The 57,671-nt window shown below is 70.9% G+C and carries 44 protein-coding genes, 1 tRNA gene and 1 pseudogene (2 of these 46 cut by a window edge); 13 read left to right on the top strand and 33 right to left on the bottom strand.

The window, feature by feature from the left end; translation table 11 throughout:
- Positions 1-636: the 3' portion of a response regulator transcription factor gene (locus TNCT1_RS31650; protein ID WP_143639033.1), read on the top strand. 27 nt of this gene lie to the left of the window's left edge; 636 of the gene's 663 nt are visible here — the last part of the coding sequence; its start codon lies beyond the left edge, outside the window; the stop codon is at positions 634-636.
- A gap of 10 nt (positions 637-646) precedes the next feature.
- Here TNCT1_RS31650 and TNCT1_RS31645 read toward each other — a convergent pair whose 3' ends face one another.
- On the bottom strand, positions 647-1,375 hold the full coding sequence (locus TNCT1_RS31645) for a YcnI family protein (protein WP_143639030.1): 729 nt from the start codon (positions 1,373-1,375) through the stop codon (positions 647-649).
- A 458-nt stretch (positions 1,376-1,833) separates the two neighbouring features.
- Here TNCT1_RS31645 and TNCT1_RS31640 point away from each other — a divergent pair, with 458 nt between their 5' ends.
- Positions 1,834-2,748, top strand: a complete 915-nt coding sequence (locus TNCT1_RS31640; RefSeq protein WP_143638992.1) for a YceI family protein — start codon at positions 1,834-1,836, stop codon at positions 2,746-2,748.
- 291 nt (positions 2,749-3,039) lie between these two features.
- Here the strand turns inward: TNCT1_RS31640 and TNCT1_RS31635 are convergent, their stop codons facing one another.
- From TNCT1_RS31635 to TNCT1_RS31570, 13 genes are all read right to left on the bottom strand, one after another.
- On the bottom strand, positions 3,040-3,534 hold the full coding sequence (locus TNCT1_RS31635) for a hypothetical protein (protein WP_143638990.1): 495 nt from the start codon (positions 3,532-3,534) through the stop codon (positions 3,040-3,042).
- 26 nt (positions 3,535-3,560) lie between these two features.
- On the bottom strand, positions 3,561-8,249 hold the full coding sequence (locus TNCT1_RS31630) for a DUF6531 domain-containing protein (RefSeq protein WP_143638987.1): 4,689 nt from the start codon (positions 8,247-8,249) through the stop codon (positions 3,561-3,563).
- 1,205 nt (positions 8,250-9,454) lie between these two features.
- The gene (locus tag TNCT1_RS31620) at positions 9,455-11,014 is read right to left on the bottom strand and encodes an alpha-L-arabinofuranosidase B (RefSeq protein ID WP_143638982.1); all 1,560 of its coding nucleotides are present in this window, start codon (positions 11,012-11,014) and stop codon (positions 9,455-9,457) included.
- A 419-nt stretch (positions 11,015-11,433) separates the two neighbouring features.
- Positions 11,434-11,985 (bottom strand): hypothetical protein, encoded by a 552-nt coding sequence (locus tag TNCT1_RS31615; RefSeq protein ID WP_143638980.1) that lies wholly within the window; start codon positions 11,983-11,985, stop codon positions 11,434-11,436.
- Positions 11,986-12,077: 92 nt separating this feature from the next.
- On the bottom strand, positions 12,078-12,617 hold the full coding sequence (locus tag TNCT1_RS31610) for a hypothetical protein (RefSeq protein WP_143638977.1): 540 nt from the start codon (positions 12,615-12,617) through the stop codon (positions 12,078-12,080).
- Positions 12,614-14,923 carry a DUF6571 family protein gene (locus TNCT1_RS31605; RefSeq protein WP_143638974.1) on the bottom strand — a complete coding sequence of 770 codons (2,310 nt, stop codon included), beginning with the start codon at positions 14,921-14,923 and terminating at the stop codon, positions 12,614-12,616. Before TNCT1_RS31605 ends, TNCT1_RS31610 begins: the two co-directional genes overlap by 4 nt.
- Before the next feature lie 11 nt (positions 14,924-14,934).
- The gene (locus TNCT1_RS31600) at positions 14,935-15,396 is read right to left on the bottom strand and encodes a hypothetical protein (RefSeq protein WP_143638972.1); all 462 of its coding nucleotides are present in this window, start codon (positions 15,394-15,396) and stop codon (positions 14,935-14,937) included.
- Between the two features lie 233 nt (positions 15,397-15,629).
- A complete protein-coding gene (locus TNCT1_RS31595) occupies positions 15,630-16,931 on the bottom strand; it encodes an Ig-like domain-containing protein (RefSeq protein ID WP_143638969.1) in 1,302 nt (433 codons plus the stop codon).
- A 233-nt stretch (positions 16,932-17,164) separates the two neighbouring features.
- Positions 17,165-19,042 (bottom strand): discoidin domain-containing protein, encoded by a 1,878-nt coding sequence (locus TNCT1_RS31590; RefSeq protein ID WP_143638967.1) that lies wholly within the window; start codon positions 19,040-19,042, stop codon positions 17,165-17,167.
- 302 nt (positions 19,043-19,344) lie between these two features.
- On the bottom strand, positions 19,345-20,742 hold the full coding sequence (locus tag TNCT1_RS31585) for a GH1 family beta-glucosidase (RefSeq protein ID WP_143638965.1): 1,398 nt from the start codon (positions 20,740-20,742) through the stop codon (positions 19,345-19,347).
- The gene (locus TNCT1_RS31580; RefSeq protein ID WP_143639028.1) at positions 20,739-21,578 is read right to left on the bottom strand and encodes a carbohydrate ABC transporter permease; all 840 of its coding nucleotides are present in this window, start codon (positions 21,576-21,578) and stop codon (positions 20,739-20,741) included. Before TNCT1_RS31580 ends, TNCT1_RS31585 begins: the two co-directional genes overlap by 4 nt.
- A gap of 28 nt (positions 21,579-21,606) precedes the next feature.
- The gene (locus TNCT1_RS31575; protein ID WP_143638963.1) at positions 21,607-22,593 is read right to left on the bottom strand and encodes a carbohydrate ABC transporter permease; all 987 of its coding nucleotides are present in this window, start codon (positions 22,591-22,593) and stop codon (positions 21,607-21,609) included.
- A gap of 6 nt (positions 22,594-22,599) precedes the next feature.
- Complete coding sequence (locus tag TNCT1_RS31570) at positions 22,600-23,916, bottom strand: ABC transporter substrate-binding protein (RefSeq protein WP_143638960.1); 1,317 nt, start codon at positions 23,914-23,916, stop codon at positions 22,600-22,602.
- A 196-nt stretch (positions 23,917-24,112) separates the two neighbouring features.
- Between TNCT1_RS31570 and TNCT1_RS31565 the strand changes: the two genes are divergently transcribed.
- On the top strand, positions 24,113-25,420 hold the full coding sequence (locus tag TNCT1_RS31565; RefSeq protein WP_143638958.1) for an ROK family protein: 1,308 nt from the start codon (positions 24,113-24,115) through the stop codon (positions 25,418-25,420).
- A 141-nt stretch (positions 25,421-25,561) separates the two neighbouring features.
- On the opposite strand, the gene TNCT1_RS31560 is transcribed toward TNCT1_RS31565, so the two are convergent.
- The 6 genes from TNCT1_RS31560 to TNCT1_RS31535 form a co-directional block, all read right to left on the bottom strand.
- Positions 25,562-26,395 (bottom strand): class II glutamine amidotransferase, encoded by an 834-nt coding sequence (locus TNCT1_RS31560; RefSeq protein WP_143638956.1) that lies wholly within the window; start codon positions 26,393-26,395, stop codon positions 25,562-25,564.
- Between the two features lie 378 nt (positions 26,396-26,773).
- Entirely contained in the window at positions 26,774-28,849 is a 2,076-nt protein-coding gene (gene fusA, locus TNCT1_RS31555; RefSeq protein WP_143638954.1) for an elongation factor G, read from the bottom strand.
- Positions 28,850-29,223: 374 nt separating this feature from the next.
- Entirely contained in the window at positions 29,224-30,045 is an 822-nt protein-coding gene (locus TNCT1_RS31550; protein ID WP_143638952.1) for an SAM-dependent methyltransferase, read from the bottom strand.
- Between the two features lie 155 nt (positions 30,046-30,200).
- Complete coding sequence (locus tag TNCT1_RS31545) at positions 30,201-30,992, bottom strand: ABC transporter permease (protein ID WP_143638950.1); 792 nt, start codon at positions 30,990-30,992, stop codon at positions 30,201-30,203.
- On the bottom strand, positions 30,989-31,951 hold the full coding sequence (locus tag TNCT1_RS31540; protein ID WP_143638948.1) for an ATP-binding cassette domain-containing protein: 963 nt from the start codon (positions 31,949-31,951) through the stop codon (positions 30,989-30,991). The genes TNCT1_RS31545 and TNCT1_RS31540 overlap by 4 nt, the downstream gene beginning before the upstream one ends.
- A gap of 32 nt (positions 31,952-31,983) precedes the next feature.
- Positions 31,984-32,655, bottom strand: coding sequence for a DUF4097 family beta strand repeat-containing protein (locus tag TNCT1_RS31535; protein ID WP_143638946.1), 672 nt, complete (start codon positions 32,653-32,655; stop codon positions 31,984-31,986).
- A 249-nt stretch (positions 32,656-32,904) separates the two neighbouring features.
- Here TNCT1_RS31535 and TNCT1_RS31530 point away from each other — a divergent pair, with 249 nt between their 5' ends.
- A complete protein-coding gene (locus tag TNCT1_RS31530; RefSeq protein WP_143638944.1) occupies positions 32,905-33,657 on the top strand; it encodes a helix-turn-helix domain-containing protein in 753 nt (250 codons plus the stop codon).
- Between the two features lie 136 nt (positions 33,658-33,793).
- On the opposite strand, the gene TNCT1_RS31525 is transcribed toward TNCT1_RS31530, so the two are convergent.
- The 5 genes from TNCT1_RS31525 to TNCT1_RS31510 all read right to left on the bottom strand — a co-directional run bounded on the left by TNCT1_RS31525 (position 33,794) and on the right by TNCT1_RS31510 (position 37,397).
- The gene (locus tag TNCT1_RS31525; protein WP_143638942.1) at positions 33,794-34,399 is read right to left on the bottom strand and encodes a bifunctional 2-polyprenyl-6-hydroxyphenol methylase/3-demethylubiquinol 3-O-methyltransferase UbiG; all 606 of its coding nucleotides are present in this window, start codon (positions 34,397-34,399) and stop codon (positions 33,794-33,796) included.
- Between the two features lie 158 nt (positions 34,400-34,557).
- Positions 34,558-34,642: transfer RNA gene (locus TNCT1_RS31520), tRNA-Leu, on the bottom strand.
- A gap of 246 nt (positions 34,643-34,888) precedes the next feature.
- Positions 34,889-35,836, bottom strand: coding sequence for a beta-ketoacyl-ACP synthase III (locus TNCT1_RS31515; protein WP_143638940.1), 948 nt, complete (start codon positions 35,834-35,836; stop codon positions 34,889-34,891).
- Between the two features lie 132 nt (positions 35,837-35,968).
- Positions 35,969-36,097, bottom strand: coding sequence for a hypothetical protein (locus tag TNCT1_RS36745; protein ID WP_268894188.1), 129 nt, complete (start codon positions 36,095-36,097; stop codon positions 35,969-35,971).
- Positions 36,072-37,397 carry an OFA family MFS transporter gene (locus TNCT1_RS31510; RefSeq protein WP_143638938.1) on the bottom strand — a complete coding sequence of 442 codons (1,326 nt, stop codon included), beginning with the start codon at positions 37,395-37,397 and terminating at the stop codon, positions 36,072-36,074. Before TNCT1_RS31510 ends, TNCT1_RS36745 begins: the two co-directional genes overlap by 26 nt.
- Before the next feature lie 119 nt (positions 37,398-37,516).
- Here TNCT1_RS31510 and TNCT1_RS36495 point away from each other — a divergent pair.
- A pseudogene (locus TNCT1_RS36495) lies at positions 37,517-37,865 on the top strand (hypothetical protein); the annotation flags it as partial.
- 7 nt (positions 37,866-37,872) lie between these two features.
- Complete coding sequence (gene fdhD, locus TNCT1_RS31500) at positions 37,873-38,721, top strand: formate dehydrogenase accessory sulfurtransferase FdhD (protein WP_143638936.1); 849 nt, start codon at positions 37,873-37,875, stop codon at positions 38,719-38,721.
- Positions 38,722-38,799: 78 nt separating this feature from the next.
- On the opposite strand, the gene TNCT1_RS31495 is transcribed toward fdhD, so the two are convergent.
- Together TNCT1_RS31495 and TNCT1_RS31490 are read right to left on the bottom strand one after the other, a co-directional pair.
- Positions 38,800-39,327: an isochorismatase family protein gene (locus TNCT1_RS31495; RefSeq protein WP_143638934.1), complete on the bottom strand. Its 528-nt coding sequence runs from the start codon at positions 39,325-39,327 to the stop codon at positions 38,800-38,802.
- A gap of 19 nt (positions 39,328-39,346) precedes the next feature.
- The gene (locus TNCT1_RS31490) at positions 39,347-39,784 is read right to left on the bottom strand and encodes a MarR family winged helix-turn-helix transcriptional regulator (RefSeq protein ID WP_143638932.1); all 438 of its coding nucleotides are present in this window, start codon (positions 39,782-39,784) and stop codon (positions 39,347-39,349) included.
- Between the two features lie 122 nt (positions 39,785-39,906).
- Here TNCT1_RS31490 and TNCT1_RS31485 point away from each other — a divergent pair, with 122 nt between their 5' ends.
- Positions 39,907-40,824, top strand: coding sequence for a zinc-binding dehydrogenase (locus tag TNCT1_RS31485; RefSeq protein WP_143638930.1), 918 nt, complete (start codon positions 39,907-39,909; stop codon positions 40,822-40,824).
- A 122-nt stretch (positions 40,825-40,946) separates the two neighbouring features.
- Here TNCT1_RS31485 and TNCT1_RS31480 read toward each other — a convergent pair whose 3' ends face one another.
- On the bottom strand, positions 40,947-41,984 hold the full coding sequence (locus TNCT1_RS31480; protein ID WP_143638928.1) for a bile acid:sodium symporter family protein: 1,038 nt from the start codon (positions 41,982-41,984) through the stop codon (positions 40,947-40,949).
- Positions 41,985-42,128: 144 nt separating this feature from the next.
- Between TNCT1_RS31480 and TNCT1_RS31475 the strand changes: the two genes are divergently transcribed.
- The 3 genes from TNCT1_RS31475 to TNCT1_RS31465 all read left to right on the top strand — a co-directional run bounded on the left by TNCT1_RS31475 (position 42,129) and on the right by TNCT1_RS31465 (position 46,047).
- The gene (locus TNCT1_RS31475) at positions 42,129-43,007 is read left to right on the top strand and encodes a LysR substrate-binding domain-containing protein (RefSeq protein ID WP_143638926.1); all 879 of its coding nucleotides are present in this window, start codon (positions 42,129-42,131) and stop codon (positions 43,005-43,007) included.
- Positions 43,008-43,256: 249 nt separating this feature from the next.
- Entirely contained in the window at positions 43,257-45,083 is a 1,827-nt protein-coding gene (locus TNCT1_RS31470; protein WP_143638924.1) for a long-chain fatty acid--CoA ligase, read from the top strand.
- A gap of 127 nt (positions 45,084-45,210) precedes the next feature.
- The gene (locus TNCT1_RS31465) at positions 45,211-46,047 is read left to right on the top strand and encodes an aldo/keto reductase (RefSeq protein WP_143638922.1); all 837 of its coding nucleotides are present in this window, start codon (positions 45,211-45,213) and stop codon (positions 46,045-46,047) included.
- A 142-nt stretch (positions 46,048-46,189) separates the two neighbouring features.
- Here the strand turns inward: TNCT1_RS31465 and TNCT1_RS31460 are convergent, their stop codons facing one another.
- The gene (locus tag TNCT1_RS31460) at positions 46,190-46,801 is read right to left on the bottom strand and encodes an antibiotic biosynthesis monooxygenase (protein ID WP_143638920.1); all 612 of its coding nucleotides are present in this window, start codon (positions 46,799-46,801) and stop codon (positions 46,190-46,192) included.
- A gap of 187 nt (positions 46,802-46,988) precedes the next feature.
- Here TNCT1_RS31460 and TNCT1_RS31455 point away from each other — a divergent pair, with 187 nt between their 5' ends.
- The gene (locus tag TNCT1_RS31455) at positions 46,989-47,714 is read left to right on the top strand and encodes a glycoside hydrolase family 75 protein (protein WP_143638917.1); all 726 of its coding nucleotides are present in this window, start codon (positions 46,989-46,991) and stop codon (positions 47,712-47,714) included.
- Between the two features lie 39 nt (positions 47,715-47,753).
- Here the strand turns inward: TNCT1_RS31455 and TNCT1_RS31450 are convergent, their stop codons facing one another.
- The 4 genes from TNCT1_RS31450 to TNCT1_RS31435 all read right to left on the bottom strand — a co-directional run bounded on the left by TNCT1_RS31450 (position 47,754) and on the right by TNCT1_RS31435 (position 53,007).
- The gene (locus TNCT1_RS31450) at positions 47,754-48,455 is read right to left on the bottom strand and encodes an SDR family oxidoreductase (protein ID WP_143638914.1); all 702 of its coding nucleotides are present in this window, start codon (positions 48,453-48,455) and stop codon (positions 47,754-47,756) included.
- Positions 48,456-48,645: 190 nt separating this feature from the next.
- Positions 48,646-49,542 (bottom strand): trans-aconitate 2-methyltransferase, encoded by an 897-nt coding sequence (locus tag TNCT1_RS31445; protein WP_143638911.1) that lies wholly within the window; start codon positions 49,540-49,542, stop codon positions 48,646-48,648.
- A gap of 147 nt (positions 49,543-49,689) precedes the next feature.
- Positions 49,690-51,483, bottom strand: coding sequence for a glycoside hydrolase family 6 protein (locus TNCT1_RS31440; RefSeq protein ID WP_143638909.1), 1,794 nt, complete (start codon positions 51,481-51,483; stop codon positions 49,690-49,692).
- A gap of 33 nt (positions 51,484-51,516) precedes the next feature.
- On the bottom strand, positions 51,517-53,007 hold the full coding sequence (locus TNCT1_RS31435; protein WP_143638907.1) for a cellulose binding domain-containing protein: 1,491 nt from the start codon (positions 53,005-53,007) through the stop codon (positions 51,517-51,519).
- A gap of 263 nt (positions 53,008-53,270) precedes the next feature.
- Between TNCT1_RS31435 and TNCT1_RS31430 the strand changes: the two genes are divergently transcribed.
- Both TNCT1_RS31430 and TNCT1_RS31425 read left to right on the top strand, forming a co-directional pair.
- Complete coding sequence (locus tag TNCT1_RS31430; RefSeq protein ID WP_143638904.1) at positions 53,271-56,186, top strand: glycoside hydrolase family 48 protein; 2,916 nt, start codon at positions 53,271-53,273, stop codon at positions 56,184-56,186.
- Between the two features lie 142 nt (positions 56,187-56,328).
- Positions 56,329-57,671, top strand: the 5' portion of a protein-coding gene (locus TNCT1_RS31425) for a cellulose binding domain-containing protein (RefSeq protein ID WP_143638901.1). The gene runs 1,327 nt beyond the window's last position; only the first 1,343 of its 2,670 coding nucleotides appear in the window; its start codon is at positions 56,329-56,331; the stop codon falls past the right edge of the window.

Genomic DNA, 57,671 nt, shown 5'->3' with positions numbered 1-57,671 from the left:
ACACCCAGCACTCCCATCCGCCTGCTGCTGGCCGACGACCACCCGGTGGTACGGGCCGGGCTGCGGGCCGTGCTGGAGACCGAGCCCGGCATCGTGGTGGTGGCCGAGGCGGCGACCGCCGAGGAGGCGGTCACCCGCGCCGCCCAGGGTGACATCGACGTCGTCCTGATGGATCTGCAGTTCGGCCGGGGTATGGGCGGCGCCGAGGCCACGGCCCGCATCACCGCCCGCCCCGCCGCCCCGCGGGTCCTGATCGTCACCACCTACGACTCCGACGCGGACACACTGCCCGCCATCGAGGCCGGCGCCACCGGCTACCTCCTCAAGGACGCCCACCCCGAGGAGCTGGCGGCCGCGGTGCGCACGGCCGCCGCCGGCCGCACCGCGCTGGCCCCGACCGTCGCCGACCGCCTGATGAACCGCCTGCGCAGCCCCGCCGTGGCCCTGACCCGGCGCGAGACGGAGGTCCTGACCCTGGTCGCCGAGGGCCTGTCCAACCAGGCGATCGGCCGGCGGCTCCACCTCACCGAGGGCACCGTCAAGTCCCACCTGGCCCGCACCTACACCAAACTCGGCGTCGACTCCCGCACCGCCGCCGTGGCCACGGCGACGGACCTGGGCCTGATCCGCCGCTGAGCGAGGCCGGCTACGCGCCCGTCCTCGGGGACCGCCCCCGCACGATGGCGAAGACGGCCGCGGCCAGCCCCAGCACCCCTACGACGAGTCCCCCGACAGCGAGCCCACGGGCGGTACCGTCGCTCTCGTCGGCCGCCACCGTACTCGCGGTGCCGGTGTCCCCGCCCTTCGCCGCCGCAGGGGCCGGAGCCTCTCCTCCGCCTTCCGTCAGCTTGAGCGTGGGCGCCGGATTCTCCGCCTCCTCACCGCCACTGGGCGCCTCGATCCACCGGGCGATCTTGCCGTCGGAGTAGGTCTGCAGCGTCTTGAAGGTCAACTGACCGGTGTTGTCCGGCAGTTGTCCGAAGGCGACGTCGAAGTCCGCGTACTCCCCCGCCCCGATCTTCCCGCCGGTCCAGGTGATCTGGGAGACGGCCTCGGTGATGGTCCCGTCATCGGTCTTCACCGGCGTCCTCAGCTTGGTGGTGGTCACCTTCGGCTTCCATCCGTCCTGCGGGTGAACGAGGACTCCGAGGACAGGATGGTCGGTCGGCAGGAAGACCTGCACCTTGCTGGTGGAGGCGGTGTCCTCCTCATTGGGCACCCGGAAGGTCAGCACGCCGTCCGTGGCCCCCTTGGCGTAACTCTCCGGGTGGACGGTGACATGCGCGGAGGCGACCCCGGCCGCGGCGAGAACACCGAGACCGCTGAGGGCGACGACGGCTCCGGCCCGGCGCAGGGCGAAGCGGTTCGCGGACATGGCGGACATGACTGGATGAATCTCCGTAGCGCTCACGGTGAGCGATCCTTCCACGCCGGGAGGTACGTACGGCGTCGAAATCCGGTTCAGTCGGCGGATGGCCGGAGACAGGGCTGCCGGAGACCCGTCGGGCGTGTGGACCTCGTGAGAGAACGGCGAACCGCACGTGAACACCATCCCGCTCCGGGTGGTGTTCACCACAGCACCGATGCAAAGCGAGGGAAGTCAGCAAGGACCGTAGGGCCCATGATCACGGCGTTTACCGGCGATCCGGCACACCAGACCATCATTCCGTGCACCGACCTCGACGGCGAACCACCTCACGCCGTCTGCCTATGATCGTTGAACAGTTGACTTCGTCGCGCCTGCAACCAGCCCCAGGCGCGCCTTGGCGACCGTGGGACGCCGGCTCAGGCACGGCCCCGCGGCCGTGACACGTGCGAGGAAAGGTAGACAGCATGGCCCTCGGACTGCTCAGGCGTCGGCGTTCCCGCGACGCTTTCGGTGCCGCGCCGGGCATGCCGGTGCCCCTGCCGGCCGGTGCGGGCGCGTACGGCTGCGAGGTCGTCGATCCCATGGGGCAGCCGATGCCCGGTGCCGAGATCACGGTGACCGCGCTGGACAGCCACCGCGTCGTCGCGCGCGGCACCACGGACCCGTACGGCCTGTTCATGGCGGCACTGCCGCCCGGCGCCTACAGCGTGATGGCTTCGTCGGAAGGCCTCACCCCGGCCCGCAGCAACGTGGACATAGCCGCCGGCGCCGCCCTCGCCCCGGCCCGCATCGCGCTGTTGCCCGCCCGCCAACTGGAACTCCCGCCGCCCGGCACCTGGCTGTTCGACCCGCCGCACACCGCGATCCGGTTCATCGCCAAGCACGTCGGGATGGCCCACGTCCACGGCCGCTTCACCCGCTTCACAGGCGGCATCCGCGTCACCCAGGACGTGACCGACTCCCAGGTCTCGGTACGCATCGACGCCTCCAGCATCACCACGGGCAACAAGACCCGCGACAACCACCTGCGTTCCGCCGACTTCCTGGACGTCGAGCGCTTCCCGTACATCGACTTCACCAGCAACCGCTTCGTCTACCGCGGCGGCTCCCGGTGGACCCTGAACGGCACCCTCACCATGCACGGCACCAGCCGCTCCGTGGGCCTGGACACGACCTACCTCGGCACCGTGAACGGCGGCTACGAACAGGAACTCCGCTGCGCGGCCCTGGCGAGGGCGGAGCTGCACCGCGAGGACTTCACCCTCAACTGGCGCTCCATGCTGGCCCGCGGCATCGCGGTGGTCGGCCCGACGGTACAGCTGGAACTGGACGTCCAGGCGATGTACCGCAACGCCGAGACGCCTACGCCGCCGGAGTAGGTACGCGCGGGCGGCTCGGGGGTGCCCGAACACCCTGACACCTCAGGGCCCGACCGCCGATTCGGCGGACGTCTCGGGCGGGTCCCGGCCGGGACTTCCAAACCCCGATGCGGAGTCCGAACACGGGCTGCTCCTCGTCACCGCTCCGGTCGACAACCGGGTGTCACCGACCGCCGCCGCGACCCCGGCAAAACCGTGTGGACGGACGTGAAAGTGCCGCGGCCTCCGCAGGTTGGCGAGGTGGAAAGTCGAGGCGTGCCGGGCCGGGACGCCTCGAAGGCTGATCCGCGCTCAGCCCCGGTCCTCATAGCGGTAGTTGTAGTAGTCCGCTCCGCCCACCAGTACCGACGTGACGTACCTCGGCAGGCCGTCGGCGTCCCGTTGCACCTCCTGGGAGGTCTGCCGGGTGAAGCCCAGTGAGACCCCCGGGATCACCGGGTACTCGGGCTCCGAGGTGTCGACCGTCCAGCCCCGCTCGGTGGCGCTCCGGAAGAGGTCCGCGGCCGGGGTGGTGAACACCTCGTCCCCTTCGAGCAGGACACGCGTGCTGGACGTGCGGCCCTCGCCGGGCCACCACAGCTCGATCGCGGTGACCTGGGTGCCGCCCTCGGCCAGGGCCTGTACGCCGACGTGCTCGAGGGTCCAGGACGCCTTCGCGGAGTTCCGGCTCGGGCGCCGAAGCACGCGGGGCTCGCCCCAGCCGGACGCCGCGGCGACCGCCTCGTCGAGCGTCATGCCCAGCAGGATCGGCGCGACTCCGCGCGGCGGGTCGAGTACCAGATCCATTGCCTACCCCTCGCTCCTCCACGACGTCATTTCAGCAGGTCGTAGTTTATCGTCCAGCCCTTCTTCTCCAGCATGGCCTGGAACTTCCTGTTGTTCTTCAGGCTGTCGACCATGTCCTTGATGTGACTGTCGTACTTGTCGCCGTACAGCTCGCGGATCTCGTCGATGTCCATCTTCATGGCCTGGTCCCAGCGCCCGGCGTCGATCAGCGCCCGCTGCTTCGCACGCCATTCGTCGCTCTCCTTGCTGGAGCCCGTGCTGGACAGCTCCCGATGGTCCTCGGCGTCCATGCGGATCGCGGGGCCCATTCCGGCGCCGCCGCCGTTCTTGCTGGTGCGGAACCCGGGCATGTCCAGATGGGAGTAGGACGCCTTCGCCGGGATGTGGTTGATCTCCTGGTCGACGGGGTTGATCCGCTCCTTCTTTTCGTTCAGGAGGTTCGCGGGCTTCATGCCGCTGTACCAGCCGCCGTTCTCGGTGCACCCCTTGGCGATCAGGCCCTCGGGGTCCATCCGGGTGTGCGGGTTCGTGACGTACGCGACCGGATTGGGCGCCGGTCCCAGGCCGAGCGGGTCGGGGCTGGTGTATCGCGCCGTGTCGGGGTCGTAGTGGCGCTGGTAGTTGTAGTGGAAGCCCGTCTCCGGGTCGTCGTACTGGCCGGGCAGGCGCAGCGGAGTGTACGCCTCCGCGTCCCTGTTCCAGCCCGTGGCGCCCCAGACCGTTGACCGGCCGCGCCAGGCGATCGCACCCTGCTCGTCGACGAGTTCGCTGGGCGCGCCCACCAAGTCCGTGACGATCGCGAAGAAGCGCGCGTCGACCTCGGCCTGGGGCTCCTGTTCGGGCCCGATGCGGCGTTCGAGCTGGGTCAGGGGGCGGTGGCCCTCGTAGTCCCATGTGGTGGTGACGTGGTGGGCCGTGTCCGTCTGCTCCGCCAGGCGGGTGCCGTCCCAGGTGAAGTGAACGGACTGCACGACGGTGTGCCCGTCGTCGGCGAGGCGGTGCTTGGCCGTGCGCCGTCCCAGCGGGTCGTAGGAGTACGTCCACCGGGTGCCGTCAGGGGTGACGCAGGCGATGAGACGGTTCTCCTCGTCCCAGGTGTAGCGCCAGGTGTCCGGCTTCTTCGACAGTCGCGTCTTCTGGCGCAGAGTGGTGCGGCCCGCGGCATCGTATTCGTAGCGGATCCGTCCGGCGGTCACGACCCGGGTGCCCTCGTAGGCGCGCTCACCCCGACCGTCCGGGCGCGCGGCCTGGTCGGGCCACTCGGCACTGATCTCGTTCCCGGCGCCGTCGTACGCATAGGACTCCGACCAGTTCTCGGCCGTGACGCGCAAGGGGCGTCCGACCGGATCGAGGTCGAAGTGCTTCCTGATGCCGCGCAGTTCGTCGGTGATCCGGTCCAGGCAGCCGTCGGAGCGGTAGCCGTAGGCACGGGCGCGCAGGGGCCGGCCGTCCGCGGACAGGTGTTGCGAGGTGAGTCGGCCCATGTCGTCCCACCCGGAAGTGAGGGTGACCGGTGCCTCGGCGGGTCCGAACCGGCGGGTCAGCTCCTTGCCCCACGCGTCGTGGGTGAAGGTCAGGGCGTGGCCGTAGCTGAGCAGTTCCGTGCGGTTGCCCACCGTGTCGTAGGCGAGCCGCGTCACCGCGCCGGTGGGGGTGGTGCGCATGACGCGCCTTCCCGCGGCGTCGTAGGCGAACCGGGTGGTGCGCCCGTCCACGGTCTCGGCGACGACCCTGCCGACCGCGTCGCGTTCCAGGGTCAGCGTGGATGCGGGTGCGGTCAGAGAGCTGACGCGGCCGGCGGCGTCGTACGTGTAGACGGTGCGCCGGCCCGCCACGTCCTTGGCGACGACGCGGCTCATGGCGTCGTACTCGTTGGACACCCGGGCGCCGAGGGGTGTCGTGCGCGAGACGGGCCGGCCCATCGGATCATGGTCGTAGGTGACCGTGCGCCCGTCGAAGTCGGACTCCGATGTCAGGTTGCCGTTCGCGTCGTAGGTGTAGTTCCAGCTCAGTCCTTGCGGGTTCAGGACTTCCGTCAGGCGCAGTTCGGTGTCGTACGCGAAGGAGTACCGGGCACCGTCCGCTCCGGTGCGGGCGGCGAGCCGGTCGAGGTGGGTGTACTCGAAGTGGGTGACGGCGCCGGTGGGGCCGGTGTGCGACGTGCAGTTGCCCTCCGCGTCCCAGGTCCAGCGCTCCTCGGTGCCGTCCGGCGCCACGCGCTGGGCCAGCCACCCGTGGGGAAGCCACCGCAGCAGCGTGGTCGCGCCGCCGGGGGCGGTGGCGCGGACCGGCCTGCCGAAGGGGTCGCGCTCCACCGACGCGGTGTGGCCGAGGGCGTCGGTGCGGGAGAGTACGAGGCCGGCTTCGTCGTGGGTGAGGTGCTCCGTCGCGCCGGTCGGATCGGTCAGGGTGAGCAGCGCGCCCCGCGCGTCGTAGGTGAAGTGGGTCTCGGTGCCGTCCGGCGCCGTGATCCTCGTGCGGTTTCCACGCTCGTCGTAGGCCTGGCGCCAAGTCGTTCCGTCGGCCTCGGTGATCTCTTCCGGGAGGTTGAGCGCGTTGTAGCGGGTCGTCGACGCGGTGCCGTCGGGGAAACCGATCCGGGTCAGGTTTCCCCGCTCGTCCCAGGTGAAGCGGGCCGTGTTGCCAAGCTGGTCGGTGCGCTCCAGCAGGTTGTCGTAGCGGTCCCACAGGAAGTGGACGGTGTGACCGAGGGGGTCGGTCTCGGAGACGGTCTGGCCGAGTGCGTTGAGCCGGGTGACGGTGACCGCGCCGGTCGAGTCGGTGAACCGGGTGACGCGTTCGGCGGTGTCGTAGGAGAAGCGCGAGGACAGCGCCCCGTCAGGACCGATCGTCTCCACGACCCGGCCCTCCGCGTCGTAGACGTATGCGTAGGTGTGGTCGTTGCGGTCGGTCCACGACGTCACCCGGTGTTCGTCGTCGTAGGTGAGCCGCAGCGGTACGGTGTCGGAGAAGGACGTGACCTCGCTCAGGTCGCCGTCGTCGTAGCCGAAGGACGCGACCCTGACCGGTCCGTCCGCGGTGTGCAGTTCCAGGGCCGCGACCCGGCCGCTCGCCCGGTCGCAGGTGACGCGCACGTCGTAACCGCCGTCGTGCAGGACGGCACTGGGCAGGCCCTCGTCGTCGCGGACGATCTGCACGGTGTTGCCGTTGCGGTCCTCGATCTCGCTGAGCCAGTACAGGCCACCGGAGGTGTAGGGGCTCCCGACGAACCGGTGTATGTGACCGGAGTACGGGTCCGTGGTGGCGTAGGTGACCTCACCCAGCGCGTTACGGTCGACGTGAGTGAGCGGAACGCGCTCGCCCTCGACCGGCTCGACCGAATCGTCCGGGGAGGCGGGCACCCGCGGGTAGACGAGGAGCGAGCCGTCCTCCCGCGCCCAGACCGCGCCGCTGCCCGTCAGTTCCAGGCGTTCATCGAGCGTCGAGGCCCAACTCGGCCCGAAGCAGTGGCCGTAGCCGTAGCCGGACACATGGGTGCGCCGCAGGATCAGAGGCAGGATTCCGGGCAGGGCGAGGTCCGTCTGGGACATCACCATCTCGCCGCTGGCCACGTCGACCGGGTCGGTCTTGCAGCGTCGCCGGGTCAGGGCGACGGACCTCGCGCGCGCGTTGGCCAGTGCGTCCTTGAGGGACCCGGGAAGGCGCTTGCCCGTGCCGTCCAGGCGGGTGCGTCCGCCTCGGCCGTCACCGCCGCCCTTCCTGCCGCCGTCGATGGCGTCGAGTCTGCCGCCGATGTCGAGGTCCCTGCCCTTGTGCAGGCGTGAGGTGGCTTTCACCCGGTCCGGGACGGTCTCCGTGACGTGCTTGGAGATCTTCTTGAGGGCCTTCTCCGAACCCTTGATCGCGCCGTGCAGCACACTGTCGAATACCTGGGTGAAGGGGTCACGACCCTTGCTCCGGCCGAACGCTCCCTTCACCCGTCCCAGTGGGGAGGAGGCCGCGGTGTGCATGTCGCTTCCGTGCCGGGAGACCTTGCCGGCGCCGTCCTCGAACTCGACATGGTCGATCTTGGTGGTCTTTCCGCCACCGGACGAACCTGAGCCACCGGCCGAGGCGAGCTGCATCCCGCCATGTTTGCCTCCCCCGTGCCCGCCGCCACCTCCGTCCGCAGGCGGCATGGAGAAGGCTCCCTCGGCCAGGTCCAGGACCATGTCCTCGACCATCGCCTCCAGCTTGGCGTTGACAGGCTCGGTGACCTTCGCGATCACCTCGTCGACGATCCGGTCCACGGCCTCGTCGAGGATGCGTTTGACCACCTGGCGCATCGCCGCGATCTCGGCCGCACCCAGGACCGCCGACAGGCCGCCGGTCACCCAGGCGAGGCCGATCGACAGGCCCACCGACCCGGCCATGACGGCCAGTTCGGCCTCGGCTTTGGTCTTCATCCAGAAGATGATCTCTGCGAGCACGTCACAGGCGTCCGCGAACAGACGGGCGAGCTCGGGCAGTTTCTCCAGGTGGCCCGCCTTGACCTGGTTCCAGTGCTTCTCCATCGCGTCGACGGCCCAGCCCTCGGAGGAGGACAGGACACGGGAGAACGCTCTGTGCGCGTCGGCCCCGTGGCCCTCGAACTTCTCCGCGAAGTCACGCATGGCGTCCGCCATGTCGCGGTAGTCGTCCTCATCGACGTTGGGGAAGTTGATTCCGATGAAGTCGAGAACTTCGTCCAGCCAGTTGGGCAGTGTGTAGCCCATCCCCCGTTGTCCTCCTCGCGCACCGGAGCCGTCACTTCGGCGCATTGATCGGATGATCAGCCTAATCAGCGTCAGGGAGGAATGAGGTACTGGGATCGGCCACACACTGACGGCCGGGCGCACATGACGGTGCGGTCGCGACAGATCGTCCGTTCTGACAGGCAGGACATGTGCCGAAGACAGCGCCGCGTCCAGCTCCGACCACGCGGGCAGCCTCAGGTGTGCCGGCACGATGTCACTGGCCCGCCCAACCTGCTCCACACCGCGGGTCCGCTCGCATCGGACGCTGCCCTCGCCGCCGTTCGAAGCGCGTGTACGAACGGCACGGTGGGCACAGCGGTGCCGGCGAACGGCTTCCCTCCCGACCGGCCACCTCTACGACAGCGGCCTCAACGAGCCGCTGCCCCTGATCGCCCCCGAGCCGTGCGCCAACGTCGTACGCCACGGGCGGGTTTCGGCCGGGACTTCCACGTCCGCCTGGCGGTCGAGCCGGATGACGGACGGCTGCGCCTGAAGGTCCTCGACATCCACACGGAACGCCGGCCCGCCCTCGCCGCCGCTCCTCCCGACCCTGAAGCGGAGTCCTTGCCCACCCTCACAGGAGTCGTTCGCCGCATCACCACGGTCACGCCTCACGTCATGGCCATCGGGCTGTGCGCTACCTGCCGCGTCGCCGTCGCCGGTCTCGGGTGTAGAGGCCGAGCGCGACGATCCCGAAGAGGACGCACATGCCGACGGCCAGAAACGGGGACCAGGAAGGCCCGTCGGGTCGGTCGTTGGCCAGTAGAAGAAGTCTCCGCACGCGAGTGCCTCCAGCTTTCCGAGGTGTGGGAGCGCATAGACGCCGAGCCCGGGGATCTGAGCGACATCCTCGACGCCGCCCACCGGGTGGCCGCCGTGGACGGTGACGGCAGCGCGCGAGAAGGCCGTGACAGCCCGAGCTGCGGGAGCGCTGCCTCCGAGCCTGACGCCGTCATACGCTGCCTCTCGAATTCAGCCGACGGCGAGTTGACGTCACTCCCGTTCATGACCAACCTCAGAACAGCGCTCAACCGCGCATGAAGCAGGGCAACACGCCCTGTGCTCCAATCGTCCGCGACAGTGGATCCGCCGTCCCGCGCATCCACTCGGGGCCGTGTGCCCCACGGCCGTGCCACCAGGTCGGGTGGTACGGCCGCCGGGGCACGCGGGGCGCGAGGCGCGTGTCACGCCCAGGGGGAGGACACGACCCAGCTCGTGTCGTCGGCCCAGAGGGTGGCGGCGTCCCACGTGTGGGAGCCGCCGTGGCTCGCGACGTAGACGGAGTTGGAGTAGTGGCGTACGAAGTCGCTCGGGTAGTTGGCGGACCGGAGCGAGATGCCCTGGCCGTTGTGGCCGGCCTGGGGGCAGAACGTGGCGTCCTGCTTGAACAGGGCACTGCCGTCGCTGCTGTCGATACGCAGCCGGTAGTCGTAGTGGCGCAGGTACTGGCCCGGCTTGTCAACGGACTCCAGGGAGACGCAGGAGGCGTCGCCCAGGCCCGCCCGCACGGTCCAGGTGGCGGCGGACTTGTCGGCGGACGCGCTTGAGGACGAGACCGTGGCGATCGCGGCGTTGGTGTCGCCGCTGTTGTGCTTGAGGTACTGGGTGGTGCAGCAGGCGGTGGTGGCCCGCAGCGACACCTTGGAGCCGACTGTGAGCCCGCTCGCCGCGGACGACGTCGCGTAACCGACCGAGTTGATGTTGGACTGCACGGCGTTCTCGGTCGCGTCCGACGGGTAGCCGGACGTCATGACGCCCTCGTAGAAGGTGCCGGCGGAGCTGTTGCTGTTGTCGCCGCCGATACCGAGGATGATGGCCCCTTCCTCGTGCATCGGGTTGTAGCCCGAGACGTTGGGGCGCGCTCCGCTGTAGTACGTGGACAGGCCGCCGGACTGCGCGTTGCCGGCCCGGATCGCCCACTGGTTCGGGCCTCCCTTGACGACGGCGGTGAGGAACCGGTGGCTGACGCTGGGGTCGTTGGCGTTGTACCCCGCGTTGACTCCGGAGAACAGGCCGTTCTCGAGGTCGGCCATGACCCAGGGGCCGTTGCCGGTGCCGTAGCCCCAGACCTTGATGTTGCCGAAGTAGATGGTCTCCATGTGGCCGTTGCCGGTGTCCAGGCTGCTGGTCTCGGCGTTGCCGTAGTCGAAGCAGCAGCCGCCGTTGTAGTGGCTGCCGTCGAGGATCGCGTACATGCCCTCCGGCTGGTCCCCGGTGGCGATGCCGCTGGTGCTGTTGTCGCGGTACCCGGTGCCGGGGGCGATGAAGACGCCGTACGCCTTGTGGCCGCCCACGGTGACCGGTGCGCCTGATGCCTCCGCCAGGTTGTCGTATCCGCCTGCGGCCGGGCCTTTGAATCCTCCAGGCGGTGCCTGGGTGAGGTGGTTGCCGCGGCCCGACTGGTCGTAGATGACGGTGATGAGGCAGCTCGTTCCCGCGCAGAACGAGTCCTGGGAGGCGGCGTCGGCGTAACCGCCCGCGCTGAGCACGCCGATGTCCTTGGTGGCGCCGTCCGAGGCACGTTTGACCTGGTAGAGACGGCTGTTGTAGGAGGAGTACAGGGCGCGGGTCGTACTGTGCGCGGCCACGCAGGGCGTGCCGCCGGAGGCGTAGAGGTCGCAGGGGAGCGAGCCGGCGGCTTCAGCGCTGCCGCCGGCGGACACCTGAGCGCCGAGCAGAGCGGCTGCCAGCGCCAACGGCGCCAGCCACCTGACCCGGCGTAAGCGGGCCGGAATCACGGACATGGTTCATCTCCTGGGGACTGGGGGACTCGGCGGCGTTCCACCGCCGAGAGCCCGGGCGATCCCGTAATAGGCATGTACATGTCACCTTTCCTTCTGCGTGTCGGACAGGATGGGAATCCTTCGGGCGCCCGGAACCGCCGATGCGGCGATCAAGAAACAGATTGTCGGTATTTCGAACACTGATCGCAGTGACGGACAAGCGTTGATGATAGGAAGCCACCGACGGGTGTCAACATCTCGCGCACGTCCGATACTCCGGCCATCGAAGACCCAGGTCAGAGGATCAGACCCGATGCCCGGGGGTGCCCGCGGACCAGCATCGGACCCGGTATGCGGGGGCGCCCGCGGACCCGGCCGGTCCCCGGCGAGGAGCTCGGGCAAGGCGTAGGACACGATGCCCTGCCTTCCGGCATCACCGCTCAGCCGACCTGCGGCGCCCCGGCCGGCAGGCTGTCCGCGCCGGCGCAGTCCCACAGTTTCCGGGCCTCCAGCCGCAGGGTGTCGGCGGCGAGCGAGGCCGTCTTCCGGATCACCGCCGGGTCGGAGGTATTCCGGTACGTGACGTCGACCTCCACCACGGCCTTGTCCTGCCCGGCGGAGCAGTCGGCGAAGAGGGAGGTGGTGTCACCCTTGTGGAATCCCTCCGCCGCCCCAAGCGTGATCCGGGTGGCGCCCGGCGCACTCGCGTCGCGGGCCACGTCCTTCATGGTGTAGTCCGCTTTGGCGTAGAGGCTGTGCTCGATCCGCACGGCCTCGCCGCCGCCGTACACCTTGCAGGTACCGGGCGCCTTCCGGGCGTACGGATGCTCCGGGTTGAGGACACCGCTGTGCCACTGCGTGAACTGCTTCCCCTTGTCCGGCAGCAGAGCCGCGACGTCGGCGCCGGGAAGCGCGTCGTCGCAGACGCGCGCCGGCACTGCGACACCGGGCTTCTCGGACGGCCACACCTGCCACGCCGCTACACAGACCACGGCGAGCACTCCGACGGCCGCCGCAGTCGGCCAGGGTCCGAACCGGCTGCCCCGTTTTCCCGGACCTCCCGCCCGGCCGCCGTGGTCGCTGTTCACGAAGCCCGCTTGCACACTTGCTGCTTCTTCAGCGATGCCGTGTATCCCTGGATCAGCTCCTTCATCGCCGACTCGTTCGGGCGAGCGGGCCTCAGCACCTTGACGAAGGTGCTGACGTCCTCCTCCTCGACATCGGCGCCACGGCACTGGATCACGGACACGGCCGCCTGATCGACATAGGCGATCGAGTTGCCGTTCGCGGACTTCTGTTCCTGGACCAAGAGGCGGCTGCGCAGGATGTGCCGCGCCGAGTCACCGGCGTTGACACGTTCTCCGCTCACTTGCAGCACCGTGTCCTCGTCGACCTTGACACCGCACAAGGCGGAGCCGTCGTCGAGGCTTCCACGACGCTCCACAGTGAGCCGCTCACCTGATTCAGGCAGGAGCTGTGCCAGCGCACCGGCCGGTACGGATACCCCGCAGAGGGCCTTCGGAACGGTGAACTCCTGCCCGGGCGTCTCCGAAGAACAGCCGACCACCGTCACCGCGGCGACGAGGAGCAGGATGCCGAATCTGACATGCGACGAGGATCTCAATGCTTGCTACTCTCCGATTTCCACTGCGCGCCGTCGGAGTGGCTGAGACCCGCCGATGTGCGCGCGGCTCTTTTGAGATCGTCGGCGGTGTCGGGGTCGATGGTGTTGTTGTTCAGCAGAGCGTGATCGACGGCGGACCGGGCGGAGTCCAGAGCTGCCGCACGACCGTTGCCGTAATCCGAGCCGGCCTGTGCCTCAGCCTCGGTCGAAGTGTCCTGCTCGATGCTCTTCATGATGGATTCCTGGATGTCCTCCGAGGCCCATTCGAGAGGGGCGCCGGCGATGGGGACGCGCTCACCGACCTTCTCCAGGCCCATGCCCAGGATGCGGTTCACCCACTTCTGTTTCTCGGCCGCAGCCTCGTTGAATTCCGTGTCGGAAGCAGTGTGGTACTGGTAGATCGCATGAGCCCGGGCGTCGCTCATGATGCCTGCGATCGCCGAACCGGGGGCGACGGCCGCACCCACACGCCCGTCCAGCGACGCCGTCGAGTGGGTGGGATCGTTGATGACGTGGTCCACGACGTCGGTCGTGTAGGTCTGCTGTGCGGTGGTGATGGCGGAATAGGCGTCGGGGTCCTGACCCACCTCACCCAGGAAGCGGGCGACGTTGTTCGCGTTGAGATCGGCCGAGGCGCCGAACGACGGGAAGAGATCGCTGCTGGGGTCCTCGTCGTACATGGCTCGCTGGAAGTCGCCCATGTACTCGGCGGTGATGTCGCCGAGGCTTCCACGCAGCCCGTACAGCGGACCTGTCTCCTCTCCGTCCAGATCCCCGTTCTCGTTGTGGCGGATGAGTTCCGGGTCGCCTCCGAACTTGTCGACGATGTCGCTCACGAGCTGCGCTTGCGCGTCGGTGTGCTGAACCGCAGCGGCAGCGGCGTCGCTGTCGTACGGCCGGCCGGTGGTCGCCGCCTCCAGGGCGTGACCGAGGGCCTCAGGACCGAACGTCAGGGCCGCCTTGGTCTTGTCCTCGTCAGCCAGGACGTTCGTCGCGTTCGTATCGACCGTCCACTCGAAGTCCTTGTCGGTGAAGAGGTCGAGGTACGAGGCGAAGCCGGGGTCACCGCCCTTCTTCACCGTCCCGTCCTCGTTGTACGCGGTCGGCGTTCCGGTGAAGAACTTCTCCGCGGCCTCGGGGCTGTGCCCGAGCGCCTCCAGGACGCTGTTGAGCGGTTCGTTGCCCGAGCCCAGCCTGCCGGAAGGGTTGAACCCGTACGTGTCCGGGCTGCCCGCAGGCTTGTTGGACAGGAAGAAGTACGGGTCCTTTTTGTGGAGCTGGGTGATGTGCTCCGCGATGGGGTTGATGAACCGGGGGTCGTAGTCGCCGTAGCGCAGGAGGCCGCCGAGTACCTGGTAGCCGTACGGCTTGTTCCACTGGCCCGGTTGCCAGCCGATCTGCTGGGTGCCAAGGCGCCGGAACTGTGCGCCCCAGTCGTCGGACAGGTGGTACTTGTGGTCGGGGTCGGTGGCGTTGGCGAGCGTGTACCCCATGACCTTCTGCAGGTCCTGTACCGCGTCGAGCCGGGTCTTGGTCGCGTCGCCGTCGGTGCCGTCGATCGACATCGCGGCGTAGAACTGGAGGGCCTTCTCCGGGCCGCCAAGTCCCTGGTAGAACTCGGTGGCGAACTCCCCGTCCTTCTCGGCCGAGTTGAAGCGCAGGAGCTCGTTGAGTTCGCGCAGCTCCGCGTCCGACATCTTGTCGCCCTTGCGGGCCAGTTCGACGGCGCGCTCGGCCTCGGCGTCGTTGAGGGACTCGTACTTGGCGTGGCCGGCGTCGAACGGGTCGCCGCCGTGGCTCTTGGCCAGTGCGCGGGCGACCGAGGCGTCGATCTCGGCGGCGTGGGCGAGGATCCGGTTGATCCGGTCCTCCAGCTCCTGCCGCTTGTCCAGCTCGTCCTGGGTGCGCTCGTCGGTGTCGCCGCGCACGTGCGGGAAGAAGCAGCGGACCCTGCCGCCGCCGATGTCCTCGACCCGGATGCCCAGCTTCGCGGCGTCGTCGTGGACTGCGGTCCTCATCTGCTTCTGCAGGGCGTCGAGTTCGGTGTGTCCGTCGTCGAGGACCTGGTAGACGCTGTTGGCCTCGGTGTGGAGGTCGGATATCTCCTTGGCCGTCTTGGCCACGAACTCCCTGGTCACCTTGGCGTTGACGCCGGCCCACCGCGCGGAGTCCGACTTGCCCTGCATCCCGGTACGAGCGTTCTCCGCCGACTTCTTCAGGCCGTCGACGGCCTTCTTCCAGTCCGAGACGGCGTTCGCGAGCTTGCCGAGGTCGGCCTCGACGAGGTCCGTGAAGGTGAGAGCCATCGGCCATCCCCCTACTTGAAGTACTTGTCGAGCTGGGACACGGACGTGGCGGAGCCGTCGCTGCCGCGGAGCACGGTGCCGATCTTGGCGTCGTCCTCCGCGTGCCGCTTCCGGGTGTAGTCCAGGTGGTCGGAGATGTGCGCACAGGCCTGCAGGACGGCCTTCACCTGGGACGTCCACATCTCGACGGTCGTCTCCAGGGCGCTGCCGGTCTGGAAGCCGTGCGACTTCAGGTCGGCGGCGGCCTGTGCCGTCGAGCCGTTGCCGGTGCCGGCGATGTCGGCCTGGCTCTTCAGGTCGTCGTAGAGGATGTTCGCCTCGTGGCCCACGGCGCCGAGATCGTCCTGGTACACCACCAGGTCCCCGGAGCCCGCGCCGCCACCGTCGTCCGGCGGCACGTGGTTGAGCCGCATGTGGGTCTGCCCCCGCCCGGCCGCCTGGGCCTTTAGCTGCTCCCACTCGTCCCATGCCATGACAGGATCCCCTTCCCCCTTGCGGACGATCCGGTGCCCGGTCAAATTAGCAACCCCGGCCGGGGCAGATCCGTGTCAGGTCCGTTGTGCGCCACATGTCGGCTGTGAAGATTTCCGGCAGACGCGGCCGTACCCGGAGGGCCGGGAGAACGACGCAGACGGCGGCCGACACGAGGTCGGCCGCCGTCTGGCGGTGGGGGGTGACGATCAGGGGCGGGTCACACGGCCTGGCGTCAGTTGGCCGTGCTGCCCGCGACCCACTCGCTCCAGGGCATGTTCCAGTCACTGAGGCCGTTGTCCGGGGCCGGCGTCGCCTTGTCCTGGGAGTTCTTGACGATCACGACGTCACCGGTCATCGAGTTGTCGAAGAACCAGGCGGCGGGCTGCTTGCCATCGCCGCCGCCCTTGACGTCCTTGAGGCCCACGCAGCCGTGGCTGGTGTTGACCTTGCCGAAGACCGAGTCGGAACCCCAGTAGTTGCCGTGGATGAAGGTGCCCGAGTCGGTCAGGCGCATGGCGTGGGGCACGGCCGCGATGTTGTACGAGGGCTTGCCGTCCTTCTCCGTGAGGTTGACGCTCGCGGCGTTCATCCGGATGTGCCGGAACTTCTCGGAGATGACCATCTGGCCGTTGTACGTCGGGTGCTCGGCGCTGCCGGACGAGATCGGGATGGTCTTGATCGTCTTGCCGTCACGTACGACGGTCATCTGCTTCGTCTTCGCGTCGACCGTGCTGACCTGGCTCCGGCCGATCTTGAACGTGACCGTCTTCTGGACGCCCTGGAGGTTCTGCCTGACCGTGACGGTGGAGCCGGGCTTCCAGTAGGTCTCGGGGCGGAAGTCCAGACGGCCGTCGTTCATCCAGTGGCCGACGACCCGCTGGCCGCTGCTGGAGCTGACCTGGATCCTGGACTCCACGGTGGCCTTGTCGGCGACCGCCTTGTCGAAGGTGACCGTCACCGGCATGCCCACGCCGACGGTCGAGCCGTTCTGCGGGCCGACGTGCCCGATGAAGTCGTTGGCCGGGGAGACCGTGGTGATCGTCGCGTTGCCGGTGGCCGCGCGGCCCTGGGCGTCGTCGGCCTCGGCGGCGATCTGGTACACGGTGGCCCGTTCCAGGCCGCCGTCCGGCTTCCAGGACGTGCCGTCCGCGGACAGGGTGCCCGGGATCTCGGCGCCGGTCGCGACGGCGGTCATGGTCACCTTGGTGAGCTTGCCGTTGCTGACGGTGACCTTGACGGGGGTCTTGGTCCCGACGTTGTGGGCGCCCTGACCGGGAGTGATCTTTATTCGGGCGTCGGAGGCGTCCTGAGCGGTCGGCTTGGCGGTCGGCTGGGCGCTCGGCTGGGCGGCCGCCTGCCCGGTCGGCTGGGCGGCCGGCCGGCTCGCCTGGGACTGGGTCTGCGTGGTGTCCCCGGCGCCGTTGCCGCCGGTCGCGGCGTTGCTGGTGCCGCCGAGGGCGGTGACCGCGAGTACGCCGCCGAGTACGCCGGCCGCAGCCACCAGCTTGGTCCGTCGTTTACGCGCCGTAATCAAACGCTTTCTCCCATGCCCTTGGTCTCGAAATCTTCGGGGGCTGGTCACGTGACTGGTCACATGAGGTGCCCAACCTCCCTTTGAACCACTTATACGCACTCCTCCATCCAAAATGGGCATTTTGTGGCGAAGGCCACCCGCCGTCGAGCGCGTCGCCCCGGCCCGCTCCCGAGGGCCGGACGGCGAGCGGCGAGGCCCTCGGGAGCGGGCCGTCGCCGCCTCCGCCGCGGGGGTCAGCCCTTCTGTTCCACCCGCACCCAGTCCACCTCGGCCTGCACTCCCCCGCCCGCGATCCGGTCCACGCTGGACTGCGGCAGGCCCCAGTAGGGGCTGGTCACCTTGTTCCAGCCGGCCGGGTAGGCACCGCCCAGGGCGAGGTTGAGGATCACGTACTGGTTGTGGTCGTAGACCCACTGGCCGCGGGTCGACTCCAGCTTGTTGCGCGTCGTCTGCTGGACCAGGCGGTCGTCGACGTAGAAGCGCATGGCCGTCGGAGTCCATTCCACGGCGTAGGTGTGCCACTGGTCCGCGGTGCCGCCGCCCGGGTAGGTCTGGCGGGCGCCGATGTTGCCGTCCGCCGAGTAGCCGGGGCCGTGCAGGGCCGAGCTGGTCCAGTCGCCGTAGCCGATGTTCTCCATGATGTCGGTCTCGCCCGAGGCCGGCCAGGAGACGGACGGGTCGTCGACGTTGCTGCCGAGCAGCCAGAAGGCGGGCCAGAAGCCGTCGCCGACCGGCAGCTTCATACGGGCGCTGACCTTGCCGTACGTGAAGTCGAAGTGCGTGTTGGTGTCGATGCGGCCCGAGGTGAAGTCGTAGGTGCCGCCGCCCGCCTTCGTGCAGCCCTTGCAGTACTTGGCCTTGAGGAGCAGGCTGCCGTCGCGGGTCTGGATGTTGTCCGGGGAGTCGACGTAGGCCTGGGACTCGCCGTTCACCGGGCCCATCTCCGTGCCGGTGCGCACGATGCGCCACTTGGAGCGGTCGAGGGCGGCGCCGGTGAAGTCGTCGAAGAAGGTGGTGCGGTAGCCGCCCGGCTGGTCGGCGGGGAGCGCCGGGTAGGCGGCGGAGGCGGAGCCGCCGGTGCCCCAGACCTGGAACTCGTAGAGCGAGTAGCCGAACTGGGCGGTCGCGGGGGCCGGGTTGTAGAACGAGCGGCGTTCCTTGCCGAGCATGCGGACGTAGCGGCCGGTGACCGGGGAGGGGAGCCTCACCGTGTCGTGCAGGCCCGTCGCGTCGGCGGGGGACTTCACGTTCGCCCTGCGTGCGGCGATGTCCGCGGCCGGCGGCTCGTAGACCGTGCGCCAGGTGCGGTTGTCGTCCGAGACCTGGAGCAGGTAGTCGACCGCGTACGCGGCCTCCCAGTAGAGGTCGACGGTGTCGATCACCGACGGGGCGCCGAGGTCCACCGACACCCAGCGGTCCGCGTTCCAGTCGCTCGACCAGCGGGTGCTGTCGGCCTTGAGGTCGGCCGGCCAGCCGCCGTCCGTGACGAACGCCGGCGAGTTGCCCGCGTGCTGGTAGTGGTCGGAGTACGCCGGGTGGTTCAGGGCGAGGTTGGTGCGGGTCGTCGAGGCGGGGGCGGGTTCGCCGCCGTAGACCCGGAAGTTCCAGAGGGAGTAGCCGTAGGGCGTGGCGCGCTCCAGGCCGCGCAGGCGGACGTAGCGGCCGGTGACCTCCTGCGGGTAGGTGTGGGCGGTGACGGAGCCGCCCGTGCCGTCGGTCTCCGTGTAGAAGGGGGTCCAGTCGGTACCGTTCCGGGAGACCTCCAGGACGTAGCGCTTGCCGTAGGCGGCCTCCCAGTCCAGGACGACCCGGTCGACGCGGACGGTGGTGCCGAGGTCCACGCGGATCCAGGCGTCGTCGGCGAAGTCGCTGGACCAGCGGGTGGCGCCGTCGCCGTCGAAGGCGCGGCCGGGGACGGTGCCGGCGTTCTCGCTGCCGGAGGCGGTGACGGCGGCCGGGTTCACCGCGTACGCGGCGGCCGCGCGGTCGGTGTCCCAGGCGGCGGCCGCCGGGGCGGCGTGCGCGGGGGTGGCCAGGAGCGGGCCGGAGGTCAGCAGGGCAGCGGTGGACAGGGCGGCGGCGGCCAGGGTGCGCGGGATACGGGATGGCATGCGGCTCTCCTCAGTGGGGTGGGGATCCGGCGGTGCGGTTTATGGCGCGTGCATGACAGTCCTGGGCTTGTGGCGTCACGGGGAAGCGGGTGGCGCTGACCGGTGGGCGCGGGTTCCCGCACCCGCGCCCACCGGTCGTCCGGGCCGGACTCAGACGGCCCGGCGTACGAGGGCGCCGCAGGCGGCCCCGGATCAGGGGCCGCACACGGCCTGGCGTGCCGGGCGGCGGCCCGGCGTGCCGAGCGGTCTCAGACGGCCCGGCGTGCCGAGCCGTCTCAGGCGACCCGGCGGGTCCGGCGGTCTCAGGCGGCCCGGCGGGTCTGGCCGCGGTGGACGCGGACGATGTCCGCGTACCGGTGCCCGCTGCCCTTGATCGTGCGCACCTGGGTGCGGTAGTCGACGTGGACCAGGCCGAAGCGCTTGTCGTAGCCGTACGCCCACTCGAAGTTGTCCAGCAGCGACCAGGCGAAGTAGCCGGCCAGCGGGGCGCCCTTGCGGGCGGCGGAGGCGCAGGCGGCGAGGTGCCGCTCCAGGTACTCCTGGCGCTCCGGGTCGTCCACGGTGCCGTCGGGACGGACCACGTCCGGGTAGGCCGAGCCGTTCTCGGTGACGTAGATCTTCCGGGCGCCGTACTCCTCGGTGAGGCGCAGCAGCAGGGTCTCGATGCCGCCGGCGTCGATCTCCCAGTCCATGCCGGTGCGCGGGACGCCGTCGCGGCGGACCGAACGGACGTGCGGCGCCGGGCCGTCGGGGTCGTCGGCGACGTAGGCCGGGAAGTAGTAGTTGAGGCCCAGCCAGTCCAGCGGAGCCGCGATGGTCTCCATGTCCCCGGGCTGCTCGGGGAGTTCGACGCCGTACGTCTCGACCATGTCGGCGGGGAAGCCGCGGCCGTGCACCGGGTCGAGCCACCAGCGGTTGACGTGGCCGTCGTGGCGGCGGGCGGCCGCCAGGTCCTCGGGGCGGTCGGTGGCGGGGAAGACGGTGGAGAGGTTGTTGACGATGCCGACCTGGGCGTCCGGGACGGCGGCGCGGATGGCGCTGGTTGCGAGTCCGTGGCCGAGGAGCAGGTGGTAGGAGGCGCGGACGGCGGCGGTCAGGTCGGTCCAGCCGGGGGCCATGGTGCCCTCCAGGTGTCCGATCCAGGCTGAGCAGGAGGGCTCGTTGAGGGTGGCCCAGAGCTTGACGCGGTCGCCGAGGCGTTCGGCGACGGTCGAGGCGTACTCGGCGAACGCCAGGGCGGTGGCCCGCTCCGGCCAGCCGCCGCGGTCCTGCAGCGCCTGGGGCAGGTCCCAGTGGTAGAGGGTGACGGCCGGGGTGATGCCCGCTTCCAGCAGGGCGTCCACCAACTCGTCGTAGAAGGCGAGGCCCTTGGCGTTCACGGCGCCGGTGCCGCCGGGGATCACCCGTGGCCAGGCGACGGACAGACGGTAGGCGTTGGTGCCGAGCCGGCGCATCAGGCCGATGTCCTCGCGCCAGCGGTGGTAGTGGTCGCAGGCGACGTCGCCGTTGTCGTCGTTCGCGATCTTTCCGGGGGTGTGCGAGAAGGTGTCCCAGATCGAGGGTGACCGGCCGTCCTCGGCGACGGCCCCCTCGATCTGGTAGGCCGCTGTGGCCGTGCCCCAGAGGAAGTCGTGCGGGAGTGCGGCGAGGTCGATGCGTTCGGACACGGGAGTCCCTTCGTGATGCGGGAAGCTGGTCATTTGACGGCGCCCGCCGTCAGACCGGCGACGAGATAGCGCTGCAGGAGGAGGAACCCGGCCACCACCGGCACGCTGACGACCAGCGAGGCGGCCATGATCTGGTTCCAGTAGACGTCGTTGAGGGTGGAGTAGCCCTGGAGGCCGACGGCGAGGGTGCGGGTGGTGTCGTTGGTCATCACGGACGCGAAGAGCACCTCTCCCCACGCGGTCATGAACGCGTAGACGGCGACCGCGACGATGCCGGGGACCGCCGCCGGCACCACGATCCTGAGCAGCGCCTTCAGCGGGCCGCAGCCGTCGACCAGCGCGGCCTCGTCCAGGTCGCGCGGGACCGAGTCGAAGTACCCGATCAGCATCCAGATGGAGAACGGCAGGGAGAAGGTGAGGTACGTGAGGATCAGGCCGCCCCGGGAGCCGAACAGGGCGATGCCGGTGGCGTTGCCGATGTTGACGTAGATCAGGAACAGCGGGAGCAGGAAGAGGATGCCGGGGAACATCTGGGTGGACAGGACGGTGACCGTGAAGACGCGTTTGCCGCGGAACTCGTAGCGGCTGACCGCGTAGGCCGCGAAGACCGCGATGACCACCGAGCAGACGGTGGCCGCGCCCGCCACGATCAGGGAGTTCACGAAGTACTTGGCGAGCGGGACGGTGGACCAGATGTCGATGTACGGGCGGACGGTCAGCTCGCTGGGCAGCCAGCGGAACTCGCCGGTGACGTCGGCGAGCGGCTTCAGCGAGCTGGAGACCATCACGTACACCGGCAGCAGGACGAAGCCGGTGAGCAGAGTGAGGAAGACGCGCCGCGTCCACAGGAAGGAACGGGGCGGTGCCATCGGGGAGCCGGGCGCCGCTGAGCGGGGGCTAGACATCGGCGGGCCTCCGTCCGCGTGAGGTGAACAGCAGGTAGGCGCCGGTCACGACCAGCAGGAAGAGCAGCAGCAGGACGGACATGGCGGATCCGGTGCCGAAGTTCCAGGTGACGAACGAGGCCTGGTAGATGTGCACGGAGATCAGGTCGGCGGCCTCCGGGGCGGCCTTGCCGAACAGCACGTACGGCGTGTTGAAGTCGTTGAACGTCCACAGGAACAGCACCAGGACCAGCACCTGGTTGACCGGCCGCAGCGACGGCAGGGTGATGCGGCGGATCTGCTGCCACATCCCGGCCCCGTCCAGGGCGGCCGCCTCGTACAGCTCCGCGGGGATGTTCTGCAGGCCGGCCATCACGATGAGGAAGGCGAACGGCCAGCCCTTCCAGACCGAGACGGTCAGCAGGGCGTAGAAGCTGTTGTCGCCGATGAGCCAGAACGACGGCTTGCCGGTGAGGTGGAGCTGGTCGTGCAGCACGTGGTTCACCAGGCCGTTGTCGTGCTGGAACATGAACACCCAGGTGATGACGGCCGCGTAGACGGGCAGCGCGTACGGCACCAGGAACAGGGCGCGCAGCAGGCCGCGGCCGCGGAAGGTGTCCTGCATGAACACGGCGGCGGCGGTGCCGATCAGCCAGCACAGACCGACCGAGAGCAGGGTGAAGCCGACGGTGACGAAGAACGAGTGCAGCAGCGCCTCGCCGACGGGTGCGTCGAAGTCGACCGACACCTGGTAGTTGCCGAGGCCGGACCAGGGGGCGCTGCCCCAGTCGCGGATGTAGAACTGGGTGAGTTCCTTGAAGCTCATCACGATGCCGATGACCATCGGCACCAGGTGCACGAGGAGTTCGAGCAGCAGGGCGGGCAGGAGCAGCAGGTACGGCAGCCCGATGCGGCGGATCCGCCCGGTGCGGCGGCGGGGTTCGCGCGCCGCACCGGGGGACGTCCGGGGCACCGGCTCCTTGAGAGCGGTGGAGGTCATGTCGGGTCAGGCCGCCGGCATCTGCTGCTGGGCCTTCTCCAGCTTGGCCTTGACGGAGTCGGTGGTCACCGCGCGGCCCGCGGCGGCGTCGGCGAACAGGTCCTTGACGGCCGTGCCGACCGCGGTCTCGAACTGCGACTCCGACGCGACCTGCGGCAGCGCGGCCGCGCTGGTGGCGAGGGTGCTCTTGAGCACCGCGTTGGAGGGCGAGTTGAAGGCCGCGTCCGCCTGGGCCCCCTTGACCGGCGGGATGCTGGTGTAGGCCGTGTTGAGGATCTTCTGCTCGGCGTCGCTGGTCATGAACTTCACGAACTTCGTGGCGCCGTCGAGGTTGTGGCTGTTCTTGAACACGGCGATGTTGATGCCGGCGACCATGGAGTTGGTCTGCGCGCCGGCGCCGGGGGCGCCGGACCGCACGGGGACCGGGGCGATGCCGTAGGCGTCCTCGCTCATGCCCTGCGACTTGAGGTTGGAGGCCGCGGACTGCCAGAGCAGCATGGCCTGCTTGCCCTTGGCGAAGTCGCTGACCGACTGGTTCTGCGCGTACTCGGCGTCGCCGGTCGGGATGACCTTGTCCTTGGCCATCAGGTCGACGTACTGCTTGACCGCCTCGACCACCTTGGGGTTGGTGAAGTCGGGCTTGCCGTCGGCGGTGAAGAAGTCGGCGCCGTGCTGCTTGGCGAAGACGAAGACGTGGTGGATGTTCTCCGAGACGTTCGCGCCCTCGGCGCCGAGCGGCGACTTGCCCTTCGCCTTGATCTTCTTGCCGTCGGCGACCAGCTCGTCCCAGGTGGCCGGGGGCTTGGAGATGCCGGCGTCGGCGAAGATCTGCTTGTTGTAGTAGAGGGCGTACGCCATCGAGTACAGGGGCACCGCGGCCGGGTCCTTGCCCTGCACGCCGGTCGAGCCGAGCGCGGAGTCGACGAACCGGTCCCTGCCGCCGATCTTGCCGAAGTTCTTCGCGTCCCACGGCAGCAGTGCGCCGGTCGCCTGCAGGGAGGCGCTCCAGGTGTTGCCGATGTTCAGCACGTCCGGGCCCTGGCCGGAGGTGGTGGCGGTGAGGATCCGGTTGAGCAGGTCGGACCAGGGCACGACCTCCAGCTTCACCTTGATGCCGGTCTGCTGCCGGAACTTGTCGAGCTCGGGCTGCAGGACCTTCTTGTCGATCGCGATGCTGGCGCCCTGGTTGGAGGCCCAGTAGGTGAGCGTCTTGGGCGAGTCGTCGGACCCGCCGCCGCTCGACGAACCGCCTCCGCAGGCCGTAGCCGCGAGGGCGAGAGACATGGTGACGGCGCCTACGGCCGCGGCTCGGATGCTGCGCATGGCTCCTGGTGTCCCTTTCCGGGAGTCGATACCCCTCGGGGCTGATCACGGACGGCCGACACCCCGTTCGGCTTCCGAAGCCCCTCATGGCTTAATTTAGGATGTGAGTTAAACCTCAAGAGAAACGCTCGTCAAGGGATCCGGCAGCGGTATCCGGTCCGGCGGGCCTCATTCGCGCGCGGACCAGGGAGGTCGGGTGGCAGGGCTGAGCGGCCGTACGGTGCGTGACCTGCGGCGGGAGAGCCGGGGCGCCGTTCTGCAACGGTTGTATTTCGATGGGCCGATGAGCCGGCGGGCGCTGGTCCCGGCGACCGGGCTGAGTTCGGGCTCCGTCAGCAACGTCGTGGCCGAGCTGCTGGCCGACGGCCTGGTCGAGGAGGCGGGCAGCGTCGGGTCCGAAGCGGGCCGGCCCCGCCGGCTGCTGCGGATACGGCCCGGCAGCGGGTGCCTCGTCGGGGTCGACGTCGGCGAGACCCGGGTACGGGTCGAGCTCTTCGACCTGGGGCTGCGCGAACTGGCTCGCGCCGAGCGCCCGTTGGGGCCGCGCGGCTACGACGTCGACGCCGTCGTCGGCCATGTCCACGAGGGCGTCGCCGAGGTGCTCGGCGCGGGCGCGCGGGCCGCCGGCGAGCTGCTCGGCGTCGGCATCGGAGTGCCCGGCATCATCGAGCGGACGGAGGGCGAGGGCGCGGTCGTCCACGGGCAGACGATCGGCTGGGACGCGGTCCCGCTGGAACGGCTGCTCCGGCGTCCCGGTACCGGCCAACTGCCGCCCGGGCTACCGCCGGAGGTGCCGTACTTCATCGACAACGGCGCCAAGTCGCTGGGCCAGGCGGAGATGTGGTTCGGCGCCGGGCGCGGGGCCCGCAACGCCGTGGTGGTGCTGTTCGGCTCGGGCGTCGGCGCGTGCGTCGTCACCGAGGAGGCGGCCCAGGGACGTGCGGTGGAGTGGGGGCACCTGACGGTCCGGGTCGGCGGGCGCCGGTGCCGGTGCGGGGCGCGGGGCTGCCTGGAGGCGTACGCGGGCGCCGAGGCGCTGGTGGCCCGGTGGCGGGAGGCGGGCGGGCGGCCCTCGGACGGCGCGGACGAGGAGACGGCGCTGACCGAACTGCTCGCCGCGGCCCGCCCCGCCGACGGCCGCGCATCCGATCCGGTGGCGGCGGCCGTGCTCGCCGAGACCGCCGAGTACCTGGGCGCCGGCCTGTCCGACCTGATCAACCTCTTTCAGCCCGAACGCCTGCTGATCGGCGGCTGGGCGGGCCTCCAACTGGGCGGCGCGTTCCTGGACCGGGTGCGCGAGCACGCTCTCGCGCAGGCCATGCGCTTCCCGGCGGGGCGGGTAGGCATCGAACTCGGTCTGCTCGGCCCGGACGCGGTCACCGTGGGCGCGGCGGTCCTTCCGCTGGCCGCGTTCTTCGCCCGCGGCGGCCACCGCCCACGGCCCGCCACCCGCCCCGCACCGTCACCGGCCTGGCGGGCGGCACTGGACGGGCGGCTGGTGTGAGGCAGGGGGCGCGGATTGGGGGTTCGCGGCATACGGATGGGTGCGCGTATGGAATGGATGGGCGTACGGGATGGGTACGCGTGCGGGATGGGTGGGCGTACGGGACAGGTGCGCGTGGCACGCGTACGGCGCGGATGGCCGTCAGGGCATCTCGGGCCGGAACTCCCGAAGGCGGTCGTGGCCTTCCCGGACGACTCCGTAGCTGTTCGCCGGCACCTCGTTCCAGGCGCCGGGCAGGTCGCCCAGGGGCTCCGACACCACCAGGCGGGTCTCGTCGGACACGCCACGCAGGAAGTCGGTGTCCGGGTGCAGCGCCCGCAGGTCCTCCACCCTGCTGCTGTAGTAGAGCGACCTCGGCGTGCCCGCACTGGCGTACCGGAAGGCCAGGACGTCCCGCCCGTCGGCCACCGCGATCGTCATCTGCAACGGTGACGCGACCCCGTGCTCCCGGGCGAGCTTCTCGACGAACCCGGCCATGCGGGCGACACCGCCGGCCGGGTCGTCGGCCAGGCCGAACGTGAGGGCGAGGTAGAACATCACCTCGGAGTCCGTGCTGCCCTCGATCGACGGGAAGAAGGCCGGATCGACGGCGAGGAGGAGGGGCCGGCGCAGTACGGGGAAGCCGGCGATGGCGCCGTTGTGCATCCAGATCCAGCGGTCGTGACGGAAGGGGTGGCAGTTGGTCTGTTGGACCGGCGTACCGGTGGACGCCCGCACGTGTGCGAAGAACAGCGGTGCGCGGACGTGTCCCGCGATCTCCCGCAGGTTCCGGTTGCTCCAGGCCGGGCCCACGTCGTGGAACACGGCGGGCGTACGCGCGTGCTCCTGGTACCAGCCGATGCCGAAGCCGTCGCCGTTGGTCGTCTCGACGCCCATCTTGGCGTGCAGGCTCTGGTCGATCAGGGAGTGTTTCGGCCGGTACAGCACCTCTTCGAGGACCAGGGGCGTTCCGGAGTAGGCGAGCCAGCGGCACATGGCTCACGCCCCTCGTACCGGGTCGCGGCCGTGGCGCGTCGAGCCTGGTCGCGTGTCCCGCCTCGTGCCGTGTGCCGGGCCTCGTGCCGTGTCCTCGGTCATCCGCGTCTCACGCCTTCCCTTCCGGGCAGCCGGGCCAGGGGTGTCCGTCCTCCACTTCATCCGGCGCGCACGGCGGCCGCATCGCCCGGCACGGGTGATTGCGCGTTCGGGTGGGCCGCCGTACCAGGTCCTTCGCCGCCGCCGGGCAGGCCGCACCACGCGTGTCCGTCGCGCGTGGTGCGGCCCGGGTGCGGCTCGGGGCTCGGCTGCCATACGGCTCGGGCGCCGTGCGGCCCGGGTGCGGCTCGGGGCTCTGGCGCCGTCCGGCCCGGGCGTCTACCGGCCCTGGACCGTCACCCTGTCCGGTGCCGGCGCCGGTGCCGGTGCGTATCCGGCCGGCCGGGTGGTGAAGGTGCCGCGGCCCTGGGTGCGGCTGCGCAGGCGGGTCGCGTAGCCGAACAGCTCGGCCAGCGGCACGGTGGCGGTGAGCACCGCCGCGCCGCCCCGCGCGTCGGATCCGGTGACCCGGCCGCGCCGTGCCGCGAGGTCGCCGAGGACGCCGCCGACCGCGTCCTCGGGCACGGTGACGGTGATCTCGGCGACCGGTTCCAGCACGGCCGTCGCACAGGCGCTCAGCGCCGCGCGCAGCCCCAGCCGGCCGGCGGTGCGGAACGCCGCCTCGGAGGAGTCCTTCACATGGGTGGAGCCGTCGGTCAGGGTGACCCGCAGCCCGGTCACCGGGTGCCCGCCGAGCGGCCCCTCGGCCAGGGCGTCCCGGCAGCCGGCCTCCACCGCGCGCACGTACTCCCGCGGCACCCGCCCGCCGACGACGGCGGACCGGAACTCGAAACCGGTGGCGCCCACTTCACTGCCGAGCGGCTCGACGTCCAGGACGACATGGGCGAACTGGCCCGCACCGCCGTCCTGTTTGACGTGCCGGTGCACATGCCCGCGCACGCCGCGCACGACGGTCTCCCGGTGCGCGACCCTCGGACGGCCCACCGTGACCTCGGGCCCGCCGTCGCGCCGGATCTTCTCCACCGCCACCTCCAGGTGCAGTTCACCCATCCCGGACAGCACCGTCTGCCCGGTCTCGCCGTCGGTGCGCACCACCAGCGAGGGGTCCTCCTCCGCCAGTCGCGCCAGCGCCGCCGCCAGCCTTCCGGTGTCCGTGGCGCGCCGCGCCTCCACGGCCACGGAGACCACCGGATCGGCGGCCACGGCGGGTTCCAGCAGCAGCGGGGCACCGGGATCGCACAGGGTCGAGCCGGGCCGCGCCCACTTGAGTCCCGCCAGCGCGACGATGTCGCCGGCGACCGCCCGGTCCAGGCCGGCGTGCCGGTCCGCCATGACCCTGAGGATCCGCGCCACGCGCTCGGTGCGGCCGGTGCCCGGGTCCCACAGGGTGTCTCCCTTCTCGACGGCGCCCGAGTAGACGCGTACGTAGGTGAGGCGGCCGGTGCCGCCCGCGTTCACCTTGAACGCGAGGGCGGCGAACGGCGCTTCGGGATCGGCGGCCCGCCGCTGCTCGGCGCCCTCGTGCACACCGCGTACGGCGGGCACGTCCAGCGGCGACGGCAGGTAGGCCACCACCGCGTCCAGCAGCGGTTCGATCCCGCGGTTGCGGTAGGCGGAGCCGCACAGGACGACCACGCCGTCACCGGTGCGGGTGAGGTCGCGCAGCGCGGCGGCGAGGGTGCCGGCGTGGAGCGTGCCGAGGTCGCAGAACTCCTCCAGCGCGGCCGGGTGCAGTTCCGCGACCGCCTCCTCCAGCGCACGGCGCCGGCGCAGCGCCTCCTCGCGCAGCGCTTCTGGTACCGGCCCCTCCACCGGCCCGCTCTCGCCGTCGGCCCACACCAGGGAGCGCATCCGCACCAAATTCACCACACCGGTGAAGCCGTCCTCCGCCCCGATCGGCAACTGGACGACGAGCGGGGCCGGATGGAGCCGCTCCCGGATCGAGTCCACGGCCCGGTCAAGGTCCGCACCGGCGCGGTCGAGCTTGTTGACGAAGGCGATCCGCGGGACGCCGTGCCGGTCGGCCTGCCGCCACACCGACTCGCTCTGCGGCTCGACCCCGGCGACGGCGTCGAACACGGCGATCGCCCCGTCGAGGACGCGCAGCGACCGCTCGACCTCGTCGGCGAAGTCGACGTGGCCTGGAGTGTCGATGAGGTTGACGCGGTGACCGTCCCAGGCACAGCTCACGGCGGCGGCGAAGATGGTGATGCCGCGGTCGCGCTCCTGCGGGTCGAAGTCGGTGACGGTGGTGCCGTCGTGCACCTCGCCGCGCTTGTGGGTGGTGCCCGTGGTGAACAGGATGCGCTCGGTGACGGTGGTCTTGCCGGCGTCGACGTGGGCGAGGATGCCGAGGTTGCGGACGACGGCGAGGGTGCTGAGGTTGGTGCGCACGGCCCGTGGCCTTTCTGCGGATCAGGAAAGGGGCAGCGCGATTCCCGGGACGAGGAGACCCGGCTGACCGAGAACTCGTACTGGATAAGGCCGAGTTGGTCAGCGGCTCGTCGCGGGCATCCGGTGCCGGGCGCGCAGCGGGCACCGGACGGCCGAGGACACCAGGATCACCTCGGACCGCGACGGGGGAACGACGACGGCGGTACGGTCACGCACGGCCGGGCTCCCCTCGGTGATCACGGTTCGGTGGACGGGCATAGCGCGCCGCCGATGTGTCGATGCGGCGCGCGGTGCATGTCGAGTCTAGGAAAAGGGCTGGGCGGCGAGTAGCGAATATTCGGTGCGGGGGGCTCGGGCGGACCCGGCGTCACCGCCTAACCCGCCTTCCGCGCCAGTCCCGCCGCGATGAGTCGCTCCCAGACGGTGACTCCCTGCTCGCCGCCGCTCAGCCCCGGACCGCCTGCCGCGTCCGGGCGCCACAGCGGCGCCGGAACGATGCCGGGGTCGAGGATCTCCAGGCCGTCCAGCAGGGCTTCGATCTCCTCGTCGGTGCGCCACCGGCCGCGGCCGAAGGTCCGCTGGAGGATCCCCTCGGCCTCCGCGGTCTCCGGGTTGTCACCGGAGCGGAAGTGGCTGAGGAAGAAGTAGCTGCCCGGCGGTACCTGGTCGCGCCAGTAGCGGACGATGCCGGCCGGGGCCTCCTCGTCGTTCATGTGGTGGAGGACGGCGCTGAGGACGACGGCGACGGGGCGCTCGAAGTCGATCAGCTCCAGGGTCTCCGGGTGGGCACGGACGTGCTCGGGGTCGCGTACGTCGCCGGCGACGACCCGGGTCCGGTCGTTCTCCGCCAGCAGCGCTCGTCCGTGGACCAGCACCTGGGGGTCGTTGTCGACGTAGACGACCCGTGACTCCGGCGCGTGCCGTTGCGCGATCTGGTGGACGTTGTCGGCGGTCGGCAGACCACTGCCCAGGTCGATGAACTGCCGCACGCCTGTCGTCGTCACGATCTCCGCGACCGCCCGTCCGAGCGCCGCCCGGTTGGCGAAGGCGATCGCCACCGAACCAGGCAGGTCACGCTTGAACACGTCGCCGACCTCCCGGTCCACGGCGTAGTTGTCGCTGCCGCCGAGCAGGTAGTCGTAGACGCGGGCGATGCTCGGCCTCGTGCGGTCGATGGAGGAGCCTTCATCCGTCATGGCGGCCATCCTCCCTGCTTCGTCGCGTCGCGTGTGTGAAAGGGCGGAGGTGTCATGGGTGCGAACGAACGGGGCGGCGCACTCCGACAGTTGTCGGTGTGCGCTCGCCCCGGGGGTGGGACGGGTCGCGGGGTGGGCCGCGCCGGCATGGGGGGTCACCTGGGGTCGTGGTTGAACCTCTTGGTGGACCAGAGGTAGCCGAGGACGGTGAGGGCCAGGCACCAGGCGATGGCGAGCCAGCCGTTGTCACCGATCTCGGTGCCGAGGAGGAGGCCTCGTAGGGTCTCGATGGCGGGGGTGAACGGCTGGTACCGGGCGATCGGCTGGAACCAGCCGGGCATGGCGTCGATGGGGACGAAGGTGCTGGACAGCAGCGGGAGCAGGATCAGGGGCATGGCGTTGTTGCCGGCCGCCTCGGCGTTGGGGCTGATCAGGCCCATGCCGACGGCGATCCAGGTGAGCGCGGTGGCGAAGAGCGCGAGCAGTCCGAACGCCGCGAGCCATTCCCAGAGGGTGGCGTCGGTGGAGCGGAAGCCGATGGCGACGGCGACGGCGCCGACGAGGACGACGCTGATCACGGACTGCAGGACGCTGCCGATGACATGGCCGATGATGACCGAGCCGCGGTGGATCGCCATGGTGCGGAAGCGGGCGATGATGCCCTCGGTCATGTCGTTGCAGACGGAGACCGCGGTGCCGACGACGGTGCTGCCGATGGTCATCAGCAGCAGGCCGGGGACGACGAAGGCGACGTAGGCGGAGCGGTCCGGTCTGCCGCCGCCGATGCCCGCGCTCATGGTGTCGCCGAAGATGTAGACGAACAGGAGCAGCAGCATGATCGGCGTGAGCAGGAGGTTGAGGGTGAGGGAGGGGTAGCGCCGGGCGTGCAGGAGGTTGCGGCGCAGCATGGTGGAGGAGTCGCGCAGGGCGAGGGCGAGGGTGCTCATCGGGCGTTCTCCTTGGACTGGTTCGGAATGCCGGCGCCGCCGGTGAGGGCGAAGAAGACGTCGTCGAGGTCGGGGGTGTGCACGGTGAGTTCGTCGGCCTCGATGCCGGCCGCGTCCAACCGGTCGAGGACGGCGCGCAGTTCGCGCTGGCTGCCGTCGCTCGGGATGTGCAGGGCGAGGGCCTGGTCGTCCCGGGTGACGTCGCGCAGTGCGGTGGCGGCGCTCTGGTAGGCGGCGGGGTCGGTGAAGCGGAGCCGTACGTGGCCGCCGGGGACGATGCGCTTGAGTTCGTCGGCGGTGCCCTGGGCGGCGATCTTCCCGCCGTGCAGGACGGCGATGCGGTCGGCGAGTTCGTCGGCCTCCTCCAGGTACTGGGTGGTGAGGAAGACGGTGACGCCGCCGGTGACGAGCTCCCGGATGATCCGCCACATGTTGTGCCGGGAACGCGGGTCGAGGCCGGTGGTGGGCTCGTCGAGGAAGATGATGCGCGGGCTGCCGACCAGGGTCATGGCGATGTCGAGGCGGCGCTTCATCCCGCCGGAGTAGGTGGAGGCGGGCTTCTTCGCGGCGTCGGTGAGGTCGAAGCGCTCCAGCAGTTCGGCGGTCACCCGGCGCCCCTCGCGCCGGGTGAGGTGGTTCAGGTCGGCCATGAGGAGCATGTTCTCCTCGCCGGTGATCAGGCCGTCGACGGCGGAGAACTGCCCGGTGACCCCGATCTCGGCGCGCACGGCCTGTCCGTCGGCGGCGAGGTCGTGACCGCCGACGCGGACGGGGCCGCTGGCGGGGTCGGGTGAGATCAGCGTGGAGAGGATGTTGACGGCGGTGGTCTTGCCGGCGCCGTTCGGGCCGAGCAGGGAGAAGATCGTCCCCTGCGGTACGGCCAGGTCGACGCCGTCCAGGACGGTCTTGTCGCCGTAGGACTTGCGCAGCCCGTTCGCCGCGATGGCCAGGTCGGTCATGAGAGGTTCCCCCTTGTTCGCTGTCTACGGGTTCAGAGGCTGCGGGCGGTGATGTCGCCGTAGGCGGTGGTGGCGTGGATGGTCAGGCCGGCGGCGGCGCCGTCGGCGTTCAGCAGCGCGTTGCTGACCCGGCCGTAGCCGGTGCCGGCGTCCAGGGAGGCGGAGACCCCGCGGGCCGCGCCGACGGTGATCTCGCCGTGCTCGGTGCGCAGGGTCACCTCGCCGCGCTGGGCCTCGGCGATGGTGATGTCGCCCTTCTGGGTGCTGATCTCGGCGGGGCCGCCCAGACGGCCGACCGAGACGTCGCCGGCCTGGAGGGTGAGGCGGGCGGCGGCGGTCTCGTCGAGCTTGACCGAGCCTTGCGCGCCCTCGAAGACGACGTCGCCGAGGCGGCCGACGCCCCGGAGCTCGGCGAGTGCCGCCTTCGCCTGGACCCGGGAACCGGCGGGCAGTTGGACGGTCACCTCGATGGCCCCGGACGGGCCGAGGATCCGGTTCTTCGCGGCCGGGACCTCGATCCGCAGGACGCCTTCCGCGTAGGCGACCTCGGTCTGCTCCGCCACCTTCACGTCGCGCCCCTTGGAGGCGTCCGCGGGCAGCACCTCGACCGTGGTGTCGGCACGGTCGGCGGCGATGAACCGGATGTGCCCCGCGGGGATGTCCAGGACGGCGGAGACCGGGGCGGGGGTTTCGAACTTCTGCATGGTGTGCTCCTTCTGCGAGGGCAGCGGGCCCGGTGCGGCCCGTCGTTTCCAACAACGGAAAAGCTACGTTGCGTTCATGAACTCGGCAACACCGTTGTTGCGATGCAGATGAATAAGACCAGTTCAACGGGCACATTTCGTTGCAACGGTCACACGACTAACGCAACGTCACCCGTAGCATTCGTTGCAATGAAGTGATGAGTGAACGCTATAGTGGGAGGCGCCACGAAAAACTTGGAGGGGACCGCGATGCCCGGAGGCCGACTCACCCAGCAGGAACGCCAGCAGATCGCGCTGGGTCTGGCCGACGGCCTCGCCTACGCGGAGATCGCCAGGCGCCTGGACCGTCCGACCTCGACCGTCACCCGCGAGGTGATGCGCAACGGCGGTCCCACCGCCTACCGTGCCGACCTCGCCCACCGCGCGACCGAACACCGCGCGCACCGCCGCAGGCCGACGGCGCCCCGGGATGCGAAGGCGGCCCCGCAGGCAGCCGGGCGGGACGCGGAGGCGGTGCGCGAGTACGAGGAGGCGTTCACCACCCTGCTGATGCGCCAGGGCCTGCCGAAGATGATGTCCCGCGTGCTGACCTGCCTCTACACCGACGACACCGGCAGCCTCACCGCGTCGGAACTCGCCCGGCACCTCCAGGTCAGCCCGGCGTCGATCTCCAAGGCCATCGCCCAGCTCGAGAGCCAGGGCCTGATCCGGCGGGAACGCGACGAACGCCGCCGCGAGCGCTACATAGTCGACAACGACGTCTGGTACCAGGGAATGATCGCCGCCGCCCGGTCCAACATCGAGCTCGCGGAGACCGCGCGCCGGGGCGTCGCCCTCCTCGGCCCCGACACCCCGGCCGCCGCCCGCTTGGAGAACATCGCCCGCTTCGTCGACTTCGTGGGCGAGAGCCTCGCCCGCGCCGCGGAACAGGCGCGGGACATCCTGTACGCACAGCCCGAGGCCCAGCAGGCCGGCACCGCCGGGCCGGAGGCGGATCGGTGAGCGGCTGGGCGGGCCGCGCACATGTGCGCAACGGGGGCCGCGACCGCGGCAGTCGAGGCCTTCCCGCCCGCGTTCTCGGAGCGAGGGTCCGACCGGCGCCCGGTGGACGCGACTGCTCAGGGGGCCCCGCGGAACCTTACCGGCGGTGGACGCTGACGGCGTAGCCGCCGCCGTCGTAGGGGTCCGCGTCCCAGGTGGCGAAGCGGTCGACGAGGGTGAGGCCGGCCGCGGCGCAGCAGTCGTCGTACTCCGGCAGCGTGATGCCGGGCGGCACGGGCAGGTGGGCTTCGTCCAGGCCGAAACCGGCGACCAACAGACCCCCGGGGCGCAGGGCCGCGGTCAGGCGCTCGACCGCCGCGGCCTCGGTGCCGGCCGTGAGGAACGGGAAGACGTTGCCCGCGGCGACCACGAGGTCGAACTCCGCCGCGATGCCGAGGAGGCCGGGCTCGAACCTGGTCAGATCGGCCTGGAACCAGGGCAGTTCCGGGGCCTGCTCCCGCGCCACCGCCAGCATCGACGCGTCGAGATCCACCCCGACGCAGTCGTATCCGAGCTCCGCGAGCCGGATCATGACCCGTCCGGTGCCGCACCCGGCGTCCAGCACTCGCGCTCCGGCGGGCACGAGCGCGGCGCAGAAGCGGGCCTCCCCGTCCACATCCGTCCCGCTGCGGACCAGGGCCTCGAACCGTGCGGCGTAGTCCTGTCCGGACGTGCCTCCGGTCAGCTCGTTCCAGCGACTCATGCGGCCAACGATACGGGGGCGTGTGCCGCGTACAGGCGGCCGCCCGCTCCGCGGCCGTCCGCACACGGGAACACCGCCGCGAGCAGTTGGACACGAGAACGCCGAGAGGGCCGCGACCGAACTGGTCGTGGCCCTCTCGTCCGTGTTCTCACGGTGAGTGTCCGAGGGGGGACTTGAACCCCCACGCCCGATAAAGGGCACTAGCACCTCAAGCTAGCGCGTCTGCCATTCCGCCACCCGGACAAGGTGTCTGCCGCCTGACCGGGGGTGTTCCCCGCGGCGACATGGACAACAATACCAAGACTTCGGAGTGCGTTTCACCTGCGTATCCGTGTGCCGGGCGGCGGGCGGGGAGCCGTGTGGGAGCCGCCCGCCGGGGCGTACGGACAGTGAGCGCGCCGGCACGCGAGGCGGCGCGTCGGGGCATGAGCCGGTACTCGGATAAGTCCCCGGGCAGCCGCTCCCCCGAGGGGCCGGCGCCGGCCCGTGTCACGGGCACCGGACGACCTGTCCGGCGTACGACAGGTTGCCGCCGAAGCCGAACAGCAGGGCCGCGTCGCCGCTGCGGACCGCGCCCTGCTCGATCAGCTTGGACAGGGCGAGCGGGATGCTGGCCGCCGAGGTGTTGCCGGACTCGGTGACATCCCGCGCGACCACGGCGTTCACCGCGCCCAGTTTCCGCGCGAGCGGCTCGATGATGCGCAGGTTGGCCTGGTGCAGGACGACCGCGGCGAGGTCGGCGGGGTCCACGCCGGCCTTCTCGCAGGCCCGCCGGGCGATGGGCGGGAGCTGGGTGGTGGCCCAGCGGTAGACGCTCTGCCCCTCCTGCGCGAACCGGGGCGGGGTGCCCTCGATGCGCACCGCGTTGCCCATCTCCGGCACCGACCCCCACAGCACCGGCCCGATCCCGGGTTCCTGGCCCGGCGCGCACGCCTCGACCACGGCGGCGCCCGCCCCGTCACCGACCAGCACGCAGGTGCTGCGGTCGGTCCAGTCGGTGACCTCGGACATCTTGTCGGCGCCGATGACCAGCGCCCGGGTCGCAGCGCCCGCCCGCACCGTGTGGTCGGCGGTGGCGAGGGCGTGCGTGAACCCGGCGCAGACGACGTTGACGTCCATGGCGGCGGGCCGCGGGATGCCGAGGCGGGCGGCCACCCGGGCGGCGGTGTTCGGGGAGCGGTCGATCGCGGTGGAGGTGGCGACCAGCACCAGGTCGATGTCGCCGGGTGCGAGCCCGGCGGCGGCGAGGGCCTTGGCGGCTGCGTGCGCGGCGAGTTCGTCGACCGGTTCGTCGGGGCCCGCGATGTGCCGGGTCCGGATGCCCACCCGGCCGCGGATCCACTCGTCACTGGTGTCGACCATGCCGGCCAGGTCGTCGTTGGTGAGCACCCTGGCGGGCTGGTAGTGGCCGATGGCCGCGATGCGCGAGCCGTGCATGTCGGGATCCCCTCGGTGGGTGGCGGGATCCATCAGTCTGGTCAGTGACCGGCGAGTACGGCGGCAGGCGAGGGCACAGGATTCGGGCATCCGAGTTGTCGGCTTCCGTCACACCCTCGGATGCCCGGGCCGTCATCCCGTGAACAGCTGCGTGGCCTTGCGTACCAGCTCGTACAGCCCGTAGGCGAGCGGTGCCCCCACCCACAGCCAGGCGAGGAGGATCAGGCCCGGCCGGCTACGCGGGCTGCTGTCGCTGGGCATCTGCTGCCTCCCTCTGGGCGGGGACGTGGTGGCGTACGTGCACGGGACGGACGAGTTCGTTGGCGGCGAGACCGACGACGAGCAGGCCGATCATGATGCCGAAGGACAGCCCGTACAGCGAGGACCCGTGCTTCCCGGCCTCCTCCTGCCGGTCGGCGATCCAGTTGACGATCAGCGGCCCGAGCACGCCGGCCGTGGACCAGGCGGTGAGCAGCCGGCCGTGGATGGCGCCGACCTGGTAGCTGCCGAAGAGGTCCTTCAGATAGGCGGGGATCGTCGCGAAGCCGCCGCCGTAGAAGGAGAGGATCACCAGCGCGCACAGGACGAACAGCGGCTTGGAGGTGTCCCCGAACAGCGCGATCAGCAGGTACATCACGGCGCCGGCGCCGAGGTAGACGCGGTAGATGTTCTTGCGGCCGATCCGGTCGGAGGCGGAGGACCAGCCGATCCGGCCGGCCATGTTGGCGGCCGAGAGCAGCGCGACGAAGCCGGCGGCCGCCGACGCCGACACCGGGGTGGAGCTGTCGGCGAAGAAGTCGGTGATCATCGGGGCGGCCTTCTCCAGGATGCCGATGCCCGCGGTCACGTTCGTGCACAGCACCACCCACAGGAGCCAGAACTGCGGGGTGCGCACGGCGCCGCGGGCCGAGACGCGCACGCCCGCGGCGGCGGCCGGCCCCCCGGCGGGTTCCACGGCGCGGGGCACGCGCACGAGCAGCACGCCGAGCAGCATGAAGACGGCGTACGACAGTCCGTGCACGAGGAACGCGAGCGCGATCCCGGAGTGGCCGGTGCCGAAGGACTGGAGCATCTGCGCCGACCAGGGCGAGGCGATCAGCGCGCCGCCGCCGAAGCCCATGATGGCGATGCCGGTGGCCATGCCGGGCCGGTCCGGGAACCATTTGATCAGGGTGGACACGGGTGAGATGTATCCGATGCCGAGGCCGATCCCGCCGACGAAGCCGTAGCCGAGGACGATCAGCCAGTACTGCTGCGTCTGGGCGCCGAGCGCGGAGAGCAGGAAGCCGGAGGAGAAGCAGAGGAGGGCCACGGTCATCGCCCAGCGCGGCCCGTTGCGCTCGACCAGCGTGCCGCCGAACGCGGCCGAGAGCCCGAGCATCACGATCGCGAGTTGGAAGGGCAGCGCGCTGCGGGTGCCGTCGAGGTGCGGTGCGGACTCGAGCGGCGGTTTGAACACGCTCCAGGCGTAGGCCTGGCCGATGGACAGGTGGACGGACAGGGCGGCGGGCGGGACCAGCCAGCGGCTCCAGCCCGGGGGTGCGACAGGGGGGCTGCTCATGACGCCGAACGGTAGGACTCGTTCCGGAAGTTGGAAAGACGCGCCGTCGACCGTTTGCGGTGAACGGTGTGCGCGAGGCGCTCAACGGTCGCCGCGCGGGCTCGACCGCCGCCGGGCACGACGCGCCGCTGACCGACTCGGGGTGTGTGTACTGCGGGAACCGCGTCGAGGTGTGCCCGGCCGGGGCGCTGTCGTTCGAGGCGAAGTCCGGAGTTCGATCTGCGGACGGCCGGAGTTCGATCTGCGGACGGCCGGAGTTCGATCTGCGGACGGCGGGTACCTGGGACGAGTCGGCGCGGACGAGACGACGACGTCGTACGCCCACCGGAGTGGGCTGCGACGCCACGCTCCATGTGCAGGACAATGAGATCGTCGAGGTCACCTCACCGCACGGCAACCCGGTGACCGACGGCGATCTCCGCATCAAGGGCCGTTTTCGGCTGCCAGCACGTACAGAACCGGGGCTGATCAGGACATGGGACGAGTCACGGAACGCCGCAAGGTCCTCCGCATCCGCGACGGGGCGGTCTCCACCCGGCCGGACACGCTCGTCGCCGAGGAACCGCTGGAGATCCGGCTGAACGGCAGACCCCTCGCGATCACCATGCGCACCCCGGGCGACGACTTCGCGCTCGCGGCGGGCTTCCTGGTGAGCGAGGGCGTGCTGGCCGCCGACTCCGACCTGGTGAACATCGTCTACTGCGCGGGGGCGACGGCGGACGGGTCGAACACGTACAACGTGGTGGACGTGAAGACCGCCCCGGGCGTGGCGCTGCCGGAGTTCAGTCTGGAGCGGAACGTGTACACGTCCTCCTCGTGCGGGCTGTGCGGCAAGGCCAGCCTGGACGCCGTGCGCACCACCGCGCGCTGGCCGATCGCCGACACTCCCCCGGTCCGCGTCACCCCCGAGCTGCTGGCGGCCCTGCCCGACCGGCTGCGGGCGGCCCAGCGGGTCTTCGACCGCACCGGGGGCCTGCACGCGGCGGCCCTGTTCGACGAGGACGGTGAGCTGCTGGACGTCCGGGAGGACGTGGGCCGGCACAACGCGGTCGACAAACTGGTCGGGCGTGCGCTGCAGAACGGTGACCTGCCGCTGTCCCGCACGATCCTGCTGGTCTCGGGCCGCGCCTCGTTCGAGCTGGCGCAGAAGGCCGTGATGGCGGGCATCCCGGTGCTCGCGGCCGTGTCGGCGCCCTCGTCGCTGGCCGTCGACCTGGCCGCCGAGACGGGGCTGACGCTGGTGGGGTTCCTGCGGGGCAGCTCGATGAACGTGTACGCGGGCGAGGACCGCGTCGCCCTGCGGGACGCTGCCGCGCAGCGCTGACCGGTTCCCCGCGGCACGGCGGCGGGACCGCTGCCGACAGGCCCCCTCGCCGCGGGGGTCCCGGCGGGGGCCGGCCGCTCAGCCGCCGGTGAGACCGATGTCGCGCGCCCGCACCACCGTGCCCAGCCGCGGGAAGTCGAGCCGGACCGACGCCTCGTGCTCGGGCGCGGTGAGCGCGGCCATGGCGTCCTCCACGAAGACCAGCTCGTAGCCGAGGTCGGCGGCGGCGCGGGCGGTGGACTCCACGCCCAGGTTGGTGGCGATGCCGCCGAACACCAGCGTGCGGATGCCGCGTTCGCGCAGCCGCTCGTCGAGGTCCGTGCCCTGGAAGCCGCCGACGGTGCGCTTGACCACCTCGAGGTCGCCGTCCCGGCGCAGTCCGGCCACCAGTGCGCTGCCGGGCGGCTGTTCGGCGACCGCGGGGCGTTCGACCCGGATCAGCACGACGGTCGCGCCGGCCGCGCGGAAGGCGGCGGCCAGTTCCTCGGCGGTGGCGAGCACCTCGGTGCCCTTGCGGGGTTCCAGGGGCAGCGCGACGACGCGGTCCATCAGGTCGACGAGGACGAGGGCGGTGCGCCGGGGGTCGAGCGCGGGGGCTGCGGTCATGACGGAACGTTAACCGCCGTCAGCCGACGGTGCCGGAAATCCGGATCAACAGGGCCGTGAACTGATCGCGTTCAGTCGTCGACAACGGCGCGAGCAACTCGTCGTTGGCCTCACGGGCCGCCTTCTCGCAGCGGCCGAGCAGGCGGGCGCCGTCCTCGGTGAGGGACACGGCGTTCTTGCGCCGGTCCTTCGGGTCGGGGGCGCGCAGCACGAGGCCGGCGGTCTGCAGGTCGTTGAGTACGCCGACCAGGTCCTTGGGGTCGAGGCCGACCGCGCGGCCGAGATCGGCCTGGGCGACGGGGGCCAGGTCCCGCACCGCGGAGAGGACCACGTGGTGCCACATCTTCATGCCCTCGGCCGCGAGGGCGTCGGCGACCAGGGCGCGGCCGCGGGCGGCGGCCCGGCCGAGGATCCAGCTCGGCAGGGCACGGATGGCGGGGAGGGGTGCTTCGGCCATGACGGCATTCTACCCAAGAACCGTTGGACATCCCAACGAAAGCCGCCTACCGTTGGGGCCGCCAACGATTTCGTGGGTGTTCCCAACGACCGCCGGGCCGTGCCCGGTGTCTGGAGGCTGCGATGCGTCGCGTCCGGTACGAGTCCGCCGGCGGCCCGCTGTTCGTCGAGGAGGCGGCGGTGCCCGTGGCCGGCCCCGGTGAACTGCTGGTGCGCTGTGCGGCGGTCGGCGTCACCCTGCCCGTCGTCCGCAAGGTGGCCGAGGCCGCCGAGCCGGTCCCGCTGGGCGGCGAGATCGCCGGCACGGTGGTCGCCGTGGGCGAGGGGGTGAGCCGCTTCCGGGCCGGCGACCGGGTGACGGGGCTGTGCTTCGGCCACGGCTACGCCGACCACGCCCTGCTGCACGAGGCGATGGCCTCCCCGGTCCCCGCGGGCGCGAGCTTCGTCGAGGCGGTCGCGCTGGTGCGCAGCGGGCTGGTGGCCCTGGGCGCGCTGCACGCGGCGGGCCCGGTGCGCGGTGAGGCGGTGCTGGTCACGGCCGCGGCGAGCGGGGTCGGGCAGCTCGCGGTGCGGCTGGCGCGGACGCGGGGCGCGCGGCGGGTGGTGGGCGCCGTCTCCGACCCGGCGAAGGCGGACTTCGTCCGCTCGCTCGGCGCGGACGACTGCGTCCGGTACGGGGACGAGCGGTGGGGGGAGCCGTACGACTGCGTGCTGGACGCGGTAGGCGGCGACCTGCTCGCCCCGGCGCTGGCCGCGCTCGCCCCGCACGGCCGGCTGGTCGCCTACAGCTCCGGCGGCGGCACGATCCAGGCGTACGACCTGCTGGTCGGCGCCAAGTCGGTGATCGGCTTCCAGATGGCGCTGATCGCCCGCGGCCGCCCGGCCCTGTACGAGCGCTGGCGGCGCGAGCTGTGGCGGCTGTTCTCCGACGGCACGCTGCGTCCCGCCGTGCACGGGGAGTTCGCCCTGGAGGACGCGGCGAGGGCACACGAGGCGATCACGACGCGCAGCAACCTGGGCAAGGTGGTGCTGCGGCCTTAGCGGCGCAACGGGCCTACGCATGCGTGTCGCTCACGGGGCCTACGGGACCGCGGGACCCGCGGCCCCGCGGGGCCCGCGCCGGAACCCAACGCGGCGCGGACCCGGCGGCGGCCCCGCAGGGCTCAGCGGCGGTCGCCGGTGTCGGCCGTCGGGCGGGGCGTCCCGGTCGGGCCGGTGGGGGTCGCGGTGGCCTCGGGGTCGTGGGCGCGCCGCTTGGCGATGACCGCGCACACCATGAGCTGCATCTGGTGGAAGAGCATCAGCGGCAGCACGGCGAGGGAGGCGTGGGCGCCGAACAGGACGCTCGCCATCGGCAGGCCGGAGGCGAGGGACTTCTTGGAGCCGGCGAACTGGATCGCGATCCGGTCCCCCCGGCCGAAGCCGAGCGCGCGGGCGCCGTACCAGGTCAGCAGCAGCATCACCGCGAGGATCACCGCCTCGACGGCGAGCAGCGCCCCCAGCCGGACGGCGCTGACCTGGTGCCAGATGCCCTGGGTCACGCCCTCACTGAACGCGGTGTAGACGACCAGCAGGATCGAGCCGCGGTCGACCAGGCCGAGGACCTTCTTGTGCCGGGCGACGAAGGCGCCGATCCACCGGCGCAGCACCTGCCCGGCGACGAACGGCACCAGCAGCTGCAGCACGATCTTGACCAGCGAGTCGGCGGAGAACCCGCCGCCGCTGTTGCCCAGCAGGGCGGCCGCCAGCAGCGGGGTGGCGACGATGCCGACCAGCGAGGAGAAGGAGCCGGCGCAGATCGCGGCGGGCACGTTGCCGCGGGCGATCGAGGTGAACGCGATCGACGACTGGATCGTGGACGGCACCAGGGTCAGGAACAGCAGCCCCTGGTACAGCGGCTGGGTCAGCAGCAGCGGGACCAGCCCCCGGGCGGCCAGGCCCAGCAGCGGGAAGACCACGAAGGTGCAGGCGAGCACGGTGACGTGCAGCCGCCAGTGGCGCAGGCCGTCCATCGCCTCGCGGGTGGAGAGCCGGGCGCCGTAGAGGAAGAACAGGAAGGCGATCGCCGCCGTGGACGCCCCTGAGGCGACGTGCGCGCCGGTGCCGTGGGCCGGGAGGAGCGCCGCGAGCCCGACCGTGCCGATCAGCAGCACGATGTACGGGTCGATCGGCAGCCGGCTCGGCCAGTGCGGGCGTCTCACGGTGCTCCACTCGCTGTTCGTCGGGTAGGTGCGCGGGACCCGGAAGGTCCCCCTCCATCGTCCTCCCCGGCACCGCGATCGGGAATCCGGCATACCACTCTGACTGTCATCGCATACCGTGATGAGCCCGGATAGTCTGGGGGCGTGTACGACCCGACCCAGCTGCGCACCTTCCTGGCGGTGGCGCAGACGCTGAGCTTCACGCAGGCGGCCCGGCGTCTGGGGCTGCGCCAGTCCACGGTCAGCCAGCACGTGCGCCGGCTGGAGGAGGCCGCCGGCCGTCAGCTCTTCGCCCGGGACACCCACTCGGTGGAGCTGACCGAGGACGGCGAGGCCATGCTGGGCTTCGCGCGCCGGCTGCTGGAGGTGCACGAGCAGGCGACGGCGTTCTTCACCGGCACCCGGGTGCGCGGGCGGCTGCGCTTCGGCGCCTCGGAGGACTTCGTGCTGACCCGGCTCCCGGAGATCCTGGAGGGCTTCCGGCACGACCACCCCGAGGTCGACCTGGAGCTGACCGTCGAGCTGTCCGGCACGCTGCACGAGCAGCTCGCGGCCGGCAAGCTGGACCTGGTGCTGGCCAAGCGGCGGCCCGAGGATCCGCGCGGCGAGCTGGTGTGGCGCGACGACCTGGTGTGGATCGGCTCCGAACACCTGCGCCTCGACCCGGACCGGCCGGTCCCGCTGATCGTCTACCCTCCGCCGGGCATCACCCGGGCCCGCGCCCTGGAGGCGCTGGAGGCGCGGGGCCGCGAGTGGCGGATCGTGTGCACCAGCGGCAGCCTCAACGGCCTGATCGCCGCGGCCCGTGCCGGTCTCGGGGTCATGGCCCACTCCAGGCGGCTGATCCCGCCGGGCCTGTTCCGGCTGCCGGAGCGCCCGGCCCTGCCGGAGCTGGGCAAGGTCGACTTCGTGCTGGCGCACGGCAGGCGCCGGGGCGCCGCGGACGCCGCGGCGAACGCCCTGGCGGCGGCGATCCTCGCGGGCGGCGACCGGCTGCGCCGGGGCCGGCGCGACGGGCGCTGACGGGACCCGCCGGCCGTAGACGCGTCGTACAGATTCGGTGGAGATTACGCTCCCGTAAGTTACTGACCCGTCAGTATTGTGTCCGGCCCTTACCCATGTGAGGGTATTTTCCGATCGTCGGCCGGTGGGAAGGCGAGGTTTGCTCGCTTTCCGCACACCTGCCGCCCGACTGACGGGTGGGGTAGCTTTCACGGCGCTGAGCGGAGCATCGCGGGCGTGAGTCGAGGAGCAAGGACGGGGAGCGCGGGTTTGCACGAGTTCACCACCCCTCCGTTGACGTCGGCGCCGCCGGTGGGCGGACTGGCCGACGCCGTCTTCGAACACGCCCTCGACAACCCCACGCACGCGGCGCTGGGCCGCAAGGACGAGTCCGGGCAGTGGCGGGACGTGACCTCCGCCGAGTTCCGCGACGAGGTGCTCGCCCTGGCCAAGGGCCTGCTCGCCCGCGGCATCCGGTTCGGTGACCGGATCGCCATCATGTCCCGCACCCGCTACGAGTGGACCCTGTTCGACTTCGCGCTGTGGACGATCGGCGCGCAGGTGGTCCCCGTCTACCCGACGTCGTCGGCGGAGCAGTGCTTCTGGATGCTGTACGACGCCGAGGTCACGGCGGCGATCGTGGAGCACGAGGACCACGCGATGACCATCGCCACCGTCATCGACCGGCTGCCGCGTCTGCGGGAGCTGTGGCAGCTCGACTCCGGCTGTGTGCAGGAGCTGTACGACGCCGGCGCGTACCTGGACGACGAGGTGGTGCACCGGCACCGGCAGGCGGTCACCCCGGAGTCGGTCGCGACGATCATCTACACCTCGGGCACCACCGGCCGCCCCAAGGGCTGCGTGCTGTCCCACGGCAACCTGATGTACGAGGCGGACACCGTCATACGGCGCTGGGAGCCGGTGTTCCACTCCAAGAAGGGCGACGAGGCCTCCACCCTGCTGTTCCTGCCGCTCGCGCACGTCTTCGGCCGGATGGTCGAGGTCGCCACGATCCGCGGCGGGGTCCGCCTCGGCCACCAGCCGCAGCTCCACGCCGCCGCCCTGCTGCCCGACCTGCAGGCCTTCCGTCCCACGTTCATCCTGGCGGTGCCGTACATCTTCGAGAAGGTGTTCAACTCGGCCCGGCGCAAGGCGGAGAAGGAGGGCCGGGACGGGGCCTTCGAGAAGGCCGTCGACGTCGCGGTGAAGTACGCGGACGCCGTCGAGGCCAAGGCGTGGGGCACCGGACCCGGCCCGTCGGCCGGCCTGCGGATGCAGCACCAGCTCTTCGACAAGCTCGTGTACTCCAAGGTGCGCGCGGCCATGGGCGGCCGCATCCGCAACGCGATGTCCGGCGGCTCCGCGATGGACCGCCGGCTCGGGCTGTTCTTCGCGGGCGCCGGGGTGCAGATCTACGAGGGCTACGGCCTGACCGAGTCCTCGGCGGCCGCCACCGCCAACCCGCCCGAGCGCACCCGCTACGGCACCGTGGGCCTGCCCATCCCCGGCGTCACCGTGCACATCGCCGACGACGGCGAGGTCTGGCTGCACGGCGGCAACGTGTTCCAGGGCTACCTCAACAACCAGAAGGCCACCGACGGCACCCTGCACGACGGCTGGCTCGCCACCGGCGACCTCGGCGCCCTGGACGAGGACGGCTACCTGACGATCACCGGCCGCAAGAAGGAGATCCTGGTGACCTCCGGCGGCAAGAGCGTCTCCCCGGGCGTGCTGGAGGAGCGGGTGCGCGAGCACCCGCTGGTCAACCAGTGCATCGTGGTCGGCAACGACCGGCCCTACATCGCCGCCCTGGTCACGCTCGACCAGGAGGCCGTCGAGCACTGGCTGCAGATGCGCGGCAAGCCCCGGCTCAGTCCCGCGCAGCTCGTGCGCGACGCGGACCTGGAGACGGAGGTGCGGCGGGCGGTCGTGGCCGCCAACACCCTGGTCTCGCAGGCCGAGTCGATCCGCACGTTCCGCATACTGGCGCAGCCCTTCACCGAGGAGCACGGCCTGCTGACGCCGTCGCTGAAGCTGAAGCGCAAGGCGATCGAGAAGGCGTACGCGAGCGAGGTCGAGGCCCTGTACCAGGCCTGAGGGGCCGCGGGCGGGCGGCGCCGGCCGGGATTCCCCGGCGCGGATCGTGCCGTGCGGAATGCATCGGGGCCCGTGATCGTTGACGATGGGTGCACCACCTGTCGACAACCGAAGGATCAACGAGCTCGTGAGCAGCAAGGTCAACCCGATCATCCTCAACAACGGCGCCGAGATGCCCCAGCTGGGCTTCGGCGTGTGGCAGGTGCCGGACGACGAGGCCGAGCGGGCCGTCGCCACGGCGCTCGAGGCCGGGTACCGCAGCATCGACACCGCGGCGATCTACGGCAACGAGGAGGGCACCGGCAAGGCCATCGCCGCCTCCGGCCTGCCCCGTGAGGACGTCTTCGTCACCACCAAGCTCTGGAACAGCGACCAGGGGTACGACTCCACGCTGCGGGCGTTCGACGCGTCGCTGGAGAAGCTGGGCCTCGACTACGTGGACCTGTACCTCATCCACTGGCCGCTGCCATCCCGGGACACCTACATCGACACCTACAAGGCGTTCGAGAAGCTGTACGCCGACGGCCGGGCGAAGGCGATCGGCGTCTCCAACTTCCTTCCCGAGCACCTGCGCAGGCTGATCGAGGAGACCTCCATCGTGCCGGCGGTCAACCAGATCGAGCTGCACCCGCACCTGCAGCAGCACCAGGCCCGCGAGCTGCACGCGGAGCAGGGCATCGCCACCGAGGCCTGGTCGCCGCTGGGCCAGGGCAAGGGCCTGCTGGAGGTGCCGGCGATCGTCGCCATCGCGCGCAAGCACGGGCGGACGCCGGCACAGGTCGTGCTGCGCTGGCACATCCAGCTCGGCAACGTCGTGATCCCGAAGTCCGTGACGCCGTCGCGGATCAAGGAGAACATCCAGGTGTTCGACTTCCATCTGGACGACGAGGACCTCGCGGCCATCAGCGCCCTGAACGAGGACCGGCGCCTCGGCCCGGACCCGGCCACCTTCGACGTGGGCTGAGCCCCCGTACGGCGCACGGCCGTCCGCCCGCCGGTCCGGCGGGCGGACGGTCGTTGCCGGTTCCGCGCGTCTTCGCCGGCTTCCCGCGCCCGCCGCGTTCCGCGCGCCGCGGGCTGATCCGACGCGGATCGTCGGACGGGCCCTAGCCGAGGTTCACGTCCGCGTGCACGACCTCGAACTCCTCCAGCCCGACGACGCTCACCCGCGCCTTCGCCACGGCCTCGTGCCGGGCCGCCGCCTGACCGGCCCGCGAGGCCGCCATCGAGGCGCGGTCGACGAAGAGGGCGCCGACCTGGCCCCGGCCGCGCTCGCGGTCGATGAGCAGCGCGGCCCGGGCGAGACCCGGCAGGGTCTCGAAGCGCGGCATGACGGTCGACCGGAAGGTGTCCACGAACAGGCCGGCGTCCGCGGGGTCGAACTCCACCCGGGACACGCGCAGCCCGCCGCCCATGCGCGGCACCCGCAGCGAGCGGTACACCGCCGCCTCGAAGTTCTCCACCGCCAGGGTGCCCGCGAACGGTTCGAGGAGCGCCTCCCGGCGCCGGCGCATCACGGTGTCGCTGTTGCTCCGGGCCTCCGCCGATTCCCACCAGCTCACCGTGAGCAGCTTGCCGAGCTCGCGGTCGGTGAAGACGCCGGCCCCGAGGTAGCCGGGACGCTCCTCGAGCAGTTCGCGCCCCTCGGAGTTCAGGGCTCTGACCGCCGTGTCGATCTTCGCGGGGTCACCGGTCGCGTAAACGGTGCGTACGAACATGGCATCTCGCCTCCGCGTGGAGATCCGGCCTCTCGCCTCGATTGAGTTCAGTCTTTCGTGGGAGGCATAACCCCGCAAAGCCGAACACAACGCCGACTCTCGCACAGAGGCTTGACGCGGGCATGCGCATGCGCCACCTTGTAGGACGCCCGGTAAGGAAACTTTCCTAACAGAAGGGTCCCCCACAGTGCGCCTGCGTTCACTGACCCTCGTCGCGGCCTCCGGCGCCGCCCTGCTCGCCGCCGGAGTGCTCCCCGCCCACGCCTCCGGCCCCGGCCCCGGCGACCCGGCGGACACCACCCCCGGCGCCCCGGCCTCCGTCCAGGAGGGCACCGTCAGCGCGGCCGACCTGCTCGCCAAGGTGACGTCCTGCTCCCAGATCTCGAACGGCAAGTACCGGACGGACGAGGAGACGTCGGCGACGGTCCCGGTGTGCGGCAAGAACGGCGCGGTGTTCTGGAAGGCCGACATGGACATCGACTGCGACGGCCAGCGCACCGCCAACTGCAACGAGGACCGCGACCCCTGGTACCAGGACGACACCGCGTTCCACCAGTCCGACGGCAAGCCCTTGAAGGCGGAGTCCCTGCCCTATGTCGTGGTGCCCAGTTCCAGCAGCATCTGGAACTACTCCGGCGCCGGCATCAAGGGCGGCGGCGTGGTCGCCGTCGTCTACGGCGGCAAGGTCGAGTACGCCGTCGTCGGGGACACCGGCCCCACCGGGATCATCGGCGAGGCCTCGTACGCGACCGCCAAGGCGCTCGGCATCGACCCCGACCCGGCGACCGGCGGAGCCGACTCCGGCGTGACGTACATCCTGTTCAAGAACTCCAAGGTCTCCCCCATCGAGAGCCACAGCGCGGCCGTCACCCTCGGGGACCAGCTGGCCAGGCAGTTCCTGCAGAACAACTGACCCGCACCACCGACCAGCCCAACTGGTTCTCGTCGCGGATCAGTTGGGCTGTCCGAGCGGGCGTACGACGACGGTGTTGACGTCGACCCCGGCCGGCTGCCGGATCGCCCAGACGACGGAGTCGGCGATCTGCTCCGCGGTCAGCAGACGCCCCGGGGGCAGGCTGCCGTAGCTGTCCCAGAAGGGCGTCTCGACCCGGCCGGGCGCGACCAGCGTGACCCCGACGCCGAACTCCGTGACCTGGCGCCGGGTGTTCTCGGCGAGCCCGGTGACCGCGCACTTCGTGGCGCCGTAGAGGTTGCCGGGCGTGGGCACGAAACCGGCCACGCTGCCGATGAGGACGATCCGGCCACCGGTCTCCTTCAGCGCGTCGACGGAGGCGCGGATGAGCAGGGCGGGGCCGAGGACGTTGGTGAGGACCATCTCGGGCCAGCCGGCCGGGTCGCCGTCGGCGACGGAGTCGTGGGTGGCGGAACCGGCGTTGGAGACGACCGTGTCCAGCCGGCCGAACTCCGCCAGCGTGCGGTCGACCGCGCCGCGCACGTCGTCGTAGGAGGCCGCGTCACCGGCGGCCGTCAGCAGGCCGGCGGGGTCGCCCAGGGCGCCGGCGAAGTCCCGCAGCCGCCGCTCGCCGCGCCCGGTGACGGTGACCCGGTACCCGGCGTCCAGCAGGCGCCGGGCCACCGCGGCGCCTATCCCGCTGCCGCCGCCGGTGATGAGCGCGACCGGAGAGTCGTTCATGGTTTCCCCCTCGGATGTCGGTGAACGCGGGGAGTCCATCACTTGGAGCGCTCTCCAGGTCAAGCCCCGTCTCCGGGGCCGGGCCGTCGGTGACGCCGGGTGGCGTGCCGCGTCCGGCGGCGGACGAGCGGGGGTCTTCCGTTCGGATCGGGCCGGATCAGCGAGAACGGCATGATCCGGACGGGAGTCTCTAGACCGGCCGGACCGCCCGGTGCACGGTGTGGGCCGCCAGCACGAACAGGTCCGGGCGGTGGTGGACGCCGCGGTCGTCGGCCGGGTCGAGGAGGCGGTCGAGGGTGGCGCGGTCGTCGGCGTCGAGGGCGTCGGCAAGGATGTCCCGGGTCCGGGTGAGGACGTCGGCGACATGGGCACGGACCTGGTCCGGGACCGGGGCGGGCAGGTCGAGCAGGAAGCTGCGGGTGCCGGTGTGCTTCAGGCCGGCGGCGGCCAGCAGGGCGGGCCAGTCCTCCGTCTCGGCGACGGCGCCCGGCAGCCCGGCGCGCATCGCGGCGAACCGGTCCTGCTGCGCGGCGTCGATACGCGCCTGCAGCCCGGGGCGGCCGAAGCCGATGTCGCGGGGCAGGTAACGGGCGGCCAGTCCTCCCTCCAGGATGGCCAGGGTGCCGCCCGGCGCGAGCCGTTCGGCGAACTCGGTGAGCGCGGCCCGCTGGTCGCCGAGGTGGTGCAGGCTGCGGCTCGCCCACAGCAGGTCGGCCGGCCGGTCGAGCTCTCGCAGCACGCCGGGGAGTTCACCGGCCAGGGTGCCGAACCGGTCGCCGTGGCCGAGGCGGGCGGCGCGGTCCCGGGCGCGCTCCAGCAGCGGCTCGGAGCTGTCGACGGCGACCACCCGGGCCCCGGGGAACGTCTGCGCGAACAGACCGGAGATCACCCCGGGCCCGCTGCCCGCGTCGACGACCAGCCCGGGTTCGGTCATGTCCTCGCTCAGCCAGGCCAGCGCCTGGGCGTACGCGGGCGTGGACACCTCGGCCTCCGCCTCCAGCATCGCGGCCAGCGCACCCCAGTCGGCGTCGTCGCCGTGGTGATGGCCCTGGTGCGGGCGGTGGTGGCTGTGGTGTTCGTGTGCCATGGCTTCGGCCTCCTGGGCGCCGGTGTCCTGATGCGGACAGACTGCGCCGGGGGGCGGGGCCGGGGCCAGTTCTGTTGCCGGGGCCGCAAAAACGGATCCGCCGGGGCGCGGCCGGTGCGGGCCGTGCCCCGGCGGACGTTCAGCCGGTCAGGACAGCGGCGGGTAGGCGTTCTGCATCAGCTGCTGGAACTGGGCGGAGAACCAGTGCCCGGCCAGCGGCGCGTTCGGCAGGGCGCCGGAGGGGCTGTTGCCGTTGCGGGCGTTGCCGCCGTACGTCGGGTCGCACATGCGGTCGAAGCCCTTGCCCTCGTCGTTGCTGACGGCGGAGCTGGCGCCGTCGGACTCCCCCGGCGGCTTGACCCAGACGTAGGCGTCGATGCCGGCGGCCGGCGCCGCGGTGGGCCGCTCGCCGATTCCCGCCCCGCTCTGGTTGCACCAGTTGCCGGCGTGGATGCGCCGGTCGATCCGGCTGCCGTTGACGTAGTCGTCCACGGAGGTCAGCGGGCCGGACTTGGTGGGCCGGGCGGTGCCGCCCCAGCCGTTGCGGGAGGTGTCGATCAGCATGCCGAGGCCGGAGTTGAACCCGGACGCGACCAGCTTGTCCCGCAGCGCCTGCGCGAACGACTGCTCGTCGACGTACTGGTTCCAGTCCACCCACTTCGACTGGCGCACGGTCTGGCCGTTCACCGAGTCGGTGACCTTGAAGTACGGCTCCTTGGTGGCACTGTAGTTGGCGGTGTTGACGATGAACCCGGCCACGTCGTTCACGCTGGCGCCGTTGCTGGTGGCGACCTTGTAGAACTCCTGGACGGTGGGGCCGAGGTTGGAGTCCCAGCCGAGCCAGGCGTGGTGGCCGGCGTCGATGTAGTTGTAGACGTTCGCGATGGCGCCCAGCTTGTCGAGGGCGTAGCTGACGCCCTTCTCGTAGTTGCCGTTGGCCTTCATGGTCGCGCAGGCGTCGGTGCTGCCCGCGGTGCCACCCGCGTTGGTGACCAGGTTGGGCAGCGAGTCGGGCTCGATGACCGTGGCGATCCGCAGGCCGGCGTACTTCGAGTCGGACAGGATGGCGGCGATCGGGTCGATGTACTGGCTCTTGTACTTGTCGAGGTCGTTCGGCCCGAGTTCGCCGTTGGAGGCCAGGGCGGAACAGTCACGGCCCGGCAGGTCGTAGATGACCAGTTGGACGACGAGGTCGCCGGAGCCCTTCTGCTTCAGTGCCTCGTCCAGGTGGGCGCGCAGGCCCATGCCGCCGTTCACTCCGTTGATGGCGGCGATCCGGTCGAGCCACACGGCGGTGGGCTGGTTGGAGATGCGGCTGCCGCCCGGTTCGGCGGCCGCGTGGGCCGACCACTCGGGGTTCACGTACGCCTTGGCCCCGGTGTAGGGGTTGTCGACGCGGCCGCCGGTGCCGCCGCCCGTGTCACCACCGGTGCCGCCGCCCGTGCCGCCGCCTGTGTCACCGCCGGTGCCGCCGCCGGTTCCGCCTCCGGTGTCACCTCCGGTGCCGCCGCCGGTGCCGCCGCCGTCGACGTTGCAGGTGACGCCGTCGAGGGTGAAGGTGGCGGGCACGGCGTTGGTTCCGCTGTAGGTGCCCTGGAAGCCGAAGCTGACGGAACCGCCGTTGGCCAGCGAGCCGTTGTAGCTCTCGTTGGCGGCGGTGACGGCGGCGCCGCTCTGGGTGACCTTCGCGTTCCAGGCGCTGGTGACCTTCTGGTTGCCGGCGTACGACCACTTCACCGACCAGGCCGACTTGGCGGCGCCGTTGTTGGTGACGGTGACGTTGGTGGTGAAGCCGGTGTCCCACTGGTTCTGTATCTGGTACGCGACGGTGCAGGGAACGGCGGTCGCCGCGGCACCGGCCGGTCCGGCGACGAGCGCCGTCCCGGAGGCACCGGCGACCAGCACCAGGGCGGCGAGCAGTGAGGTTCTGGTAGGACTCATGAGTGCGGGTTTCCTTCTGTCGTCCGTCGGGGTCTACGGGTTGAGGGCGCGCAGGTGGTCGCGCAGGCCGGCGCCGTACGCGGTGGGTGTGCCGTCGTAGCTGGAGATCAGGGACGGGCCGGAGGAGCAGTCCCAGGTGTTCCAGGTCCAGCCGAGGTAGGACAGGTTCCGGTCGTCGAACCACTTCATGACCTGGTCGGTGAACCCGTGCGAGCAGGTGTTCTCCCCGACCTCACCGGCGATCAGCGGCACCTGGGCCGCGACCGGGGCGAGGGTGGAGTTCCAGCAGCTCTCGCTGGAGCAGGTGTTGAAGTTGTACACGTGGTACGCGGCGGCGAGATTGCCCGCCGGGTCGTTCGGCCTGTACGTCAGCCACTGGCTGAGGTCGTTGGAGTAGGCCAGCCCGCCGGCCATGACGACGTTCTTCGCGCCGGTACCGCGGACGCTGTCCACCAGGTCCTGCATTCCGGCCACCTCGTAGGAGATGCCGGGGCAGGTGCCGCCGTCCCGCCAGCACTTCCAGGCGTCCGTGGCGCCGGTGGTCGCCCGGTCCGGGTACGGCTCGTTGAACAGGTCGAACACGGCCGCCTTGTCGTCCTTGAAGGTGCTGGCGACGGATGCCCAGAAGGACGGGGCGTACCGCATGTCGGGCATCGGCTTCTGGCAGGTGGCGTGCACGTCGGAGCAGCCGGCCGAGTTGCCGGTGTACTGGCCGTAGGACCAGTGCATCTCGACGATCGGCGTCATGCCGTGCGCCTCGACGCGGGCCACCAGGTCCTTGACGGCGTCGATGTAGTTGGTGCCGCCGTACTCGGGTTTGACGTTGGAAAGTCCCAGCCAGCACTCCTCGTTGAGCGGGATGCGGACGGCGTTCGCCTTCCAGTCGGCGATCGCCTTGATCGCCGCGTCGTCCACGGGTCCGTCCCAGATGCCGTAGCCCTGCACGCACATGAACTCGCCTCCGGAGCGGTTCACGCCGAGCAGTCTGCGGGTCCGGCCGGCCGCGTCCACCAGCTTGCCGCCCGAGACGTGCAGGTCGGGCGCGGTGCCGTCGGACGGCGGTGGATCGGTCGGGGGCGGATCGGTCGGCGGCGGTGTGGTCGGTCCGGAGTCGACGTTGCAGGTGGTGCCGTTGAGCTTGAACGCGGCCGGTACGGCGTTGCCGCCGGACCAGGAGGCCAGGAACCCGGCGCTGACGCTCGCGCCGGAGCCGAGGCCGCCGTTCCAGCTCTCGTTGGACGCGGTCACCGTGGTGCCGGTCTGGGACCACTTCGCGTTCCAGCCCTGGGTGACCTTCTGGCCGGCCGCGAAGTCGAAGGTGAGCTTCCAACCACTCAGCGCGGCCTGGTTGTTGGTGATCTTCACGGAGCCCTGGAAGCCGTTGTCCCACTGGCTGGTGACGGCGTACTCCACCGTGCACGCGGGAGTTGCTCCCTCAGCCGTGACCACCGGGACGAGTACGCCGCCGAGCAGCGCGGTCGCCCCGGCGACGGCTAAAAGTACTGAACGCGGGGGGTGTCGCATGAGCGACTCCTTGCAGCTTGGCGCGCCGTGACCGGCGCGTCGACTGAATGGAACCGCTCCCACTGGTGCGAAGGAAGTTAGCGGCAAGTGACGTGATTGCACAGGGGAGTTGAGAAATTTTTCCGAGAGACGCCTGTCGAATGATTTCGACTCTTCAAGCACCTTGACCGCTCACGGGGCCGTCCTCACTATGGGAGCGCTCCCACTGGTTCAAGCCTTGACATCCCCCCTCGAGCCGCAAGCCGCAAGGAGGAACCAGCACCATGGATCCCGGACGCAGACGCAGAGCCGCCCGCCGGTGGTGGACAGCCGCCCTGGCGGCGCTCGCCCTTCCCCTGACGACGCTCGCCACCGGCGCCACCACGGCGCACGCGGCGGGCGTCCAGTGCAGCGTCGACTACAAGACCAACGACTGGGGCTCCGGTTTCACGGCCGACCTCACCATCACCAACCGCGGCACGGCCGCGATCGACGGCTGGACCCTGACGTACGGCTACTCGGGCAACCAGAAGCTGAGCAACGGCTGGAACGGCAGCTGGTCCCAGTCCGGTCAGACGGTCACCGTGAAGAACGCCTCGTACAACGGCACCATCGCCGCCGGGGCCGCGGTCTCCACGGGCGCCCAGTTCACGTACAGCGGTACCAACACGGCGCCCGCCTCCTTCGCGGTCAACGGCACGACCTGCGCCGGCGCGCACCAGCCGCCGGTGACCGTGTTGACCAGCCCCGCCGCGGGCGCGGTCTACTCGCAAGGGGACGCGGTGCCGCTCGCGGCGACCGCGGCGGCGGCCGACGGCGCGACGATCGCCAAGGTGGAGTTCTACGACGACACCACGCTGCTGGGCACGGACACCAGCGCGCCGTTCTCGCTCTCGGCCTCTGGCTTGACCGTGGGCAGTCATTCTCTGGTGGCGAAGGCCTACGACAGCCTCGGCGCGTCCGCCGAGTCCACGCCGGTCGGCATCACGGTCGCCTCGGGACCCGCGGTCGTCGCCTCGCCCACCCAGCTCGGCGTCCAGCAGGGCAAGACCGGCACCTTCGACGTGAAGCTGTCCACACAGCCGAGCGCGAACGTCACGGTGGGCGTCGCCCGCACGGCCGGCAACACGGGTCTGTCCGTCACCGGCGGCTCCTCGCTCACCTTCACGCCGTCCAACTGGAGCACGGCGCAGAAGGTCACCGTCACCGCCGACGCCACGGGCACCGGCAGCGCCACCTTCACCGCCTCGGCGACCGGCTACACCAAGGCGGCCGTCACGGTGACGGAGCTGGCCGGGTCGAAGGCGTACGACGCCCGGTTCCTGGACCTCTACGGGAAGATCACCAACCCCGCGAACGGCTACTTCTCCCCCGAGGGCATCCCGTACCACTCGGTGGAGACGCTGATCGTCGAGGCGCCCGACTACGGCCACGAGACCACGTCCGAGGCGTACAGCTACCTCCTCTGGCTGCAGGCCATGTACGGGAAGGTGACCGGCGACTGGTCCAAGTTCAACGGCGCCTGGGAGATCATGGAGAAGTACATGATCCCCACGCACGCCGACCAGCCGACGAACTCCGCCTACAACGCCTCGAAGCCGGCCACGTACGCGCCCGAGCAGGACACCCCGAACGAGTACCCGGCGAAGCTGGACACCGGCGTCCCGGTGGGCCCGGACCCGATCGCCGGTGAGCTGAAGAGCGCCTACGGCACGGACGACGTCTACGGCATGCACTGGATCCAGGACGTGGACAACGTCTACGGCTACGGTGACGAGCCCGGCAAGTGCGAGGCCGGCCCCACGGCCACCGGGCCGTCGTACATCAACACCTTCCAGCGCGGCCCGCAGGAGTCCGTCTGGGAGACGGTCCCGCAGCCGACCTGCGACGCCTTCAAGTACGGCGGCGCGAACGGCTATCTGGACCTGTTCACCGGCGACTCCTCCTACGCCAAGCAGTGGAAGTACACGGACGCCCCGGACGCGGACGCGCGCGCGGTGCAGGCCGCCTACTGGGCGGACGTGTGGGCGAAGGCGCAGGGCAAGGGCGGTGACGTCTCCGCGACCGTGGCCAAGGCCGCGAAGATGGGCGACTACCTGCGGTACGCGATGTACGACAAGTACTTCAAGAAGATCGGCAACTGCGTCGGCCCGTCCGCCTGCGCGGCCGGCACCGGCAAGGACGCCTCGCACTACCTGCTGTCCTGGTACTACGCCTGGGGCGGCGCCGCCGACACCAGCGCGGGCTGGGCCTGGCGCATCGGCTCCAGCCATGTGCACGGCGGCTACCAGAACCCGCTCGCCGCGTACGCGCTGAGCAACTACGCCGACCTGAAGCCGAAGTCGGCTACGGGCGCGGCCGACTGGGGCAAGTCCCTCACCCGGCAGCTGGAGTTCTACCAGTGGCTGCAGTCGTCCGAGGGCGCGATCGCGGGCGGCGCGACCAACTCCTGGCAGGGCCGGTACGCCACCCCGCCGGCGGGCACGCCGACGTTCTACGGGATGTACTACGACTGGCAGCCGGTCTACCACGACCCGCCGTCCAACCAGTGGTTCGGTTTCCAGGCGTGGTCGATGGAGCGGGTCGCCGAGTACTACCAGCAGACCGGCGACGCGAAGGCCAAGGCGGTCCTCGACAAGTGGGTCAAGTGGGCGCTGTCCAAGACCACGGTCAACCCGGACGGCACCTACCGGATCCCCTCCACCCTCCAGTGGAGCGGCCAGCCCGACACCTGGAACGCGTCGAACCCCGGCGGCAACAGCGGACTGCACGTCACGGTCGCCGACTACACCGACGACGTCGGCGTGGCCGCCGCGTACGCCAAGACGCTCACGTACTACGCCGCCAAGTCCGGTGACACGGCGGCGAAGACGACGGCGAAGGCGCTGCTGGACGGCATGTGGGGCAACTACCAGGACAGCCTCGGCATCGCCGTCCCGGAGACCCGCAGCGACTACAGCAGGTTCGGCGACAGCGTGTACGTGCCGAACGGCTGGAGCGGCAAGATGCCCAACGGCGACGCGATCAACTCGTCCTCGACGTTCTCCTCGATCCGTTCCTTCTACAAGAACGACCCGGCCTGGTCGAAGATCGAGGCCTACCTCAAGGGCGGCGCCGCGCCCGTCTTCACGTACCACCGTTTCTGGGCCGAGGCGGACATCGCCCTGGCCATGGGCTCGTACGCGGAGCTGCTCGAATAAGTCCCCGCTGACGCTCCGCGTGCACGACCCCGTCACAGGGCGACGGGGTCACCGGGCCGGGCGGTCCCCATCCGTACAGGGGGCCGCCCGGCCGTCATGAACCCAGGTCCTGCACCCCCCTCCCCGCGAGAGGACCCCCACCGTGCGCAGAACCCGCATCCTCACCGCCGTGCTGGCGCTGGCCGCAGGCCTGCTCGCCGGCACCCCGCCCGCACTGGCCGCCGCCACCCCGCGGCCGGCGCTCGCCGCGGACAGCTACACCTGGAGCAACGCCCGGATCGACGGCGGCGGTTTCGTCCCGGGGATCGTGTTCAACCGGTCCGAGAAGAACCTGGTCTACGCCCGCACCGACATCGGCGGCGCCTACCGCTGGCAGCAGTCGACGAAGACCTGGACCCCGCTGCTGGACTCGGTCGGCTGGGACGACTGGGGGCACACGGGCGTGGTCAGCCTGGCCTCGGACGCCGTGAACCCGGACAAGGTCTACGCGGCCGTCGGCACCTACACCAACGACTGGGACCCCGGCAACGGGGCCGTGCTGCGCTCCTCGGACCGGGGGACGAGCTGGCTGAAGGCGGACCTGCCGTTCAAGCTGGGCGGCAACATGCCCGGCCGGGGCATGGGCGAGCGGCTGGCGATCGACCCGAACAAGGACAGCGTGCTCTACCTCGGCGCGCCCAGCGGCAAGGGCCTGTGGCGGTCGACGGACTCGGGGGCCACCTGGTCGCAGGTGACGAGCTTCCCCAATCCCGGCGACTACCAGCAGGACCCCACCGACTCGAGCGGCTACGCCAGCGACAACCAGGGAATCGCCTGGGTCACCTTCGACGAGTCGACGGGCACGTCCGGCAGCGCCACGAAGACGGTCTACGTCGGCGTCGCCGACAAGGACAACGCCGTCTACCGGTCGACGGACGCGGGCGCCACCTGGCAGCGGTTGGCCGGGCAGCCGACGGGCTACCTGCCGCACAAGGGCGTCCTGGACGCCGCGAACGGGTACCTGTACGTCGCCTACAGCGACAAGGGCGGCCCGTACGACGGCGGCAAGGGCGAGCTGTGGCGGTACGCCACCGCCACCGGGACCTGGACGAACATCAGCCCGGTGGCGCAGGCCGACACCTACTACGGCTTCGGCGGGCTCACCGTCGACCGGCAGCACCCCGGCACGGTCATGGCGACCGCCTACAGCTCCTGGTGGCCCGACACCCAGATCTTCCGCTCCACGGACAGCGGCGCGACTTGGACCAAGGCCTGGGACTACACCTCCTATCCCGAGCGGTCGAACCGCTACACGATCGACGTCTCCTCCTCGCCCTGGCTGACCTTCGGCGCCACCCCCTCCCCGCCCGAACAGACGCCGAAGCTGGGCTGGATGACCGAGAGCCTGGAGATCGACCCGTTCGACTCGTCCCGGATGATGTACGGCACCGGCGCCACCCTCTACGGCACCGAGAACCTGACCGACTGGGACAGCGGCGGCCGGTT

Source organism: Streptomyces sp. 1-11 (assembly GCF_007176755.1).
Lineage (GTDB): Bacteria > Actinomycetota > Actinomycetes > Streptomycetales > Streptomycetaceae > Streptomyces.
This window is presented reverse-complemented; position numbering and strand designations above follow the sequence as displayed.

Excerpts from the sequence above, each read along its gene's own strand:
- TNCT1_RS31570 (WP_143638960.1), bottom strand. The coding sequence starts at position 23,916 with ATGCGCAGCATCCGAGCCGCGGCCGTAGGCGCCGTCACCATGTCTCTC.
- TNCT1_RS31435 (WP_143638907.1), bottom strand. The coding sequence starts at position 53,007 with ATGCGACACCCCCCGCGTTCAGTACTTTTAGCCGTCGCCGGGGCGACC.
- TNCT1_RS31550 (WP_143638952.1), bottom strand. The coding sequence starts at position 30,045 with ATGACGGATGAAGGCTCCTCCATCGACCGCACGAGGCCGAGCATCGCC.
- TNCT1_RS31515 (WP_143638940.1), bottom strand. The coding sequence starts at position 35,836 with ATGCACGGCTCGCGCATCGCGGCCATCGGCCACTACCAGCCCGCCAGG.
- TNCT1_RS31540 (WP_143638948.1), bottom strand. The coding sequence starts at position 31,951 with ATGACCGACCTGGCCATCGCGGCGAACGGGCTGCGCAAGTCCTACGGC.
- TNCT1_RS31585 (WP_143638965.1), bottom strand. The coding sequence starts at position 20,742 with ATGACCAGCTTCCCGCATCACGAAGGGACTCCCGTGTCCGAACGCATC.
- TNCT1_RS36745 (WP_268894188.1), bottom strand. The coding sequence starts at position 36,097 with ATGCCCAGCGACAGCAGCCCGCGTAGCCGGCCGGGCCTGATCCTCCTC.
- TNCT1_RS31600 (WP_143638972.1), bottom strand. The coding sequence starts at position 15,396 with ATGGCATGGGACGAGTGGGAGCAGCTAAAGGCCCAGGCGGCCGGGCGG.
- TNCT1_RS31545 (WP_143638950.1), bottom strand. The coding sequence starts at position 30,992 with ATGAGCACCCTCGCCCTCGCCCTGCGCGACTCCTCCACCATGCTGCGC.
- TNCT1_RS31450 (WP_143638914.1), bottom strand. The coding sequence starts at position 48,455 with ATGAACGACTCTCCGGTCGCGCTCATCACCGGCGGCGGCAGCGGGATA.
- TNCT1_RS31640 (WP_143638992.1), top strand. The coding sequence starts at position 1,834 with ATGGCCCTCGGACTGCTCAGGCGTCGGCGTTCCCGCGACGCTTTCGGT.
- TNCT1_RS31445 (WP_143638911.1), bottom strand. The coding sequence starts at position 49,542 with ATGGCACACGAACACCACAGCCACCACCGCCCGCACCAGGGCCATCAC.
- TNCT1_RS31525 (WP_143638942.1), bottom strand. The coding sequence starts at position 34,399 with ATGAGTCGCTGGAACGAGCTGACCGGAGGCACGTCCGGACAGGACTAC.
- TNCT1_RS31485 (WP_143638930.1), top strand. The coding sequence starts at position 39,907 with ATGCGTCGCGTCCGGTACGAGTCCGCCGGCGGCCCGCTGTTCGTCGAG.
- TNCT1_RS31575 (WP_143638963.1), bottom strand. The coding sequence starts at position 22,593 with ATGACCTCCACCGCTCTCAAGGAGCCGGTGCCCCGGACGTCCCCCGGT.
- TNCT1_RS31645 (WP_143639030.1), bottom strand. The coding sequence starts at position 1,375 with ATGTCCGCGAACCGCTTCGCCCTGCGCCGGGCCGGAGCCGTCGTCGCC.
- TNCT1_RS31430 (WP_143638904.1), top strand. The coding sequence starts at position 53,271 with ATGGATCCCGGACGCAGACGCAGAGCCGCCCGCCGGTGGTGGACAGCC.
- TNCT1_RS31530 (WP_143638944.1), top strand. The coding sequence starts at position 32,905 with ATGCCCGGAGGCCGACTCACCCAGCAGGAACGCCAGCAGATCGCGCTG.
- TNCT1_RS31580 (WP_143639028.1), bottom strand. The coding sequence starts at position 21,578 with ATGGCACCGCCCCGTTCCTTCCTGTGGACGCGGCGCGTCTTCCTCACT.
- TNCT1_RS31635 (WP_143638990.1), bottom strand. The coding sequence starts at position 3,534 with ATGGATCTGGTACTCGACCCGCCGCGCGGAGTCGCGCCGATCCTGCTG.
- TNCT1_RS31630 (WP_143638987.1), bottom strand. The coding sequence starts at position 8,249 with ATGGGCTACACACTGCCCAACTGGCTGGACGAAGTTCTCGACTTCATC.
- TNCT1_RS31460 (WP_143638920.1), bottom strand. The coding sequence starts at position 46,801 with ATGTTCGTACGCACCGTTTACGCGACCGGTGACCCCGCGAAGATCGAC.
- fdhD (WP_143638936.1), top strand. The coding sequence starts at position 37,873 with ATGGGACGAGTCACGGAACGCCGCAAGGTCCTCCGCATCCGCGACGGG.
- TNCT1_RS31490 (WP_143638932.1), bottom strand. The coding sequence starts at position 39,784 with ATGGCCGAAGCACCCCTCCCCGCCATCCGTGCCCTGCCGAGCTGGATC.
- TNCT1_RS31510 (WP_143638938.1), bottom strand. The coding sequence starts at position 37,397 with ATGAGCAGCCCCCCTGTCGCACCCCCGGGCTGGAGCCGCTGGCTGGTC.
- TNCT1_RS31590 (WP_143638967.1), bottom strand. The coding sequence starts at position 19,042 with ATGCCATCCCGTATCCCGCGCACCCTGGCCGCCGCCGCCCTGTCCACC.
- TNCT1_RS31440 (WP_143638909.1), bottom strand. The coding sequence starts at position 51,483 with ATGAGTCCTACCAGAACCTCACTGCTCGCCGCCCTGGTGCTGGTCGCC.
- TNCT1_RS31620 (WP_143638982.1), bottom strand. The coding sequence starts at position 11,014 with ATGTCCGTGATTCCGGCCCGCTTACGCCGGGTCAGGTGGCTGGCGCCG.
- TNCT1_RS31495 (WP_143638934.1), bottom strand. The coding sequence starts at position 39,327 with ATGACCGCAGCCCCCGCGCTCGACCCCCGGCGCACCGCCCTCGTCCTC.
- TNCT1_RS31560 (WP_143638956.1), bottom strand. The coding sequence starts at position 26,395 with ATGTGCCGCTGGCTCGCCTACTCCGGAACGCCCCTGGTCCTCGAAGAG.
- TNCT1_RS31605 (WP_143638974.1), bottom strand. The coding sequence starts at position 14,923 with ATGGCTCTCACCTTCACGGACCTCGTCGAGGCCGACCTCGGCAAGCTC.
- TNCT1_RS31535 (WP_143638946.1), bottom strand. The coding sequence starts at position 32,655 with ATGCAGAAGTTCGAAACCCCCGCCCCGGTCTCCGCCGTCCTGGACATC.